The following is a 48,608-nucleotide window of genomic DNA, read 5'->3' on the forward strand; positions in this document are numbered from 1 at the left end:
TAATATAAAAAATAAATTATCAGAAGGCGAGTGGGATGTTTATCAAAGTATTGCAGGAGAGGTTGAATCTCGCAATGTTCAAAACAGAATGAACATGAATGCTGAGGAACGAAAAAAAACTCCATTAAGCAATACAGAAACAAAAATTCTTCCAAAAGAATATTCTGACGATCCCGATGTACATAAAAATATTGGTAGAGACGAGCAAATTGTCTTGTTTCAAGGTGAAAAAGGCGCCATGCTAGCCGAAGACGGTAAGTTTATAATTTATGCACTGGAAGATCCAAATGTTTCTACTCCATTGCATGAATTGGCACATGTTTACGAACATTATTTGACAGATAGTGAGCGTAAAACCATATTGGATGATGCTGGACAGAAGGAATGGAATAGAGAAACATCTGAGCATTTTGCCCGCGGTTTCGAAAAGTATTTAGCAGATGGAATATCACCTAATCCTGAAATGAAAAAACTTTTTGAAGATTTCAAAAAATGGCTTACTGATATTTATAAAGGTATCACCAACAGTGAAATTGATATTGAACTTTCTCCGGAAATGCAGAGAATTTACGATGAAATGCTTGGTGCCAGAGTAAATAAAGATAAATCTATTACAGTTGGCAATTATACTTATCAGTATTCAGATAATCAATGGATCGCAAAAGATAAGGATGGAAATATCGACAAGAAAAAGGATATACCTAAAAAGGTATTGGAAATTCATGCCGAAAATTTTGACTTTACAAAAGGTGAAACTGCGTTAGAAGCTCAAAAGATTAACGATATCAGCACTTGGGAAGAAGATGTTGCAGAACACTCAAATAATCCTGTTGAAGTTGCTGAAACATTGTTAAATGCACAGACAATGGATGCTACAGAAGGTTTAGATACAAAATCTAAAAATATCGCTGAATCTATCGGCGGAAAAGGTGTAGAAAGAAGCAACTTTGCAGAACGAGCTGGTAAAAAAGGAATGAAGGATATTCCTGGTTCTTTGGCGCTACAATATTTTTCTAAGAAAGGTAAAGGTAGTGGCTTGGATATTATCGCTCAAAATGCTGAAATAGCAATGTATGGAGATTACGATTCACAGAATCCGAGAATAACTGAGGACGATGTATTTGAATTTATAAACGATAATCCTCGCGGAACGAGCGACTATTTAAATAGTGTAAAAAAAGAAAAAATAAATGCTTTAAAAAATGCTTTTACAGATTTGACAGGACTACCGGCCAACGACAAATATTTGTCTATGGCAATTGATCAACAACAATCAAAGGATAAATTCATTAACGAGTATATGACCGAGATTGATGTTTTAAGTGACGAAGATTTACTAAATTTACAAACTGAATTAGAGCAATTTAACAACACAGAGAATGAAAAATATACTCAGCCCGGCGGAGAGAAAGAATCTCCAATTTCAGATAGCCAAGAAAGCGAAGGAAAATCCGGAGTTCAAGAAGATAGTGGACCAGAAGGTAAGCGAAACCAAAAAGAAGTAACAGAGAAAACCTCTACTGAGCAATTTTTAGATTGGTTGGATGAAATGGAAAATAATCTTGACCAGTTTGGTAAAGAAAATCTTTCGAGCGGTATACCAATTGTTGTTGCTAAAGCTTCTATTCAGGCAATGCGTGCTGCAGTTAAAGCAGGAATGGCTATTGCTGAGGTAATTCAAGCTGGACTTAATGCAGTTAAACAATCTGAATGGTACATAAATTTAAGTCCTGCTGATAAAATACAAGCTGAAAAGGATTTTAATGACAGTTTTGGGAATCCTGAAATTGATATTGAAAATGTCCGTAAAACAGAAAACCTACTAAATAGATCCGTTTCAGATAAAATATCTGAAGATGATGCCTACGACGAAGTAAGTAAAACTTTTCAGAAAGAACGTGAAGAATTACGAAATAAAAAGCCTGCAAAAGAATATCTCCGTGATGCTTACCGAAATTTCGTAAAGCGTTTTACTGATAGACAGTATTTATCTAAAACTCTTTTAAATAAATCCGGTTTAAAGAATACCAAAAATCTTATTATTAATGCTCATGGTGCTTCCGGAAAAGCAAAATTATTGTTTGAAGAAGCTTATAATAAAATTTATAAAGGACTTACAAGAGCAGAACGAAATACGCTTGATGAAATAATTCAGGCCAAACGTTTTATTGCGATTGATGAAAATCGTGAAGCAAGAGATTTAGAACCGGTTTCCCATCCAAATTTTATCGATAAAAACAAGTCTGAAAAATTCTTATCTAAGCTAGAAAAAGTATTAGGTAATGAAAAGTACGCAGATTTAGAAAAACGTGCAGAGCATTACTTTAAAACGTATAAAGACTTATTAAAACAAGTATATGATAATGGATTGATCTCAAAAGAATCATACGATTCTATGAGTGATGTAGATTATCAGCCTCGTGTATTTTTACAGTTTGTAACTGATTTTAATGGAGATCTTGCCGAGGGCAAAAAAACAAATAATTTAGAAACGGGCGGATTGAGTTCTGAACAAATCAAGTCAATGAGCGAAGGTGATGCCAATAGTCTTGTATTAAATTCAGAATGGTTGCTTACCAATTCATTATTGGCAAGACAAAAAGCCATCGCTATGAATAATATCAATAAGCGATTTATGACCGAGGAATATCCGAAAGCTCTAAAACGTTTTGAAAGTTTAGATCCTAAAAATTTGCAAGGTGACGACAAACGCTTTTATAAATACTTCAAGGAATTATCATCCAAAGTAATTGATAATCCATATATAGGGGAAACTGAAAGCGGTAGTGCGAAGTATAAATATGATAAAAGTCCGGCTAATTTCCAAAAAGCTTATTATTACGAAGACGGAAAACAGCACCAGTTTTTCTTGGAGCAAGATTTATATGATTCCTGGACAGATAACATTGGAGGATTTTTAGATTCAAGAGCAAAAGAGTTATTATCATATGCCAGTGGTTCTGCATTAGTTAAAGGAATCGCAACTGGTAATAACCCTGCGTTTCCTATTGTGAATACACCTCGAGATTTTATGTTTACAACAACATTCTCGGATCAGTATAGCAATTTCGTTCCAAAAGCGATGTTACAAGTTGGAAAGGATGCAGTAAAATCATTTAAAGAATTGAGGAACCATGATAACAGTGATATTCTAAAAAAATACATTGAATATGGTGGAGCGATGGATTTTTTAAGTTCCGAAGGTCGCTTGAAAAAGAATTCAATGCTTGGTAAGGTAATTGAAAAAACAATTGATCCTAAAGTAAAGGATATCGCCAAAAATGTTTTTTCAAAAGTTACTCTTTCCAAAATTTCAGAATATAGCGAAATGATGTTTCGTTTGGGTATATTCCAGCGTTCAATTAATAATCAATTAAAAGATTTAGGATTAAAGGATATTTCTGAGGTAACTGATAAACAGCAATTGGATGATATTTATAATGAAGCTGTTACAAATGCCAGAAGTATTCTTGACTTTAATCAGGGTGGAGTTATTACAAAAGATCTGGAAGCAGTTGTTCCATATATAAATGTAGCTTTTCAGGGTGGTAGAGTTGCAGCAAATGCATTCGAAAAAGATCCTGTCGGAACAACTTCAAGAGTTCTACAAGTAGCCACGTTAGCTTCTGCTATTCCGATCGGAATTTCATTAGCATTATTAAGCGCTATGAAACCGGAAGATGATGATGATAAATCAGCTATGGAAATTTATTTGCACGCCATGGAAGGTATTAGTCAGTACCAAAAAATGAAATATATGAACATTCCAGTTCCTATAAAAGATGCAAGTGGAGAATATATGGTTATCAAAATTGCTAAAGCGCAGGAACTTTCTCCAGTAATGTCTGTTACGGATGATATTTACAATAATATGATTCGTAGTATGGTTGGAAAAGAAAAGAAATCACCTGGTAGAATAATTGATGATGCAGCATTTACATTTAATAGTAATGTAATGCCAATTGATTTTACTAGCCCAGCCGGATTCTTTACTCGTACTCCAATTATCAAGGGAACACTTACTTATACTACTGGATATGATTTTTTCAGAGACGAGCCTCTTTCAACTGATATTGGAAAAGTTCCATTGCCGGTAGAAGGAATAAATAACCCGAATGTTGAGGATTTTTACAAAAAACTTGGTGAAGATCATGGTTTGTCACCTATCAGAAGTAAGGCTTTTGTTGAGAGCTTGATAACTGGTCCTAATACAAATCCATTCGTCGGTATGCTTTATGGTGGAGCTGATGCAGCAGTTTCAGATAAAGACATGAAGAAAATAGGTGAAGAGTTGGCTAAATCAGTTTACAAATCTACGGGAAAAAGAGTTATCAGTTATTCATCTCAGTATAATAGAGATCTTGCAGCACAAAAAGACCTTCAGGATAAAATCGATCAAATCAATATTGAGAAGTATAAAATGAAAGCTGAATTTAATCAATTAGCAAAGGATTATATTAATAAGGATATTTCTAAAGCTGATCTAACTAAAAAACTTGAAGCATTAGATCCTGCAGATAGAAAAAGAATGACTGATAAAATCAAAGATAAAATAAGGCTTCAGGGAATTGACGGCACCATTTTAGATATAAAATATGAACAGGGAAATGACGTGAAGGCATTAATGATCATGCATTATTACGGTGATATTTCAGACGGAAGTAAAGACAGTAAAGAAATTTTACGTCAAATGAAACGAGCAAAAGGGATTCTAACACCGGGTGTTATACTTGAATATAAAAAATTAAAAATAGAACTTGAACCAAAAAAAGCACCTAAATAGGTGCTTTTTGCTTTTAGAAATATGGCTTAAATTTTACCACTTGTTTTTCCGCTATTTCAACAGGTTGCCCGGTCTTAGGATTTCGTCCTACTCTTGCAGTTCTAATTTGGGTTTTGAATGTTCCGAATCCTAAAATCTGAACTGTTTCGCCGGCCGTTGCACTTTCTTTGATTACATCTAAGGTACTTGCAACTGCTTTTGCTGCATCTGCTTTTGAAAGTCCTGTTTGTTCTGCTACTTTTGTAATTAAATCTGCTTTCTTCATAATATCGATTGGCGATTTACCTGTTATCGCGAGGTTTTAGAATAACTCTTTAAATTCTCTTTCTTTTTTAATCTCATGTTGTTTTATTACCAAATTTACAAGATCGTCAATTTGTCCTCCTAAAGGATTTGGACCTATTTCATTAATCATTTGGAAGATTGCGTAGTACTCTGGATTAACCTGCGATAAATTTTCTTCAAATTCCTGTCGTCTTTGCTTTTCGGCATTAATTCTCAACTCCAGACGATTCATTTTAAAGTCAAACCAATATTTAATCCTGTCCTCCGGAGCCATAATCTCTAGCTGCATAGTCAATATTTTGACATCAACAGTTTCCTCGCATAAATGGTCTAAATTTTCTGGAGTAGGTTTTCTGTGATGTTTATTGATAGCTTGCATAAGTTCGCCAACTTCCTCGTGCCACATCTTAATTTGTTCTTCATGACCCCATAAAGCAACTGCTTCCTGACATAATTTTTCTGCTTTGAATATATCCATGATTATGCTTTTATTTCGTTTCTGCTTACTTCTTGGTTAGATACTTTTAATAATGATAAATAATCGACGTGTGGATTAAAAAGAACAATGCCATTAATTTTAAAACCTTCCATTATTTCATGTTTTACAACTGCTTCAAAAGCACAATAAGCAGTTTTTACGACTTCATCATCTGTCATAAATTCAGATAAATACCATTTTCTCCCATGCCAAATTTTGGGTTTACCAGTTTTATTACATTTGGCCGTATAGGTAACTTGAATAAAGAATCTTCCACCGGTATGTTTCTGATCTTTTGCTATTCTAAGTTTAAATTTTGTTCCGAAACAATCCATTGTTATTCCGGAACAAATTTTTTCTAGATGCTTAAGCATTACTTTTCTTCTTTATTAAAGTAGGCCAAGTAGTAGTACATTTGGCGTTCTTCATCCCATCCTTTCTCAATGAACTTTTCAGCGCTTTCCGGGTTGATGAAATCCAATTTTATTTGAATTCCTGTGTCCAGGTTAATCACATTTTTAATTCCTTTACGTGCCTCTGAAACTGCCGAATTTGAAATGGAGAAACTTGAAACATCTTCAATACTGTACTTTTCTCCTTTGTCAACCTTATAGTTTTTGAATTCAGAAACCAGATCCGGATTATCAAGAACTTCATTCAAGAAATTGCTTTCCTCAAATTCATCATTTTTGGCGAAATAATTAACTGATCTGTTCATGAACATCACTTCTTCTTTTTTATCTTCTGCAGGAAGAACAACGTCCTTGGCAAAACCTTGGCAAAATTTCAAGTATTTTTTTGTGATGTAATTTTCGTCTTCAAAAACATCTACCTGAAGGAAATGTTCCAACCAATAACGAGCATCGTACCTGTTAGAATCGATTGTAAGAATCTTGTAACCTTCCTCTTTTTTGTAGTTGAAAATAAGACAGGCTTTATCCAATTTATCAAGAGATATACCTTGTTTAAGAATCATTTCTAAATGATCATCACTTTCTTCAAATTGAAGGAAATCGGCAACAATTTCACTTTTGAAAATACCGATTGCATCAACGGGAATATTATCAATGGAAACGCCGGTTATGTAAGCGACATAGACTTCACCGTTTTTAATATGAGGGTGATTTGATTGTTCGAAAAGATGCTGAGTAATCTTTTTAGATAGGTCATGCGCTTGCCCAGGATTATTAAAAATGTCGTATGCAAGGGTAAACATTTCGTTATAGTCCAAATCAACTTCGTGCGCAAATTGGAAATAGTTTTCTTCTTTTTCTCTGAATGGTTTGAAGAAAAATTCCTTGATCAACGGACTGATCTCGTCATTCAGTTTATAAGGTTCGTTTGATAGAAAAATTGCTTCATTACGGCTTTTATTTCCTACTCTGTGAAGCGATAAGCTTTCGATTTGTGCGTTATATAAATTTATCATTTTAGTTTTTTTTAAGGTTATAGAAAGGTGTCGAATTCGACACCTTTTACTTTCTGTGTTTTATATTACCATTCTTCGTTGAAACATTTCCTCCGACATTTCCACAATCAATGTTTCCATTGTGAGTTTCAACATCACCTTCAACATTTCCACCAATATCGACATTCGCATTATGAGTTTTTACCGCGTCACAATCGCCGGTAATATTTAATTTATTACAATTGTCAACATTCAAAAGATGAACATGTCCAGTAATTTCAATATTTATTTGTGGAGCATCTTCAAACTTGACCTCTTTGCCTCCAATTGTAATTTTTCCATTTCCAATATGGATATCGCCTCCATTAGAAACAATACTTTTTCCATTTATAATAATTTGATTCATTTCGTTGTTTTTTATGATTTCCCAATCTTTTAAATATTCCCCCGTTTCCGAGGGAATTTTGTTTTTGTTATTTTACAATAATCCAATCTTCAGCAAAACAATCTGAAGAACTTGGAACCCAAGAATCAGCGCTTCCATCTGCTTTAATAATAAGCATCTGGCTTTCATAACTGATTGGCTGATTTCTTTCTACGAAGACAGCTTTTACTGAATCAGGAAGAGAGGCCATTCTTGGAATAATATCTACACCAATAACACCTGGAATTTGTTTTACGATAAACATTCCTTTGCCATTCCATCCTTTTCTTGAAACAAGACTTCCTTGTTTTAATGCGTTAATTGCAGCGCCGAACGTGAATAATCCTTCTTCAAATGCTGGTTTTTTGTTTTTTTCGATAATGAGTTTTCCTGTAATAAAATTCACTAGTGAGAAAAGAAAATTTTTATCGTCTAAATTGAAATGAACATGCGCCGGTTTATTTTCAAGAATGTTCACAACGGCTTCTTTTGTTAGAAGTTTATCTTCTTCGGAGGTTTCCTGCCAAGATTTCATAAATGGCATTTCTCTCTGGTCAGTTTTACTTTTCATAGCATAATGACAGGCAATAGCTAAGTTTTTAATAAATTCTGGACTGTAACTTGTTGTTGCACTCATAATGTTGGTAGCATTCCTTGCAATCGGATTTTATATAATTAATTATTGTTTTTTAGCGTAGAAACAAACCAAAACGATTCTGGTTCCTTCCTCGATAACTTTTGGATATTTACTGTGAAAATGATTACTGTTATAAACTAATTGGCGATTAGGTTTTGCGTAAACTGTTTCTACGTGTTCCCATTTTGAAAGATCATTACTGTCTTCAGTAAGTAATCTGTCAAATTCTTCGTTTGAAACGTCTTCCGGCAGTTCTAAACCATGAATATGATGTTTCCAAAATGCTGTACCGTTTGGAGAAACTGTGCCTTCTGGATTAATATAGAGAACAGAAGCAAGTGCTGTTTTTTTCCCTTCAATGATATTGTCAGCATGAATTCGCAGGTCATTATCAAAATCAATTTTTGCACTTCTGATAAAACTTAAAATCAATTCGTGATCTTCAATTTGTAAAAATGCTTTGAAGTAACTGGGGATTTGCATTACACTAAATTCCTTATCACCACGTCGAACAATTTGAAAATCGTTTTCAATGCAATAGTCAATTAGCTGATCGTAAACTTCTTCTGGCAGGAAATTGTCTTGTATTTTCATAATTAAAAAATGGTTTGTTGGTTTAGCTCTAGTTGTTTTTTGAAATATTCTAACAGAATGTTTCTCTTGGCGCGGATGATGATTTTTGGAGAGGTGCCAGAAATGATGTTTGCTATATCTGATTTAAGATTTTTCCTTTCAAGGCTACTCGAACTGCTAGAGTTCTTAATCTCATTTTCTTTTTTTAGTTGCTCTTTAGCTTCATTAATTTTATCCTGGTAATAGTCGGCGACGGCCGGTTTGCCTTTTGTTTTTATTTTACCTTTCTCAACTAAAAAATCGAAGATGTATTCAGTCGGACCGTCTATGGTTTTGGTTTCTTTGAATTCATTAAAAACTCGATTAATTCCATTACTTACAATTGCTTCTTTTTCCTCTGGCGTTATCTCTGTTGAAGAATTTTCATTGTTTGAAATGTGATTTTCTGATTTTATTCTGTGTTTGAAGGCACGATATTTTTTCAAAATAGTAGTTACATATTCCGCATTAAAAAGCTGAAAGTGCTCTGTTTTTGTGTCGTACATGCCATATCTTTCAAGCTCAAACGCTTTGTATATTTCTTCTAAAGTCAAATCCTGATAGTGGCTAAATATTGCTTTTAATATATCTGGCTTATGCAGGTTATCAATGTCTTTAAGACCTAATTGAACAGCAGATTTCAATAAAGCTGCACCAACTAAAAATGTTATTTCTGGCTCGGATTTTCTATTTCTAATTTTAATAAATCCGAAATTTGATTTAAAAAAAGCTATTACCGGTACATTGCAACGATTCTCGATTTCATAAATCTTTTCAGAAGCTCTTTCTTCCTGTTCTTGAACTATTGCTAGTTTATCAACTTTATAAATTCCGTTTTCCATGTTTTACATTTTTAAATCCCATCCTGTTAAACCTTTTTGAATTGCACTTGCGGTCATTCTTCCTGCGACAATCGGATCTTTTTCTTTTTCCGCTGAACCTTTTTCTTTATTGATGTAATTATCCTCTAATATTTTAATGAAATTGGCTGGATTGGTAATCCAATCAAATGTTGCGGACCAGTTTGTCGGATTATCTCCTTGGAGAAAATTTGAATCTCTTGTTTTTTTTATCACAAGTAAAATCGATTCTTTTCCATGTTTTTTTTCAAGTGCCGATATTCTTTTTTTTCTAGCATCTGACATTATTTTCAATGCAGGTAAGGCACCTCTATTATCATTAAAAAAACAAATCAATTTTTCGAAATCAATTTTTGGAGACACTCGTTGATTTTTTAAATCAACAACTCCGTTAGGAGTCTTACTTTGTGTATTAATATCATTTTCATCTACTGTATCATTAACTGTATCAGTAACAGCGATATTTGCGATTGGGTGCGATGCGTTTTTATCGGGTAGCGATCTTTTGCGATCTTTTGCGATTTCTTCCGCTTGTTCTAAACTTATTTTTTTAGCCATAATTTCACCGTATAAGTCATTATGCCAACGCTTTATGTTTCCTAGTCTACCACTAGAACTTCTCCCTTCAATAGTGTCTTCCCATTTCTTTAAATCTCGTTTTAGTTGATTTTGGATATCAACAAACATTAATTTTGTAAGTCTATCAGGCGCTATAGGATTTTGATCATTAACATACCTAAAGAAATGTTTGATTAATCTTCCTGCTTCATCGTCTTCCAATTCCTCAAATTTGTCAATCCAATCAGCATAAACAAGTATTCCATTTTTATCTTCTGCCATGGTTGTTATTTATTGATTGTTTTATAAACCTGAATTGCTTTTTCTACTTCGGTTGGATCTATATGATGCTCGACATAAGTGATAATCCTTCCAAATTGGTTTTTACCTTTCTTATTAAAACTTTGCATCGAAATTTCATGCTGTAAATTGATTTCTGAAACTCTAGTTCTAAATCCGGACAAATGAGGAAAATCTTCAATAGAAACTTTTCCTTTTTGTATCAATGTGTACAGAACGGCTGCCTGAACATTATTTGGTTGAGTTAGATTTACCATAGCTAAAAAACAAAGCCCTTAAAAAACAACTGCTTCCACGACAGTTGCCAATTAAGGGCGGTTTAAGGTTGGGTTACCTTAGTATCTTTCTATAGGTGGAAACTATAGTGAGTTTATAAACTCAGGGATACAAATATCAATGATTTATATTAATAGTACAAATAATTGATACTAATTTTTTCAAAGAAAATTATCTTTTATGAATTCAAGCTCTTTTGGAACAAAGAATCCATTACCAATAATTGTTATTTTTCCTTCAATTACAGTGAATTTTATTTCATTTCCGTAATCTCTGAATAAGAAATAAGTATCTCTATCATAGAGGGCAGGAACTATGTAAAATTCAACTGACATTTGATTTTAATTTAGAAAGGCAAGTCGTCTGGCTCGTCTTCGTTTAAATTAGTTGCTGGAGCAAATGCTTCTGCAGGTGATGCCGTTGCGCCAGAATGTCTTTGATTGTATTCATCAACTGCACTTCCATTGCCAGGTGCAGGAGCGGTTCCCGCTAACCTTTCTATCTTCCAACCTTGAATTGAGTTGAAATAACGTGTTTCTCCTTGTGGATTTACCCATTCTCGGCCACGTAGATTGATACCAATTTTTACTGGTTCTCCTGCACGATATCCATTTAATAGATCGCATTTGTCCTGAGTAAATTCAATTAGAATATGCTGAGGATATTGTTCATCTGTAGTTACTACAATTTCTCTTTTTTTAAATGATGCAGCAACTTGTTGTTCCGGATTAACTACTTTTACTTTTCCTGATACTTCCATTTTATATACAATTATTTTCTAATTCAAATTTTATTAAGGCATGCTTTTCTGGGAGAGTAGCTTCTCGTATTTCTTCAATACCATTCAGCACACAATAGTTTGCTTGATCTCGTTTGTGAAAAGTTTCAAAACTATTCCAGTAATGCAATGAATCGTAAAAGACATGGTTCGTTGCACTTGTCTCTTTAAACCTTACAACCAATTGCGTGTTAGGTCCAAATGATATAAAGTATATTTTACCTTGAACCATTTTAAGTTCAGGAGGGAAAATTTGGTTTGTTATTTTAGCCATGGTTATTTTTAATTTTGATTAGAATCCTGCCAGTGTTTCCAATCTTCACACCCTTGTTTTGCTTTATTTATTGTAGGATCTCTTTTTGGACACTTTTTTTCTTTATCACAATAACCACATCCAATTTGATTTTCTATTTTTGAATCATTACGGACTTCTTTAGTGCTTTGTGATTTCTTAGTTCGTTTCATGGCTTATAATAAGCTTGGAAACGAACCAATTCAGGATATTCAGGAGAACGAATTAAGCCATCTCCATAACCTCCTAATGATTCAGCTCCACCTTCGTCTAAAACCACTTTAGAATCGACTTCTTTCGGAACTCTGTAACAGATTTGAACAGGAAAGTTAGCTTTAGCATCACCGGTAATAATTTTTACAGAAGCCCGTTGAGTTGCTGCCATAATTCTATACCCTACAGAACGGCCTTTCTGAGCTAAAATTCTAAGATTTTCTTCAAGAGATTTTGATTGTCCAACCAATACTCTTTCTATTTTTGGTTGAGGTTGAGCACCTGCCAATACTGCTGCAGATGATAACCTATAAAAACCAACTTCCTGATCTTCATAGTTATTTAATTCTTTTCCAGAACGTGCTTGCGCTTGTGCATCTGCAAATTCATCAAAAATAATAGCCTTGAAAGGATGTTTTCCGCCTGTTTGAACTCTTAAATTCATTTGATCAACTGCGGCGATCATGAAATCTTCTATTTCTAAAATATCACTGATTACTTTTACACCAGGAATCTTAAGCTGTGAAAATTCATACTTAGGATCTAAAATTGTAATGTCCGATATTTTAGCAAGTTTCATATATTCAATTGTAGATCTTAAAGAAACTGATTTTCCTGATCCAGTAGCACCACATACCAGTGCGTGTGGAGTTGAATGATTCTCTAAATCCCAATAAATAACATTTTCAAAATTGTCTCTTCCGATGGGAATTTTATATCCGACTAGATCTTTTTTGTTTAATAAGAGATCTCGTTCTCTTTTTTTGGATAAATCAACAGATAAATAGGCTTTTCCTTCGTGAACAACTAAATCTTTAGAAATTCTTACATTGGACACATTAAGCGCACTTGCTAAGTCTAATTTATGGTTTTGAATAGAAGATATTTTTACACCTCCGGATACGGCTAGTAAAAAAGTATTACTTGAATATCCATTAAACTTGTGTTCTACTTTAACTGGAGCACCAAATGTTCTTAGAACATGCTCTATTTTTTCTTCGTCAGACATATTTTTATTACTTAAATCGTATTGGATAAATTGTGATGCGCTTTCTTGGAATTGCTTAATTACTTTAGGATTTATAGTTCCTAGTGATACATCACGGGTTTTTTTAAGTCTAAGGGCGATAAGCTCTTTTTTAGCTGGATCAATATTAAAATCTTCAACTTCTGCAATTCTTGTTTTACACCAAAATTCATAAATTTCAGCCCTGTCAACTAAATTATCAGAATCATTAATCATGTAGATATAGTCAGGATCATTGACAGCTTCAATCATTTTTTTAAGAGGCTCATAAAGCAGAGCTTCGTATAATCGACGAACATCCTCACTTTCAAAATTAATTTTGAAGCAAACTAATTGATTTGTCCTATCTCTGTTTTCAGAATACTTATTTTCTATAAACCAAACTTCGTCAACTTTAATTCCTGACTTAGATTCGTAACCTTTTACATATGTGATGCCTTGTTTTCCCATAAGAAGTTTCATTTCTTCTTCGCTGGAAATTGCCATTTTTGATTTGTGATCTGTAATAACAATTTTACCTTCTTTGCTTTTGAAAACTAGATCAATCTTAAAGTTACATGGCAAAGGAATTTCTACACCATCTATAATGACAAATTCAGATCCAAATATTTCTACATCTAATATTTCATCAATTTCATCTAGATAGGTACCTATTTCTTTCATGAAATTTTGAAGTAAAGCACTGACTGTTTTAGTGGCTTTTAACTTTGCATCAGCAATGGTGGGAGTTGTTTTTTGAATTTTCCATTTATTAGCTGGAGTTTCGTCTATGGTGTCATAGGCAACAACTTCTAAATCGACTAATTCTAATACATTACCTTCCTTAAAACTTTGAAAGAAATGTTGTAGTGCATTATGATATGCTACTCCGGCAACATTCGTAGAAGAATTTTTTATTTCATAGCCATAAATGCTTGTCATTTCGAAAGCTTTTTCGTTTCTAGAAAATTCACCAACTTTTGAAAAGCTCCAACTATTGATTAAGAATTGGCTATTAATATTAGCCAATTCTTCTTCAGTCATGTTTTTATAACGACTCTCCATATTTACAATAGTTTACCTGGAGCAGAGTCATTTCCAGTAGGATTAGATAATTCTCTTTTCTTATCGGAGAAGATAGTGAACAAATCTGTATCGTCTGCAGGAATATCTTTTTCCAGTTTATTAATAGCCTCTAAAGTTTTCGCCTGAGCAATTTTTACTTTAAGTTTTGTCGAATCAACTTTTTCTTCTTTCGCCTTATCGTTAACTTGTTTTGGTCTGAAAATAGTTTCAACAGTAGCATCTCCATCTTTAATAGACTGAGCGAAGCCAATCAATGTAACCAAATTATCAGGTGTAATAGTAGATTTATTAGGCTTACCAACAGAAGCTAATATTTCCAATTCTGTAACACCATATGTAGTAATAATACGGTTGAAATAATCATTAATTTTTATAATAAATTTAGCTTCATCGGATATATCTCCTAAAATTAAATTCTTTGCTGACTGAGCTACTTTATCAACTACAGCTTTTGGAATAACTTTAAGAATGGCATTTCTCAAAGAAATAGAATTTGCAGCATTACCGGTTACAGTAATCATATCGTCGCTCATTCTTCCGTTTTTTGACATGATGGATCTTTTTACTTCTTGCTCGATTGCAATGTTTTTCTGTAAATCAAAACAGACACCTCGAGATGTAACACTTTTTCCATCAATGGATGTTACCTTTGAGCTAATTCGTAAATTACCCCAATTTTGAGCCAGAATTAAAGCTAAATGAATTGAAGGGCCGTTAATTGTTTTTCCACCTCGTGGAACTGCGTAACTACAACTTGCAGCAGTTTCATAATCCATCGTAACAGTTGCTATTGAATCCTGTACAGCTTGCTTAATATCTCTCGGAAATGCTTTAGCAGTTGCAATTTGGGTATCAATCTGAGCTTTCTCATGTTGATATATTAATTCTGTATTAGCTTCTATTGTAATAATTTCATCAGGTACCATAAATATTTGTTTTTATAATTGTTAGTTAAACTTTTGTTGCTAAAATGACTACTGCAATTCCTAAGAAAAATGCAAAAATGATCCAAGCGCATCCCTTATATTCGTCTCCTTCTCCCATATTATTTCCAGTTATATATTTTTTTAAGAGACGTTTTTTTGTATGATTTTTTGAATTTATCTTTTACAATTGCATTAACATGGATGAATACTTCCTTGTCTGCCAAAAAGAAATTTTTATTTTTTCTATCAATCAATAAAATACTTGGCTTTCCATCTGAACATGTAGTGTTTTGAGAGAATCCTTTTTCTAATAAAGAAGCTATCGACTTATCTATTTTTTTTTCAGTAAATAAAAATTTTTTCATAATTATGCTGGATGAATGTTAATGTAGTTTTTGTAGTTTTCTTCAGTTATTAGCCAAGATTTACCAACTTTAGACGCTTTCATTAATCCCATTCGGATATGTCTTGTAACTGTTGATTCTGATTGCCCTGTGTTTTCACAAATATCAGAAACGGTATAAAGTTTTTCTTTTTTGGATGGCTGTTGATTATTTAACAATCCAACTACATTTGCCGCAACTTTTACAGCCAATTTATCCATTGCTTCATCGGATAATTCTGCTTCTAATTTCATGTTATTTATTTTTTAGGTTTTGAATAAGTTTCTTGGAAAACAGATTTTTTTGGATCAGTAAAACTACTTGCGTAAATGATCCCTTCATCAATCGATAATAGATTCAATAAAATCAAAAAATTATTTCTTCTAAAAATTACAGACGTGCTCATAAAAGGTAATTTTAAAATTTGTAGTTTTATTTGTATAAAATAGATTTAAGTATTTTGCGTTTAAAAAACTTTAATATCTACCTTTGCAAATGTTATTTTTTGTTTGTTTTCGTTCATGACAAATATATAAACAATAGTTTAAATAAAACAAATATTATTAAACAATTTTCTAATTATTTTTATGAAAGCAGTATTGAGGTTAAAGGAGTATATTGATTTTAAAGGGTTTAGTAATAGTTCTTTCGAGAAGCAGAACGACTTGTCTAATGGGTATATTGCTACTCAAATCAAAAGAAATGCTGATTTAGGTGAGGGGATTATAAAAAAAATATTAGACAATTGTTTAGATCTTGATCCTATTTGGTTTTTGACAGGAAGTGGTACTATGTTAAAATCAGTTCTTATTCAGGAAGTGCATAATAAGGATGGAATTCCGTTGATAGATATTGATGCCATGGCCGGCTATGGTTCCGGTGACAATCAAATCATGCAGTATGATACTGTAAGTGGTTATCGAATTCCTGAGTTAGAAGGCAAAGGAGTGAAGTATTTAATTAGAGTTTCTGGATCGTCAATGTATCCGAAGTATAGTAATGGAGATTTACTTGCGTGTAAGCCTTTAAAAGACCGTTCTTTCTTTCAATGGGGAAAACCTTATGTATTAGATACTGAACAGGGAGCGATCGTAAAAAGATTGTTTCAATGCGAGGATGATGAAGAGTGTCTTGAATGTCATTCAGATAACAAAACACATTATCCTCCTTTTAAAATACCTAAAAATTCAATAAGAGCTCTTGCAATTGTTGTCGGTGTAATAAGACTTGAATAGTTACTTAAAAACAAATTAAATGTTTAAAAAAGCAGTTTTAATAATGTTAGCCATCTTTTTTTTAGGTGTCTTGATTTGTTTCTATAATAGTTCCAGAAATGGAAGGTATGTATTTTCTAACAATAGAGAAGGTATTCCAATTATACTAGATTCAAGAACTGGAGAAGTGTATGCTATTAAGTCAAGAAAGAAAATAAGCTTAGAAAATTACAAACCTATTAAATAAAAATTATGAAAAAAGTATTACTCGTTTTGGTATTATTTGGAACGTTGTCGTGTTCAAGTGATGATAATAAAAAAGAAGATTCACTTTCTATTGTTGGCAATTGGAAATATGTGTCCGCAAATACATATGGTGTGGAGCAGGAGTTAACTAAATGTGAAAAATCACTAAGTTACATTGAATTAAAAACAGGTACTGAAGTAGTAGAAAAGAGTGGGCTTGCTGATGTGTCAAGTGAATCAGGTTGTAAACAAACAGCGCTTACTGGTACTTATGCTATCAACGATGCTGATCAAGAATTAATTGTTACTATTTACCAGGATGGTAAAGTTTTTACTAAGAAGAATTATTTTATTACAGAACTCACTAATGCGAATCTGAAATTAAAAATATTTAAGACAAGTTACTTTAACAGTCAAAGTGTTTGGGTCGAAGAAAGTCTTCCGGAGATAAAAAGAACTGTTTATACTTATAGTAAATAAGTGTTATTTTATATTTGTTTACGTGTATATATGTCGGGATATTGTCGGGATATTAATTTAGTACAAATTAAAAAACGCCTTATTTTACGGGCGTTTTTTAATAATAAGTAGTCTTAAAAGTGACCACGGTGGGATTTGAACCCACACGCCCTTACGAGCACCACCCCCTCAAGATGGCAAGTCTACCGTTTCTCCACGTGGCCAAAAAAAAAGGTCAAGTAATTGAATTACTCGACCTTTGTGACCCGACTGGGGCTCGAACCCAGGACCCCATCATTAAAAGTGATGTGCTCTACCAACTGAGCTATCGAGTCATTGCTTTCAAGGAATTTAATTTGTTAATCACAAAATTTGTGACCCGACTGGGGCTCGAACCCAGGACCCCATCATTAAAAGTGATGTGCTCTACCAACTGAGCTATCGAGTCATTTAATTCCTTGAATGCGGGTGCAAATATAAGGAGTTATTTTCGAAGTTTCCAAGCATTTTTATTATAAATTTGTCTTTTTTTAAGAAAAATTCTCAACGTCTTAGTTTATAAGGTTTTATTAGTATGAAAAAAATTGTGTTATTAGGTTATATGGGGTGCGGAAAGTCAACAATTGCCCAGAATTTGTCGAAAATTACAAATATTCCGTTTTTGGATTTGGATAAATGTATCGAAAATAGAGTCAATTTATCAATAAATGAAATTTTTGAACAACATGGGGAGATCTATTTTAGAAAATTAGAGCACGAAATTTTTGTGGAATTGCTTCAATCTTCAGAAAATAGTATAATTGGTTTGGGTGGAGGAACGCCATGTTATGCAAATAACCATGAATTATTGAAGAACGATGGTGTTACTTCAATTTATTTAAAAGCCTCCATAGAGACATTATATAATAGGTTAGTTCATAACAAGAGCAAGCGTCCCTTGATTGCTGATATGAATGAAGAAGAAATGAGAGAGTTTATTGCGAAACATTTATTCGACCGAAGCTTTTATTACAACCAGGCACAACATAAAGTCCCGGTTGATGGCAAATCAGTCGAAGAAACGGTTCAGGATATTATAAGGATACTAGCTTAAAAAAGCATAATCACCGCCATTTTCGTCGAAAACAACCTGAACATGCTCTAATAAAGAGGTGGAAAGGGAGATTCCTTTGAAATCAGCTTTCACGGGGTATTTTTTATGATTTCGGTCTACAAGTACTGCAGTTTTGAATTTCTTAAGCGGAACGTCTAAGAAATGACGAACTGCGTATATTAAAGTAGTACCGGAATTTAAGACATCATCAACAAGGACTAATCCTTTGTTAGCATATTCGCTGGCCGGTAAAGAAGTTTGTATGGGTGACTGCGGATTTTGTTTGTCAACTTTAACTTCGCAAAGAGAGACTTTCAGATTTGAGATGTTGCCTAAAGCTACTGCCAGTTTTTGAGCAAAAACAGATCCGTTAGAGGCGATTCCGGCTATCACAACTTCGTCTTCGTCAACAAAAGTCTCGTAAATTTGATAAGCGATACGTTTTATTTTATGTTCGATTTCCTGATTCGTTAAGATGATGTTCTTGTTCATGATTTATTTTTTTGCTAAAATACATATTTAGGGCATTAAATTCCAAGTTTTAAAAATTCCAAATTCCAATGTTTGGGCTCGGATTTGTGTTTACTTGGAATTCTTTTTGAAACAATTTATAGTTCCTAGTAATAGAGTTTGTTTGAATGGTTGGAATTTGGAATTTCAAGTTTTGGAATTTCAATCTCCTTCCTCCTCATCAAAAATCTCATTCCCATACTCATCAATATCTCTACGGTCCTTTTTGGTGGGCCTTCCGGTTCCACTTTTGCGATAGTGTTCTTTAGAAAGTTTTAGCAACTCCAGATGAGCATAAGCTTCGGCCGGTGTTTCGTTTTTGCGATAGATGTCAACAAGCTTTGCTCCAACACGACTTTCCGGTATGTCAAGTACGGTTATGATTTGCGTAATCTGATCTTTTCTAAAGGTAATCCTGTCGGTCGGGAAAACCTCTTTTGATGGTTTCGCAACCTGCCCATTTACAGTGATGTGGTTCTTTTTACAGGCTTCGGTAACCATATTTCGGGTCTTGTAATAGCGTACGCACCACAGGTATTTATCTATTCTCATAATTTTTCTAAAATAGAAGTTAAAATCTTTACAAAAATAAATCAATATTGTATCTTGCGCACCTAAAAATATAAGAATAATGAATAAATTTAAATATTATTTTATTTTATTACTTGCCGGTATTGCTATCGTTTCGTGTAATAAAAATGATGACGATGATGTAGAAACGGTTCCTTTAAGAGATTACAAGGAGCAGTACAAGGCTGACAGTGATTCGATTATGAAATATTTAAAGAGCAATTATATTAAAAGCGTCAGCGCTAATTTTGATATTGTAATAGAAAAAATTCCGGTAGGAGGAGCGCAAGTTTCTATTTGGGATCAGACCGTATATCCTTTGCAAAATAGAGTGGTTTACAGTAATGATGTTAACTATACCGTTTATTATTTGTCTTTAAGAAAAGGTACAGGTGCTGCTCCTTGTAATTATGACAGAATTTCTGCATCTTACTCTGGAAATACATTAAATAATAAAGTTTTTGATACTTCTTATGGATTGGCTAGAGATTTTAGTCTGGAGCCGTATTTGACAACATCTGTAATAGAAGGATGGCCGGAAATTTTCCCTCAGTTTAGGATGGGTACTGCTAAAATGGCAACAGATGGTAGTGGTGTTATAACCTATGAAAATTTCGGGGCTGGTGTTATGTTTTTGCCTTCCGGATTAGCGTACTATGGTTCTGGTCAGACTGATATCCCTGCTTATTCTTGTCTGGTGTTTAGTTTTAAATTATTGGGTGTTCAAAGATTGGATCATGACTTTGATGGGATTTATGATTTTGAGGAAGATTTAAATGGAGATGGTTATATGTATGATTTTAGAAATACAACAAAATATCCAAATCCTCCAGATGGAAAACTTTTAGATGATACAGATCATGATGGTTTGGCTGATTTTATAGACGTTGATGATGACGGGGATGGTTATACCACGCTTCTGGAAATTACTAAGCCTGCAGGGGTTAATTCTGGGGTGAGTAAATATTATCCTTTTAATCCGGTTGCGGATAATCCTAATACACCAAATGTAGATGAAACGGAGCTATGGGCTATTCCTAGAAAACCAACCGGAGCGCTTACAGATCCTAATAAGCCAGAGTCTGCTGCGAATCCACGAAAATTTGTTGATGAGGATTATAAAGCAGTAGGAAGAACAAGGATTCATTTAGATAATACGTATCCTTACAAAAATTAATAAAGTTTTTAAATACAAAAAAACCTCGAAATCACTTTCGAGGTTTTTTTGTATAAAGAAGAAAATCTAAAATTATTTTCTTTTGATAACTCTTTCTACAGCTTCAACAATCGCTTGATTGTTTAGTTTGTATTTCTCCATCAATTGTTCTGGAGTTCCGGATTCACCAAAACTATCGTTTACAGCTACAAATTCTTGTGGAGCCGGATTGTTTAAGGCAAGTACTCTGGAAACACTTTCTCCTAATCCTCCAAGGATGTTGTGTTCTTCTGCTGTTACTACACATTTTGTTTTGGCCAATGATTTTAGAATAGCTTCTTCGTCAAGTGGTTTGATAGTGTGAATGTTGATTACTTCAGCAGAAATTCCTTTTGCTTCTAAAGCTTCAGCAGCGATAAGAGCTTCCCAAACTAAATGTCCGGTAGCTACAATGGTAACATCAGAACCCTCGTTTAATAAAATAGCTTTTCCAATTACGAAAGGCTCATCAGCAGGAGTAAAGTTAGCTACTACAGGACGTCCAAAACGTAAGTAAGCAGGGCCATGGTGGTCTGCTAATGCAAGAGTAGCAGCTTTGGTTTGATTGTAATCACAAGTGTTAATTACAGTCATTCCCGGTAACATTTTCATTAAACCGATATCTTCAAGGATTTGGTGTGTTGCTCCATCTTCACCAAGTGTTAAACCAGCGTGAGAAGCACAGATTTTTACATTTTTATCAGAGTAAGCAACAGATTGACGAATTTGATCGTAAACTCTTCCTGTTGAGAAATTGGCGAAAGTTCCTGTGAATGGAATTTTTCCTCCAATGGTTAAACCAGCTGCGATTCCAATCATATTCGCTTCTGCGATACCAATTTGGAAAAAACGCTCGGGGTGATTTTTCTTGAAATCATCAAATTTTAATGATCCAATTAAATCGGCACATAATGCCACAACATTTTCGTTTTTCTGACCTAATTCTGTCATTCCCGCTCCAAAACCCGAACGAGTATCTTTACTTCCTGTATTTGTATATTTTTTCATTTCTGTTTTTTCATTTTGAGGTTCTAAGGATTCAGTGACTAAGTTTTTGAGTTTTTTTAACTGAAAACTAATTACTGAGACTGAACACTTTTTAATAGTCTGCTAAAGTTGATGTGTTTTGAGCTAAAGCACTTGCTAATTGATCATTGTTTGGTGCTTTTCCGTGCCAAGCGTGCGTGTGCATCATAAAGTCAACTCCGTTACCCATTTCAGTGTGTAACAAAATACAAACCGGTTTTCCTTTTCCTGTTCTTGATTTTGCATCATTTAAACCGGCAAGGATAGCATCGATATTGTTTCCTTCTTTGATTTCAAGAACGTCCCAGTCAAAAGCTTCAAATTTAGCGCGGATACTTCCCATTGCCAGAACTTCATCTGTTGTTCCGTCAATTTGTTTTCCGTTAAGGTCGATAGTAGCAATAACGTTGTCTACTTTTTTAGCAGAAGCATACATGATAGCTTCCCAGTTTTGACCCTCTTGTAATTCACCATCACCGTGTAGGCTGTAAATGATATGATTGTCGCCATTTAATTTTTTAGCCTGAGCTGCTCCAAGAGCTACAGATAAACCTTGTCCTAATGAACCGGAAGCGATACGAACACCAGGTAATCCTTCGTGTGTCGTAGGATGTCCTTGTAAGCGAGAATTTAAAAGTCTAAACGTAGCCAATTCCGAAACAGGGAAATAACCACTACGGGCTAAAACGCTATAAAAAACTGGAGAAATATGTCCGTTTGAAAGGAAGAAAAGATCTTCTCCAATTCCGTCCATATCAAAACCTTCTTTACGGTCCATAATATTTTGGTATAAAGTAACCAAAAATTCAGTACAACCTAGTGATCCGCCTGGATGACCAGAGTTGACAGCATGTACCATTCGAAGAATATCTCTTCTTACTTGGATAGTTAAATCGCTTAATTGTTGTGTGTTAGGCTTCATTTTATATGTAAAAGTTAAACTGTTGCAAAAGTAATTGTTATTTTGCGGGGAGACAAATCATTTTTAAGGAAATGTGTTATATATATCGAGATGTTGAGTTATAAAGTTTCGTAGTTCTCCGATACGAAGATTTAAACCAATCAGAAGTTAAAAGTTTTCTTTAGAAGTAGTTAAAGTCAGGAAGTTTGATTCCCGAAAAAGATACAATCTAAGAAGTTATGATAACTCTATTTTAATGTCTCCTGAATAGCTTTCTCAATCAAAGGCTCCATAATTTTATATCCGGCCAATGTAGGATGCACACCATCTAAAGTGTATTTCCTATCCAAGCCTTTTTGATCGTCGCTCATTTTTGAAAAATAGTCTGTATAAATAATCTGGTTTTCTTTGCAATAGTTTTGAATCATTTCATTGAGTTTGATTATTTTTTCGGCAGGTTCTAATCCTTTTCTCCATTTAAAATCTAAAGCGGGCAGTACGGATGAAAGGATCACTTTAATGTTGTTTTGTTTGGCTAATTCTGCCATCGAAATAATGTTACCCAGAATATCTTCGAGTTCAATCGGACCGTTATTTTGTGCAATATCATTGACTCCGGCAAGGATAATAACCAGTTTTGGTTTTAAAGAAACTACATCTGCCCGAAATCGTACCAACATTTGCGAGGAGGTTTGGCCGCTGATGCCTCGATTGATATAATTTTTATTCGAAAAAAACTCAGGATCATAGGTTTTCCATCCTTCAGTGATAGAGTTTCCCATAAAAACAATTCGGTTTTTGTTTTCCGGTTCTAGTTTTAAAGCTTGATTTTCTTTTGAATATTTAGAGATATTGGCCCAATCTGTTTTCATGTCTTGACTGAAAGTTTTTGTAGTGATAAAAAGCAATAGTATAATGAAAGTCTTTTTCATAACAAAAAATAGTTTTGATGTTTAGAATTGTTTCATTTTCTAATTGTTTAATTCTTTGATTTCTTTCCAGGTAATTAGTTGAATGTTATTCGCTTCAAGTTTTAATTTGCATTCCGGACTGGTGAAATACTCCAAGTCTATTTGTCTCCATTTTGAACCAAAATTGGGATGGTTTATAGTGACAGCTTTCATTTCATCGTCATCAAAAGCCGGATGTATCAAAATGGCATTCAATCCAGGAGCCATATTGTCCAGGACGCTGCTGTAATATTTTTTTTGTTCGTCTTTTACAAAATAATCGTAATGACCAATATGAAGGTGTTCGACCACAATGTCATTTTCGAAGTCGAAACTTTCGTTCGTTAAATTAACCGATTCAATAAAAGCTTTATTCAGAAAAACAGCTAAGTTGTATTCTTTGCCTAAGGCTTTGTATATTTCTAAAAATTCAGGAGAAACGCCCACGCTGTACATATGAGAGTCAAGATGAGTGGGCTGTAAACCGAAATGTAAGGCTCTTTCGATCTGAGCGCGAAGTTCCTTTTTTACTTCTGTAGCTTTTGCATTACTGAAAAAATCAGCTCTACTTTTGTAAAAATGCCCGTTTTTATCTACTAATGAAGAAACTTCAGAAATTGGTGCAACCGGACCAAATTTATAGTTTTCCCATTCACAGGTTAGGGTTAGGTGAACCCCATGTTCGAATTGGGGATTGTTTTTTGCGTAATTGACCATTTCAAAAGACCATGGGCAAGGCATCATTATGCTGTAAGAATTTACGAATCCTGCCTCAAGTGCTTGTATGGTAGCTCTGTTTTCAGAATGCGATAATCCGGCATCATCTGCATGTATGAGTAATAATTTAGTCTCTTCCGGATATCCTAGTTTTTGTGATAAATTCATTTTGTGTGTTGTGTTTAATTTTGTGATTCAAATTTAGTGGATTTTTCTCGCAGGATTGTTAATGAGAAAATTATAGTGAATTCCTGATTTTTTTAAGATGATTTGCTTTTGAAATTTAATTTCTTCTTCATGATTTTTGATTTTTTTCTCAATAAAATAATTATGTGATGCTGTTGGCTTCAATGTTGGGGATATTTATTGTCAGTATTTGCAGCGATTTTAAAGGTTTATATCTTTTGAAGCAATAGAAAAAGGATATTCTATTTTGTCATTAAATTTTCCTCAAATTAGCCTATCTTTGCCGACTGAAAAACGCGTATATGAAGTTTGATTTATTACAAAAAGATCCGCAGTCGAAAGCAAGAGCGGGGAGTATTACTACAGATCACGGAGTTATTGAAACTCCTATTTTTATGCCTGTTGGGACTGTTGCATCGGTAAAAGGTGTGCACCAAAGAGAGCTGAAAGAAGATATTAATCCGGATATTATTCTCGGAAACACTTACCATTTATATTTACGTCCACAGACTGAAATTCTTGAAAAAGCAGGTGGATTGCATAAATTTATGAATTGGGATCGCAATATTTTGACTGATTCAGGAGGATATCAAGTGTATTCGCTTTCTAATAACAGAAAAATCAAAGAAGAAGGAGTAAAGTTTAAATCGCATATTGACGGTTCATATCATTTCTTTACACCCGAAAATGTAATGGAAATTCAACGTACCATCGGAGCCGATATCATTATGGCTTTTGATGAATGTACACCTTATCCTTGCGATTACAGATACGCACAACGTTCGATGCACATGACACACCGTTGGTTGGATCGTTGTATCAATCATTTAGATAAAGTTCCTTATAAATATGGATACGAGCAAACTTTTTTTCCGATTGTTCAGGGAAGTACGTATAAAGATTTGCGTCGTCAATCAGCGGAGTATATTGCAAATGCTGGTCAGCAAGGAAATGCTATTGGCGGACTGTCAGTAGGAGAACCTGCTGAAGAAATGTATGCCATGACAGAAGTAGTTTGTGAAATCCTGCCGGAAGATAAACCTCGTTATTTAATGGGAGTAGGAACTCCAATTAATATTCTGGAAAATATTGCGTTAGGAATTGATATGTTCGATTGTGTAATGCCAACGCGTAATGCAAGAAACGGAATGTTGTTTACAGCAAACGGAACAATCAATATCAAGAACAAAAAATGGGAAGCTGATTTCTCTCCAATCGATGAGATGGGACATACTTTCGTAGATACAGAATATACAAAAGCTTATTTACGTCACTTGTTTGCTGCGAACGAATATTTAGGAAAACAAATTGCAACGATTCATAATCTTGGTTTCTATATGTGGTTGGTTCGTGAAGCCAGAAAACATATCTTAGCTGGCGATTTCAGACCTTGGAAAGAAATGATGGTTAAAAATATGAGTCAAAGACTATAAGAAGTTTTAAGTTTCAGGTTTCAAGTTTATGGGTATTACAAGAAAACCTGAAACCTGAAACCTGAAACTTGAAACCTTTTCAAACTAAAAAATATATATGCTGACGATAATAGACAAGTATATTTTAAAAAGATATTTAGCCACTTTTTCGGTGATGATACTCTTATTTATCCCAATCGGAATCGTAATTGACGTTTCGGAGAAGGTAAATAAAATGTTAGAGAACAAAGTCCCATTTACGGATATTGCGATCTATTATTACAACTTTACAGTCTATTTTGCAAACTCATTATTCCCGATATTTTTGTTTTTATCGGTAATCTGGTTTACCTCAAAATTGGCAAACAATACCGAAATTATTGCCATTTTAAGTTCGGGAATTTCCTTTACCCGATTTCTGAGACCTTATATTATCGGTGCAAGTATTGTATCTGTTTTTGTATTATTAATGGGATTTTTTATTGTTCCTGCAGCCAGTGAAGGTTTTAATAATTTTAGATACACCTATCTGAAAGGGAATGGTAAACAGCTTATGCGTGGTGAAAACACCAATGTATTCAGACAAATTAATGATAATGATTTTATCTATGTCAATAGTTTTAATGAAGAGTCTAAAACAGCCTTTAATTTTACGTTAGAACATTTTGACAAGGACATGTTGACGTATAAAATCACAGCAAGTCGCATCAAATGGGATCCGAAAAAGAAAATTTACACGCTATACGATTACACCAAAAGAACAGTCGGTGAATTAAATGATGTCATTGAAAAAGTTCCTGAAAAAAATGTAGCCTTTAAATTTGAGCTCGAGGATTTAACGCCTGTCGTTTATATTGCCGAAACTTTAAGTTTAGGGAAACTGTATAAATTTATTGATAAAGAAAAAAAACGAGGTTCAGGAAATATAAATACTTATTTGGTAGTACTTTATAAAAAATACAGTGTTCCGGTATCTGCCTTTATTTTAACAATTATTGCCGTGGCAGTTTCTTCAATGAAACGTCGTGGAGGAATGGGAACCAATTTGGCGATTGGAATTGCAATTGCGTTTTCTTTTGTGTTTTTTGATAAAATATTCGGGACCCTTGCCGAAAAATCTACTTTCTCACCTTTATTTGCTGTTTGGTTTCCGAATATGGTTTTCGGAATTTTAGCAGTTTACCTATTACGTAATGCGAAACGATAATTTAAAAAGTTACTTAAATTTACACTTAATTGTTTTTATTTGGGGTTTTACAGCCGTCTTGGGCGCTTTAATTACTATTGATGCTGAGAATCTGGTTTGGTACAGAATGCTTCTTGCCGGTATTTTTTTAGGATGTTTTATTGTTTATAAAAAGCAATCTTTTCGGGTTCCGGTTAAAGAATTTTTTAAACTCATTTTTGTCGGGCTTTTGATTGCCTTACATTGGGTTTTCTTCTTTAAAGCGATCCATATTTCCAATGTTTCCATTACGCTTTCTATATTTTCACTCGGCGCTTTTTTTGCCTCTTTATTAGAACCCATCTTTTTCGGGCGTAAGATATTATGGTATGAAGTTTTTTTCGGACTTATAATTATTGGCGGATTAGCTTTGATTTTACAGGTAGAAATTAAATATTTACAGGGCATTTATTTTGCGTTGGCGTCTATAATTCTGGGTGTATTGTTTACGCTTATGAATGGAAAATTAATTAGCAATCATGAGCCTTCCGTAATTACTTTTTATGAGTTTGGAGCCGGTGTTTTTTTTATTTCCGTTTATTTTTTATTTAAAGGAAAATTTAATGCTGATTTCTTTACAATGTCAACAAACAACTGGATTCTGTTATTTGTTTTGGCCTCCGTATTTACAGCCTATGCTTTTACCGCTTCTGTAAAAGTGATGCAGAGATTAACGCCTTATACGGTGATGTTAACCACTAATTTGGAGCCTGTTTACGGAATTGTTCTGGCCTATTTTATTCTTGGAGGAAAAGAAAAAATGAGCACGGAATTTTATATTGGAGCGATAATAATTGTGATTACAGTTATCCTAAACGGCGTTTTTAAACATTATCAAAACAAGGAAAAAGTATAGTATTTTACTTATTTTAAAATTGCATTTTTACACATTAAACAATATTTAATTCTCCCAATGATATAATATTTTTATATTTGCGGTTCGATTTACAAACAAAATTCAAAAATCCATGGAATATTTAGATTTTGAGCTTCCAATAAAAGAACTTGAAGAACAGTTAGAAAAGTGCGTTATAATTGGAAAAGAATCTGACGTTGATGTTACACCTACTTGTAAAGAAATCAACAAGAAACTAGAAGAAACCAAGAAAGAAATATATAAAAACCTTACGGCTTGGCAGCGTGTACAATTGTCAAGACACCCGAACAGGCCTTATACACTTGATTATATCAGAGCAATCTGCGGTGATACTTTTTTAGAACTTCATGGAGACAGAAGTTTCAAAGATGACAAAGCGATGGTTGGTGGTTTAGGAAAAGTTAACGGACAATCTTTTATGATTGTAGGTCAACAAAAAGGATACAACACCAAAACTCGTCAATACCGTAATTTTGGTATGGCAAACCCTGAAGGATACCGTAAAGCTTTGCGTTTGATGAAAATGGCAGAGAAATTTGGTATTCCGGTTTTAACTTTAGTAGATACTCCTGGAGCCTATCCTGGTTTAGAAGCAGAAGAAAGAGGTCAAGGAGAAGCTATTGCCAGAAATATTTTCGAAATGGTTCGCTTAAAAGTGCCGATTATCACTATTATTGTAGGTGAGGGTGCTTCTGGAGGAGCTTTAGGAATAGGTGTTGGAGATAAAGTTTACATGTTAGAAAACACTTGGTATTCTGTAATTTCTCCGGAATCTTGCTCTTCTATTTTATGGAAAAGCTGGGAATACAAAGAGCGTGCAGCTGATGCTTTAAAATTGACTTCATCTGACATGAAAAGACAAAAATTAGTTGACGATGTGATTCCGGAACCATTAGGAGGAGCACACTACGATCGTGAAACTACTTTTAAAACAGTAGCAGAATATATTACTAAAGGATATAATGAATTGAAAGACTTATCAACAGCCGACTTAATTGCCCAAAGAATGGACAAATATAGTCAGATGGGGGAATACAAGGAGTAAATTCTTACAAAATTATTTAAAATCCGAAGCCTTGTCGTTTCGGATTTTTTTTTGGTTATCAACAAAAAAAACTTATTTATAAACAATTAATAGTTATAACTCGATAGCATTGTTTTTTTTAATTTTGCTACTTTCGCTATATGGAAAATTTCAAAAATGTATACCCTGCAAAGGCAGATAAATCCGCAGTCATTAATTTAGAGAAAGGAAAACTTCCTCCTCAAGTACTTGATTTAGAGGAAGCTGTTCTTGGTGCGATGATGATTGACAAAAAAGGGGTGGATGATGTAATTGATATTTTACAGGCTGATGCTTTTTATAAAGATGCACATAAATTTATTTTTGAAGCAATTGTGCAACTCTTTACCGAAACACAACCAATTGACTTGTTAACCGTTTCGACTCAGCTGAAAAAGAATGGAAAATTAGATTTAGCAGGAGGAGATTTTTATTTAATTCAACTTACACAAAAAATTGCCTCTTCGGCGCATATTGAATTTCACTCTCGTATCATACTTCAAAAGTATATTCAAAGAAGTTTGATCCGAATTTCTTCTGAAATTATTGAAGAATCGTATGATGAAACAACTGACGTATTTGACTTATTGGATAAAGCAGAATCTAAATTATACGAAGTAACTCAGGGAAATATTAAACGAAGTTCAGAAACAGCTCAGAGTTTAGTTTTACAGGCAAAGAAACGTATTGAAGAAATTGCTGGTAAAGAAGGTTTGAGTGGTGTTGCAACAGGATTTGAAAAATTAGACCAGATCACCTCAGGATGGCAACCGAGTGATTTAATTATTATAGCCGCCCGTCCTGGTATGGGTAAAACCGCATTTGTACTTTCGATGGCACGTAACGTAGCTATTGATTATGGACATGCGGTGGCCGTTTTCTCTCTGGAGATGGCTTCTGTACAGTTGATTACGAGGCTTATTTCGTCAGAAACAGGATTGTCTTCTGAGAAATTAAGAACAGGAAAATTGGAGAAACACGAATGGGAACAACTAAGTACTAAAGTAAAAGATTTAGAGAAAGCGCCGCTGTTTATTGATGATTCACCTTCGCTTTCTATTTTCGATTTACGTGCAAAATGCCGTCGTTTGGCATCACAACACGGAATTAAATTAATCATTGTCGACTACTTGCAGTTGATGACAGCAGGAGGAAACGGAAAAGGAGGAGGAAGCCGTGAGCAGGAGATTTCGACGATTTCCCGAAACTTAAAAGCATTAGCAAAAGAGTTAAACGTTCCGGTAATCGCACTTTCACAGTTGTCCCGTGCGGTTGAAACCCGTGGATCCAGTAAAAGACCTTTACTATCGGATCTTCGTGAATCCGGAGCAATTGAGCAGGATGCTGATATCGTTTCGTTTATCTACCGTCCTGAATATTATAAAATTGAAGAATGGGATGATGACGAACAATCACCTACAGCAGGTCAGGCTGAGTTTATTATAGCCAAACACCGTAACGGTAGTCTTGAGAACGTACGATTGAAATTCCTTGGACATTTAGGTAAGTTTGATAACCTCGAAGACTTTACAGGTGGTTATGACGATTTGCCTTCTAAGATGAATCACGACGATAATCCATTCGCTACTAAAAGTTTACCATCGCCTAATGAAGCGTTCGGAAGCAATCTGAATGAGGACGATGATGATAGCGATGTTCCTTTTTAAATCGTTTAAAATCAATAAATTGTAAATAAAAATCCTTATAAGTTTAGTGACTTGTAAGGATTTTTTTTGAATTGATAATTAGCCAGTTCTCAGTAGTAATTTTACACGATTATATTTCTTATATAAAAATTAATTCGGTAGTTTAGCATAACCATTTAACAAATCTAATACTATTAACTAATTCTAATTTGTAAACTATGAATGAAGAAACTTTTCCGAATCCTATTCAAGTTCCATTAGCTACAGCCGAAGCATGGGAGAAAAGATACGAGGAGGACAAAACCATCGAAGAGAATGACAAAAAAGTAAAATCTTTTTTGATTCCAAGAGAAAGTTTAGAACTAGTTTTGCAACTTGATACCGAAGCCGTTCGTGCTTATATCGGGATCAATGATCAAAAAGAGAAAACTTTACTTTTTGTGGGAGCAAAACTAGATGAAAAAACTGGAAAATACATAGATGTTTACGGGCCACCACCTACAGCAAATAAAGGTCTGGACTCAGCCGGAGATGTTGTCTATGACGGTGTGCGTCCTAGTCCACCTTATTGATTTTAAATAGGATATGTAAAATTATGGATGATTTTTTAATATACTTAGTTTACGTACTTCTATTTTTAAATCTCATTTTTTACAGCATTAGCTTTTTTCGAAAGGAAAAAGCTAATGTTTTTTTTGTATGGTATATAGTATCTAGCTGCATTATGCAATTTTCAATGGAAGTCTTATACAGACTGGCGATTCATAATCTAATAGTAGTAAATACCTTTTTTATAATACAATTTATTTTACTGGGATTGTTTTTTAAATCACTTTTTACAAACAAAAAACAAATAATGTACGTGCAGTATAGCATGTACTTGGGTTTGTTTTTAATAGCTTGTCAATATGTGTATGATTACAATTTGTTGTTTGACTTTAACTTATTTGCAATTTCGCTGACCTCACTTTTATTGGTTTGTTATGCGTTGATGCATTTGTACAATCAACTGGCGACTGAAAAAGTATATTATTTTATAACAATAGGTATTATAATTTACATGCTACCAAGTACTGTTCTGTACTTAATAGGAAATTTGACTGAGAATTTAAGTGAGGATTTTAAATACATTTCGTGGCAATTGAATGCTTGCTTGGTTATAGTACAGCAAGTATTGTACTTATACGAATGTAAAGTGAGCTTTTTGAAAAAAGAAGCAACTCTGAAAATTTAAAAATTTCTGTTATTCATTAAATAACAAAAGAAAATAATAAAAAAAAACATTTTATGCGCTACCATGGTAGCGCTGTTTTTTATATCTACATGCCAGAAGTAAAAAGAATCAAGTCCAAAAGTTGTGAAGAAATAAAAATCTCGCGAAGTCGCAAAGTCGCGGAGTTAAAAAATCAATACAAAAACTTGAAGGCTCAGTGTTTTTGCGAGAAATAAAGTCTGGAAAATCAACAAAAAAACAACCATCAAGAGCTGTTAATGCTAATGCCATGGAGGTGATTTACACAAATTTCTCCACAACTTTTTGACTTGATCCAATAATAGAGATTGAAGGGATCACGTTTTCGCTGCTTTAGTTCAAATCTATTATAGTTGATAAAGGATGTACAACACATTGATGCGTTTTTTAGGATTGAATTCATAAGCTGAAGTAACTACTGTTTTAATAGTTTTAGATAGTAACAATACCGTAAAAGAATGAACCGCAACGTCAAATAAATTGTCTGTGTTTAGGATACCCCCGCCTATATCCTCCTTGAATAGTGATCCTGAAAATGAATAGTAAGATTGTCTAGTTGCTTTTAAATTAATGATATTTTAATAGAAAGTAAATGTTCTGTTAAACCGATTTTAACCCAATTTAAACTAAATCAACCATGAAAAAAATTACTTTATGCGCTACTTTGATAGCGCTGTTTTTTATGACATCATGTCAAAAAGAAAACACTCAGGAAGAAAGCAAGGCTATGTCTAAAGAAGAAAAAGAAAATTGGCAGACTGCAAATCTGGATGCTAAGTTTGCAACTTCTCAAAAGAAAGTTACGGCTTATTTGTTCTCGACCAGTGAAATGGCAACACTGGTTAAAACCCCCAATATTAAAGAAGTTCGTTTTCTTCTGGGGTATGCGGACAATACGATTCAGATTAGTATAATCGGTGTCGATAAGTCTGGAAAGGAATTAGGAATCGTGAATCCTACCATACTGAAAGAATCCAATTATCAAGAGAAACTAAGCAGGCTTAATGCATTGTCTATTAGCGAAACAGAGATGAGATCACCGATAGTAGAAGAACATTTGTTGCTGCCCAAAGATGCTCTTGCAGGTATTGAAGCCTGGCAGGAAAAGCTAAAATCGGTTTCTGATCTGAACGCAATAACTTCTTATGAGGGATCACGTTTTTGCTATTTTAGTTTAGAAGCAGATGTTGTAGCCGCTATGGTGGATCATGAGGATATAGTAAACATTGGCTTGTTTTTAGGGTTAAATCCAAAAGGCAAGGTTACTACGATCTTAATTGGATTGGACAAAAACAATGCAGTAAAAGAGTTTGCTCAGGGGATAACTGGGGGAATTAATATCGCTGTCAGTATTTTTGATGGTGTCCGCCCATGTCCGCCCTACGGAAGTTGTAAATCGCATTAATAATTTTAAGATTCAGAGGGAGTTTTAAAGACAAACAAACTCTGGATTTTTTTTAATTTAACCCTAACAAAGAATAAACTATGAAAAAAGCAATTTTAAGCGTTGTATTAGTGACGCTGTTTTTTATGTCTTCCTGTCAAAAGGAAAGTGCTCAGGAAGAGAGCAAGGTTGTGACAACAGTACAAAAAGAAAACTGGCTTACGGCTACTTTGGATTCGAAATTTGCAAGTTCACAAAAACAGGTTGCGGCCTATTTGTTTCCGGCAGATAAAATGGAGGCATTAGTCAAAACACCAAATGTTACAGCTGTACGTTTTGTATTAGGTTATGCTGATCATACGATTCAAATTAGTGTGACAGGTGTTGATAAATCCGGTAAAAAACTAGGAACAGTAAGCGCAACAGTATTAAAAGAATCAAATTATGACGGTAAGTTGAGTAAACTTAACCAGTTGACTGTTAGTAAAACCAACAAAAGAACGGCGTTATTAAATGCACATTCATTGTTGCCTAAAGACGCTTTCGCAGGTATTGAAGCCTGGCAACAGAAATTGAGTGCTGTTGCTGACTTAGAAGAGGTAACTTCTTATGAGGGAGTACGTTTTCGTTATTTTAGTTTAGAATCAGAGGTGATTCTAGCGATGGTAGACAGCGGAAATACAGCAAACATTGGTTTGTTTTTAGGACTGAATACAAAAGGAAAAGTAACCACTGTTTTGATCGGTTTAGATAAAAATAATGACATTAAAAAAACAACACCGACATCAAAAGAGGCAGCAGCGGTCTATGATTTTTCGCTACCATGCCCGCCTACAGGAGATCCGGCCGATTTCGGGGGTTTATAAGCCATAAAAAAGAGTGAACTGGAATAAATCTCTGTCAGGGGTAATATTCTGACAGCGATTTTTATTTTAAGTTTTTTGTATGTTACCTTTAAAATTAAGTAAAATACAATACATTTGGTTTTTAGAGTAATAACTGATAAAAAAAATGGAATGTTAACGGTAGTTTCCACAAGTTTAATTTCAATTCCGGAAAAAGAGATTGTGGTAATCATATTGTACACCTCTCTTTTTTTAATGTTGATGGCAATCGCTTTGGTTGTATTTTTCTATTTTTCAAGGAAAAAAATTATTGAAGAAGAAGTAGAAAAGAAGAATTTAGAAATTCATTATCAGAAAGAACAGCTGTTGGCTGTAATACTTACTCAGGAGGAAGAGCGCAAAAGAATCGCTCAGGATTTGCATGATGACATTAGTTCTAAACTGAATATAGTATCTTTAAACAGTCATTTATTAAGTGCTCCCAACTTAACGGAAAAAGAAACGTTAGAAATTACGGAGAATATTATCAATCTAACCGCAAAAGCGTTAGAGAATTCAAGAAAGATTGCCCATAATTTATTACCCCCCGTTTTCGAAAAATTTGGACTTCATGCAGCAGTTGAAGAATTATGTGATGAGTTTGAAAGCTGTAAAGTTATTAAGGTATCTTACAAAAATGAAATTGAGTTTGATCCTTTAGAAATGGACCGCCATTTGCATGTTTTTAGAATTTTACAGGAATTGATGAATAATTCCCTGCGACACGGAAAAGCCAATGCAATCAAAATTGGTTTTAAAATTGAAAATCAAATGAATGTTTGCCATTACGAAGATAACGGAGTCGGTTTTGATGCCGGGAAATTAGAAAATCAGAAAGGACTTGGCATGAAAAATATTGACAGTCGGGTATCATTTCTGAATGGAACAATTAAAATAGACTCGCAAATTGGTAGTGGTATTGCGGTAATGTTTACTTTTTAAAGTCCATTTTGAAATAAAAAGCATTTTTTTTCCAATAAATACAGGCATTTCGCTGTTTTTCAATGCATATTTTGTAATTTCGGTATACTAAAAACGACCAAAACCTAGTAAAAAAATGAGTAACGCTATTAAAATTGCTTTAGTCGATGATGAAGTTTTATTCCGGAAAGGAATTTCTTTTTTACTGCAAAAAGAGGATAATATTGAAATTATTTTCGAAGCTTCAAATGGGGAAGACCTTATTTTTTGCTTAGAAGACTATGAAATAAAGCCGGACATTATAGTCATGGATTTAAAAATGCCTATTTTAAACGGGGTCGAAGCCACTAAAATTATTCGCAAGTCCTATCCGGATATTAAAATAATCGCTTTAACCAGTTACGATACAAAATCGTTTATCGCTAATATGATACAGGTTGGTGCTGTTGCGTATTTAATAAAAAACACCACTCCAAAAGATCTAATCCATACCATTAATGAAGTATCACGAAAGGGGTTTTACTACAGTCAGACTGTTTTAAGAACCATTCAGGATACTATTATTTCCTCAAAAAATAATAAGTCAAACTTAGAAACCGGTTTTCTGTCCCCTAGAGAAATAGAAATTCTTCAACTTATTTGCCTGCAAAAAACAACTTCTGAAATTGCAGATCAACTTTTTTTAAGTCCAAGAACTGTAGAAGGACATCGTAATAATTTATTGCTTAAAACAGAATCCAGAAATATTGCCGGATTAGTAGTATATGCAATTCAAAACGAAATTGCGGTTTTAAATATTTAAGTTTAACTGGCTAAAAATTGAATCGATAAAACATAATACAGGATTATAGTCAGAACAAGTGCACAAACACCTATTCTTCGAATTATATTTATTTTTTTTTGTTTATTGTTGCCTTCATTGGATCTCATAGTTAAATTCTTCATCGATATAGTAAAAAATGGTTATTTTGGTCAACAAATTTAATTAGAAAGAGTTGTTAAAATACAGGTGTTTTTACGTGATTTTGTTATTCTTGTAGCAGTTTACTGATTTTATTGGAAAGCGGAATAAATTGGCGATGCAATTGTGTTTTTTACAGCTTCCTTTATATCTTTACTAAAATAATTTTCTGATGAATAAAAGCCTAGTTTATATTGTTGTACTTCTGTTTTCATTAACCGCTAAGGCTTCGTTTATTCTATTGCCGATGGATGAAACGACACAGCAAAATCATCTGAAAGCATATGGAATTACCTATTGGTGTTTGAGTAAAGATTACAAAGCCAGTTGGTTGCTGAATTATCGGGGAGGCTCCTTTTTATTGCCCGATGTAGAGGAAATCCGTAAAGAATGTAAAATCAGAGGCGTTAGTTTTGAAATAATTTCAGATGCAGAAGAAACTTCTATTTTAAATGAAATTTCCAGCCCTTCTCAAAATATGGAATCGGTTGTTTTGGAGAAAGCACCAAAGATTGCAGTATATACACCAAAAGGAAAACAACCTTGGGACGATGCCGTAACCTTAGTTTTAACGTATGCCGAAATCCCTTTTACTCCAATTTATGATGAAGAAGTTTTGAGTGATCAATTGCTTCTTTACGATTGGTTGCATTTACATCACGAAGATTTTACAGGTCAGTATGGTAAATTTTATGCCGCTTACAAAAATACTCCTTGGTATATTGATCAAAAAAGCGATGCAGAAGCATTGGCGGTTAAATTAGGCTATCCAAAAGTTTCGCAGGAAAAAGGAGCAGTAGCAAAAAAAATACGTGATTTTGTTATCGGTGGAGGATTTATGTTTGCCATGTGTTCTGCAACGGATAGTTTTGATATCGCACTTGCTGCAGACGGAGTTGATATTTGTGAAGCGATGTTTGACGGAGATGCCAGTGAACCTAATTATCAATCAAAACTGAATTATTCAAATTCATTTGCCTTTAAAAATTTCACACTAGAAAGAAAACCGGAAGTGTATGAGTTTTCAGATATTGACATGACTTCCAAACGTAGAATTCCGATGGAAAAAGATTATTTCTCATTGATGGAGTTTTCTGCAAAATGGGATCCGATTCCGAGTATGTTATGTCAGAATCATACACAATTGGTAAAGGGTTTTATGGGACAAACCACCTCTTTTGATTCTTCTTTTATTAAATCCAATGTGTTGGTAATGGGAGTTTGTGAACTAAATGGAGAGTCCAGATACATTCATGGTGAAAAAGGAAAAGGGATGTTTACCTTTTTTGGTGGACATGATCCCGAAGATTTTCAGCATCAGGTAGGCGATCCACCGACCGTTTTAGACTTGCATCCTAATTCTCCGGGGTATCGATTAATTTTAAATAATGTATTGTTCCCTGCAGCGAGAAAGAAAAAATTGAAAACCTAATTCTATTTAATTGAAAATTCCAGCCAAACAGGAATATGATCCGATATTTTCCGGGCTTCTTTTAAGGAATTAAATTTTTTATAAAACAAAATTACTCCCGAATTGAGGTGAGATAAGGAATTGGTGCTGTAAAAGATATTATCAAATTCTGATGCCAGGCAGGTTTCTCCTTTGCATTTTTGTTTTAAAGTGGTCTTTTGGTTTTGAAAAACGGGAGAGTACCCCATTTTTTTTAAGGGATTAAAAACAGTATGCGACTGTGGACAATTATAATCGCCGGCAAAAATTAAGTTTAAATTGGGGTATTGTTGTGGTAGAAATTTAAAGTACTTTATTTCTGTTTCCGGTTGCTTGCTTTTGGTAATCGCATGAAAATTAACTACTGTAATCGTTTTTTTACCAATTTCGAAACTGGCAAAATAAGGCTCACGATCAATTTGAAGACCGTATTTTTTTTCAAGCCAAGTATTCCCTTTCAGTTGGACTTTATTGATTTTCCAAATAAAAGCATAACGCTCTTTTTTATAGCTGCTGCCACTGGTAGGATCACTGATGCGATAGTCCCATTTTGAACCTTTTTTATTCAGGACTCCGGCCAATTTTGCTACTGCCTGAGCGCCACCATAACCCGCCACAACTTCCTGAACAGCAATAATATCATAGTCGCGAACCGTATTGGCGATAAAATCTAATTGAGATTCTGTTTTTGATTTTCCAAAGTTCTCGATATTCCAGGATAGAATTTTTACCTGAGAAAAGGATTGAAAAGTTACAAGTAGAACAAAAAGGCAGAGAATGTTTTTCATGAAAAGGGGAAAGGATCAAATATACCGTTCTAAAAGGGCTACTTTGTTAAAAAAGAGGAAAAACTTTAAAGACAAATTCTTTTAAATTCTCTTGTATCTGTTTTTTAATGCAGTTGTTATAATTAGTATTTGCAAAACTAAAAGAACAGGGATAAAAATGATATTCCAATTTACTTTTAGCCATCCAGCTTTCTCTGATAGAAAGGCAAAACAAATTACAAATACAAAGCCAAGTATCATAGCTTTTAAAGCAGTTTCATTTTTGGATATACTAGTGTTTGAGATTAATTTTTGAATTTGATTTTTCTCTAAATTAGTAATACTGTATTTCGACTTCATTCGTAGTTTAATAGATTCTGCTGCAAATTTAAAATTATAAAAGCAGAATTCCTTACGTAAACCCGTAAAAATAATGCAACTATATCAAGCCAAGATCTTTTGCAATAGCTATTAAATGTACATTATTGTTCGCTTTAAAGAAGGTCTTTAATTTATTGATTCTTTTTTCAATACTGCTGGTGCCGTTTGGTGTTATGGATACGTTTTTAAATTCACTTGAAATATTTTCTAAAGTATAACCCTTCGCCAGCAGTTTCAAAATTGAAATATCATACGACTCAATTTCAATTACAGCTTTGTCACTAAAAGTAGAAGAAAGATTAGAGGATACTATTTTTTCTTCATTTCTGAAAGTTCTTTCAATAGCCTTTTTTAGTTCATCGATACTATTTCTTCCTTTTGAAATATAAGCATTAATGGCTAAGTCATTAAAAAGAGATTGTATGCGATAGGACTTATCTTCTATGGAGAATATAATTTTTTTTATGGAAGGCTGTACTTTATTTATTGCAGCTATAAGTTCCTCTCCCGAAGATAATTTTACTTTCCTGTGATCAGATTTAAATGATAAGTCGCTAATTATTAAGTCATAGGGGTCTTTTTCGGCTATTCCCTTTTTTATTTTTAGCAGAGCATCATCGCAATATTTTACATGATCAATTATTGGAATATTTAAATCTTCCAAAACCTGAATAACAGTTATGCTTATGCTGTCTAAATCTTCTGCAACTAAAACTTTTTTAAACATATTTATATTTTTTATAAATGAAAAGTAAAACTTAATTTGAACCCACTTTGAGAGTAGGTGTCAAAAATAAGAGTTCCATTGATAGTTTTTATACGGCTTTCCACATTTTGTAGTCTATTTTTTAAGGCAGTGTTGTTTTTTGTAGTCCCAACGCTGTTATTTGCGTAAGTTACGATTATTTTTTTGTCTTTTATTTTAAAAGTTATACTTGCCAGAGTTGCTTTACTATGTGTTTTCATGTTGGTAAATAACTCTTGAAGTGCTCTGTAGAGAATTATTTTTTTGTTTTTATCGATTTGTTTCCACGGAATCGTATCTAAACCACTTGAAAAAATATTGATGTCCTGGGTTTTAAATTCAGAAATCATTTCTTTTAAAATCAAAGTATAATTTTCGTCGGTTAGTATACTGCTGTTTTCCTTTGAAATGTTTCTCGTTCGGGAATAGATGACCTCTAGATTATTTAGTAACTGCTCTTTGTTTTCCTCGCTTTCCAGATTTTCGGTGCTTGCAAATAGAATCAGGTTGTAAATGTTGTTAGAAAGCTCACTTTTTAGTTTTGCAGAGATGCGCATTTCACTCTCATAGATGGCGTCGTTTTTTTCTCTTCTTCCTTTTAATATTAAATAAGAGGAGAGAAATAGTAAAATAACCAGAATGAATAAGATCAGGATATACGAAATGATGTTCCGGTTTTTCTCTCGTTCCAGTTGTAGTTTATTTTCTGCCTTTTGAGTTTTGAGTTGTAAATTTTCCGCTTTATCTAGTTTTGAATCATATTTAATTTGAGAAAATTGATTTTTCGTTCGCAGTCTCACCTCTTTAATACTATCAGAAAGCTGTATATAGTCAAGAGCATACTTTTTTTGTTGAGGCCCGGTACTGCATTTTACAAGTGCACTTAAATATTGGATTCTTTTGGTTGTGTAATTATTGCGACAAGAGATGTCATAAGCCAATTTAACATGTTTCGATGCATATTTTGGATTGCTTTTTAAATAATAAAGAGAGATAAACCAGTGATTGAACATGATCCCTTCCTGATTTTTAATTTGTTGATTGATTTTCAAACTCTCATTAAAACATTCCAATGCTTTAGGATTGTGCGTTTTGTAATAACAATGCCCCAGATCGTTTAGTACCATGGCATAATTGGTCTCGTCGATATTTAAATTTTCGGGGTCCGTAGTATGTTTCGCAAGAAGCGGTAAATAGATTTCTATTGCATCAATGTATTTTTCCTGATCACAATATACTAGTGCTATATTATGCAGTGTCTGGTTTCTTTGTAAGGTAGTGGATGTATAGTTTAATGCTTTTTGATGGTGCAAAAGAGCATTTTTTAGATCGTACGAAGTATGGTAATTATTGGCCATAATCGTATAAACCGTCCATTTGTATCCACGATTTGTTATTTTTTCCAGATAAGGCATAGTCTTGGTCAGATAAGACTCGCTTTTAATAGGGTTGCCCTTAAAATGTTGAATTTCTGCCATACACGTCAAAGTATAAACAAATTCTTCAGGATTTCTTTTCGGGTCAATCAAGGGTAGCACCTTATTAAAGTAATAGTAAGCGCTATCTCTTTTTTTAAGATCGAGTAAAACATCTGCAGTATCAATAATTTTCTTGATCTGAGTAGTAGTTTTTTCCTTTTTGCGATTGATCCAATTCTCTTTTTTACAGGAATGCAGAGATAAGATAATCAATAGTACAGTAATTATTTTAAATAGAAGAGGCAGTAGTGGCCGTCCTTTTGTAGAAATATCCATGTTTTTATTAGTGGTATAAAGGGAGTTTAATAAAAACTTTAAAGCCTTCTTTTGGATTGGAGTCAAAAGTAACGCCTCCTTTTATAGTAGCAATTCTATTTTCTATATTTTGTAGTCCATTTTTAAAACCTATTTTTTTAAGATCAATACCCTGTCCATTATCAGCGTAATTAATAAGGATAACATCTGTTGTCTTTTTTATTGTAATCCCGATTAAGGTTGCTTTACTGTGTTTTTTCATGTTTACAAGCAATTCTTGCAGGATTCTATAGATGTTTATTTTTTTTGTTTTTTCAATTTCATCCCACAATATGGTATCTAAACCACTTAGTACAATAGTGACATTTGAGGTGTTAAATCCGGAAATCATATCCTTTAAAGAAATGATGTAATTGATGTCGGTTATGATTGGACAGTTTTCTTTTGAAATATCTGTTGTTCGGGAATAAATATCAGTAAGACTATTTATTAAATTGTTTTTGTTTTCGATTATTGAAAGGTCTCTGTTTTCAGCAAAAGCCATAGCATGATAAACATCATTGGCAAGTTCGTCGTGTAGTTTTTTTGAAATGCGGGTTTCGCTGTGATAAGTTGCTTTTAGTTTTTCTCGATTGGCTCTTGAATTTAGATAAAAATACAGAATCAGGATCAGGACTAGAGTCAGTAAAATAATGATGTATGAGATGTTATTTCTTGTTTCCTGTCCTTCTAGCTGTAGTTCATTTTTTATTTTTTGAGCTTTAAGTTTTAAGTTTTCGTCCTTTTCTTTTTTTGAATCGTATTTTATTCTTGCAAATAAATTTTTTGCTTTCTGTTTGACTTCAGAAATACTGTCTGTTAATTTTACATAGGTAATAGAATTTTTCTCTAATTCTTTACCGGAATCATTTTTTATAAGAAAAGCAAGAACTTTTAATGTCTGATCAATGCAATCTGAATTACGATGTTTTTCGTAACTCAATTTCGCGTATTTTATTGATAAAGGCAGGTGGCTTTTTTGATAGTATTCTGCAAGATGGTAATAGGTTTTACCCAATTGATAAGCGTCTTTTAGTTCAGATTTTATTTCCAAACTTTTAGTATAATACAAAAGAGCTTCTTTTTTTTCAAGTTTAAAATAGCAAAAACCGATATTGTCCAGTATTCTGGAGTATTGCTCACGATTTTCCTGAACACTTGTTGAACTGCTTAAAGGAAGTAAAAGTTGTAAGCAGGCATTGTATTTTTTTTGTTTTATAAAAATAGCTGCAATATTATTTTTTGTAGTTAACTTTTTAACGACATCAGTCTTTAAATATAATGCTTTATAAAAGTAGGATAGTGCAGTGTCGTAATTGTAAATGTTACTATAGTTAGTGCCTAGAATAGTATATATTTTCCATAAAGAATCAGGGTTTTTCAGGCTGCTTAAAAGTGGGAGGGCTTTGACTAGGGTAGTTTCACTGCCAAGGAAATCGCCCAAAGTTTGCTGTATGTCGGCCATATTCGTTACGCAATACGCATAATCACTAATGGGGTTAGTAGGAGTACAGTTAATTTTAGCTTTGTTATAATAATAGAAAGCACTGTCAAGTTGTTTGGTTGTTCTGAATTTATCAGCTGTTGCAATCAGCTGTCGAATTTCGGTATTAGGTTTCGTTTTTTGTGTGATAGCAACAGGCTTCTTTTGACAAGAAGAGAAAACAACGAGAGTAAGGAGTATAGAGAGGTAAGTGTGTATTCTTTGTAGTATCATTGCGCCAAAAGTAGAAAAATCTGTCAAATGACAATACGTATAAATACGGTATTTTAGATTTTTTTTTAAATGTATAATATCTATTTCTCATATACAGTTATATACAAACAAACCCTCACAGGTGAGGGTTCGCATTAGTATTTTTTTTGTAAAAATTATCTTTAAAATTATACGGCTCTTAAGCCTGTAGTAATTCCAATTCTATTCCAGGCATTGATGGTGATGATCATCATTATAATTTCGGCAAGGTATTTTTCGTCAAAAAAGCGAGCTGCATTTTGGTAAACTTCTTCAGAAACATGATTGCTTATCAAGGTGACTTCTTCTGTTAATGCTAAGATGGCTTGTTCTTCTTCGGTATAAACATCAGCCTCACGCCATGCGCTTAATAAATAAATGCGCTGTTCGCTTAAACCCAATTTGCGGGCGTCTGCCGTATGCATATTGATGCAATACGCACAACCATTAACTTGTGAGGCTCTAATTTTGATTAATTCCTTATGAATAGGACTTAATGATGTTGAAGCGATGTATTTTTCTAAGCCTAACATTGCCTGGTATGCTTCCGGAGCTACTTTTGGAATAACTATTCTTGGTTTCATTGTACTTGTCTTTTAAAGTTTGATACAAAGTTCAACAAAATCAGCTTTAGAAAACTTGAAGTAGTTCAAGAAATGAAGATTAAATTTTCCCGGATCTGATTTTACTCATAAACTCAGCAGAAAAATCTAAGTAGGAGGCAAGCATATATTGAGGGATACGTTGCACGAATTCCGGAAACTGATTGTTAAAATGATGGTATCGTTCTTCTGCCGACATCGTAAATAAAAACTTGATGCGCATTTGAGCTGCTCCAAAAGACTTCTGAGATACAATTCTAAAGTAACGTTCCAGTTTGGGAATCTGAAGTAATAGTGATTCAAGTACGGTTTTTTCAATAGCAATGACTTCACAATTCTCAACCGCCTGAATATAAAAATGCGAAGGAACATGATTGTGATAGCTCAAATAGTCGGTAATCCACCAGTTTTCAATTCCAAATTGCAACGTTTGCTCAGTTCCTTTAGCGTTAATAATGTATTGTCTAATGCAGCCTTTTAGTATAAAGTACATTGTATTGCAAACTTGTCCTTCCTGTAATAGACACTCTTTCTTTTTTATTTTAGACAAACGTAAGCAAGACTCCAAAGTATTGATCTCAGAAGGTTCTAATGTGATATATTTTGCGATATGAGTAAGAAGAGGTTGGTACATGCTGCGTTTTACTTTTGTGTAAATATACTTTTTAAATTTAGTTTGTAAAAAGAGATTTATTGAGGAAGGTATAAAAGCAAAAACCCAGTCAATTGACTGGGTTTTCTATGATAAGTAAGTAATCTTAAATTGAGTTTATAAAACGTTTATTTTACTTTATTAAGAATAGCTTTGAAAGCTTCAGGGTGGTTCATAGCTAAATCTGCAAGAACTTTACGGTTCAATTCGATTCCGTTAGCTTTAACTTTCCCCATGAATTGAGAATAAGAGATTCCTTCTAATCTAGCTCCAGCGTTAATACGTTGAATCCATAAAGCACGGAAATTTCTTTTGTTCTGTTTTCTGTCACGGTAAGCGTAGCACATTGCTTTCTCTACCGCATTCTTAGCAACTGTCCAAACGTTTTTACGTCTACCAAAGAAACCTTTGGCTTGCTTCATTATTTTTTTTCTTCTTGCTCTTTTAGCAACTGAATTTACCGATCTTGGCATAATTTTAATGTGTTTTTGTAGCAGGCGTCCTGAATTAAATCAAAGGAACTTAATGGCCATACTCCAAGGTTATATAAATAATTTTTAACCGAAAGAATTATTAGATAATTCTTAATTGTTGTTTAATGCTTTTCATATCTGTTGAGTGAACTAGCGCAGAGTGTGTCAAAGCTAATTTACGTTTTTTAGATTTTTTAGTCAAGATGTGACTTTTAAAAGCATGCTTTCTTTTAATCTTTCCAGAACCAGTAACTTTGAAACGTTTCTTGGCGCTAGATTTTGTTTTCATTTTAGGCATTTTTCCTAGTGTTTTAATTTATTCTTACTTACTTATATCTTTGTTTCATGTTTAAAGTTTCAGGTTGTAAAACTGAATACTGAAACTGTAAACTGAACACTATTTCTTTTTCTTCGGAGCAATGAACATAATCATTCTCTTTCCTTCTAACACAGGCATTGCTTCTACTTTACCGTGCTCTTCTAAATCGGTTGCCAAACGTAATAATAAAATCTGACCTTGATCTTTATAGATGATAGAACGACCTTTAAAGAAAACGAATGCTTTTAGTTTTGCTCCTTCTTTAAGGAATTTCTCAGCATTCTTTCTTTTAAATTCGTAATCGTGCTCATCTGTCTGAGGACCAAATCTAATTTCTTTTACTACAACTTGCGTTGACTTAGCTTTTAAAACCTTGTCACGTTTCTTTTGTTCGTAAACAAATTTCTTGTAATCCATGATTTTACAAACCGGCGGCTCAGCGTTTGGTGAAATTTCAACCAAATCCAATTCGAATTGATCCGCTAAACGTAAAGCTTCAGCAAGCTTAAATACACCTGGTTCGATGTTCTCGCCTACTAGTCTTACTTCTTGTACACCACGAATATGATTATTTATTCTGTGTGCATCTTTTTTTTCTACTCGAGGTTGGTAACCTCTGTTGCTTCTTATTGCTATGACTTTATAATTTAAGTTAAACTGTAAAAACTTTTAATGTCTTTTTTATTTCTTCGTTTACAATAGCGACAAATTCATCAATTGTAACTGTAATATTCCCTTTTCCTTCTTGACCATGGCGACGAATAGAAATTGTTCCGTTTTTCTCCTCTTCCTCACCTACAATAAGCATAAACGGTATTTTCTGCATTTCTGCATCTCTAATTTTCTTACCAATAGTTTCACTTCGGTTGTCAATTAGGGCGCGAATTTCGTGATTTTCTAGCAAATCTAAAACTTTTTTAGCATATATTTCGTATTTCTCGCTCAAAGACAAGATAATAGCCTGCTCAGGCATTAGCCATAGTGGGAAATTTCCTGCAGTGTGCTCTAGCAAAATAGCGATAAAACGTTCCATAGATCCAAAAGGAGCTCTGTGAATCATTACAGGTCTATGTAATTCGTTATCAGCGCCTTTATAAGTCAATTCGAAACGCTCTGGTAGGTTATAATCAACCTGAATTGTTCCTAATTGCCATTGTCTGCCTAAAGCATCTTTTACCATAAAGTCAAGCTTCGGACCGTAAAAAGCAGCTTCACCATATTCTATTACAGTGTTTAATCCTTTGTCAGCTGCAGCGTTGATAATGGCATTTTCAGCTTTCTCCCAGTTTTCATCAGAGCCAATGTATTTCTCTTTGTTTTCCTGGTCTCTTAAAGAAATTTGAGCTGTAAAGTTTTCGAAGCCTAATGAACCAAATACATATAATACTAGGTCAATTACCTTTTTAAACTCTTCATCCAATTGCTCTGGAGTACAGAAAATGTGTGCGTCATCCTGAGTAAAACCTCTTACACGAGTCAATCCATGTAACTCACCCGATTGCTCATATCGGTATACAGTACCAAATTCTGCATAACGCTTCGGTAAATCTTTATATGACCAAGGTCTTACATTGTAAATTTCACAGTGATGAGGACAGTTCATAGGCTTCAATAAAAACTCTTCACCTTCGGCAGGAGTATTGATTGGCTGAAAACTATCTGCACCATATTTTGCGTAATGTCCAGAAGTAACATACAGCTCTTTCTGTCCAATATGTGGAGTTACTACTTGTTCGTATCCGGCTTTCTTTTGGGCTTTCTTTAAAAATTGTTCTAAACGATCTCTAAGTGCTGCTCCTTTTGGTAGCCATAAAGGTAAACCTTGTCCAACTTTCTGAGAGAAAGCAAACAATTCAAGTTCTTTACCAAGTTTACGGTGGTCACGACGTTTAGCCTCTTCAAGAAGTTCCAGATATTCAGTTAAGTCTTTTTGTTTAGGGAAAGAAGTTCCGTAAACACGAGTCAGTTGTTTATTTTTCTCGTCACCACGCCAATAAGCACCTGCAACGCTCATGATTTTCATCGCTTTGATGATACCGGTATTTGGTATATGTCCACCACGACATAAATCAGTAAAAGTGGAATGATCACAAAATGTAATAGTTCCGTCTTCAAGGTTAGAAATCAATTCTGTTTTGTAAACGTTGTCTTTGTACATTGCTAAAGCATCTGCTTTGCTAACCGGACGCATTTTGAATTCATGTTTCTCTCTTGAAATTTCAAGAACACGATCCTCAATCTTTTTGAAGTCAGCATCAGTTATCTTTTGATCTTCGAAATCTACATCATAGTAGAACCCGTTTGAAATTGCTGGCCCAAGAGTCAGTTTAATTCCAGGATAAAGTTCCTCAAGAGCTTGCGCCATTACGTGAGAAGTCGAATGCCAGAAAGCTTTTTTTCCTTCCGCATCATTCCAGGTATATAAAATAAGACTACCGTCGGTCGTCAATGGAGTTTCGGTTTCTATTGTTGTACCATTAAAAGACGCAGAAATCACGTTTCTTGCAAATCCTTCACTAATGCTTTTAGCAACCTCCATCGGAGTTACGCCTGAGGCAAACTCTCTAATTGACCCGTCGGGTAAAGTAATCTTAATCATTGTTTATAATTTTGTGAATGCAAATATAGCGCATTACAAAAACACTTACAATATGTAAGTAGAAGTTTATATGCATATATAATTAGTAAGGCTTTTGTCGGTCTAATGTATTGCTGGATAATTTAAGTTTTGAATCTCTGAGTTTTTTAATAGCTGTAGGTTTTTTGTTTATGAATGGATCTGGTAGAGGAGGAGTGTTTGGTGGTAGGTTTGATTCTAATCTTTCTTTGCGTTTTTGATGTAGAATCAGGTTGTTAGTAGATTTTCTTTCTGGTTATGTAGGTGGTAATGGTTTATATTCCACAACCCGACAGGTTTTGAAAACCTGTCGGGTTTGTTGTTTAAAGATCCTAAAATTAAAAGGACCCAGCGTACAAAAGAGGTTATAGATTCCCTAAATCAGATACTATAATATATAGGAGCAATCATATCCTTAATTAATTATACGTCCTCAACCCGACAGGTTTTGAAAACCTGTCGGGTTTATTATTCTAAGCCCACAAGCTCCAACATCAAAAAAAGAAGAAACTTGGCGCCTTTGCGTCTTTGCGAGACTATCCAGAGTAAAGAGAGAGTCCGAGAAGCAAGAATAACTCCGAGGGTCTAAACCCTCAAAAGAACAAAACCCCAGTAAAATCAGCCCTTCCAAAAGAACAGCAACAATATAAAACCACAATATGAAAGAAATTTCCTAAAAACAAAAGAAATCTAAGTTTTGTAAAAACTCCATTATCAGTAAGTTAAGAAAAAGATTTAAAAAAAGGCAAAAAAAGCAAAGTAAAAAGCTTGTGAATGCGAATAAAGGGGCTACTTTTGCACCCGCAACAAGACAGACGTTCCCTGATAGACTGACAAGAAAAGAGGATTAATTTTTTAGAAAAGTTTGAGAAAACAAAATAAAAAAAAGATTCAAAAAAGCTTGTGAGATTTGAAAACGCTGCTTACCTTTGCACCCCGCAAAACACGCAAGTTCATTGAGAGATTGGTTGAGAAAAGAAGAAAATTGGAAACGAAAAGTTTCTAAAAAAAACTTCAAAAAAGTCTTGCCAGTTAAAAATAAAGATGTAGTTTTGCAGCCGCTTTGAGAAACAAGCGAAACACAGAAACACACGTTCG

Annotated in this window: 53 protein-coding genes and 3 tRNA genes (1 of these 56 running past the window's edge); 18 read left to right on the top strand and 38 right to left on the bottom strand. The window is 33.8% G+C overall.

Annotated elements, in window-relative coordinates; all coding sequences use genetic code 11:
- Window positions 1-4,783: the 3' portion of an LPD23 domain-containing protein gene (locus ACHRV3_RS11745; RefSeq protein ID WP_395434806.1), read on the top strand. The gene continues 3,947 nt to the left of window position 1, outside the view; 4,783 of the gene's 8,730 nt are visible here — the last part of the coding sequence; the start codon falls outside the window, past its left edge; its stop codon occupies window positions 4,781-4,783.
- A 13-nt stretch (window positions 4,784-4,796) separates the two neighbouring features.
- On the opposite strand, the gene ACHRV3_RS11750 is transcribed toward ACHRV3_RS11745, so the two are convergent.
- The 18 genes from ACHRV3_RS11750 to ACHRV3_RS11835 form a co-directional block, all read right to left on the bottom strand.
- On the bottom strand, window positions 4,797-5,048 hold the full coding sequence (locus ACHRV3_RS11750) for an HU family DNA-binding protein (protein WP_395434807.1): 252 nt from the start codon (window positions 5,046-5,048) through the stop codon (window positions 4,797-4,799).
- A 36-nt stretch (window positions 5,049-5,084) separates the two neighbouring features.
- A complete protein-coding gene (locus ACHRV3_RS11755) occupies window positions 5,085-5,546 on the bottom strand; it encodes a hypothetical protein (protein WP_395434808.1) in 462 nt (153 codons plus the stop codon).
- Window positions 5,547-5,548: 2 nt separating this feature from the next.
- The gene (locus tag ACHRV3_RS11760; protein ID WP_395434809.1) at window positions 5,549-5,920 is read right to left on the bottom strand and encodes a hypothetical protein; all 372 of its coding nucleotides are present in this window, start codon (window positions 5,918-5,920) and stop codon (window positions 5,549-5,551) included.
- The gene (locus ACHRV3_RS11765; protein WP_395434810.1) at window positions 5,920-6,975 is read right to left on the bottom strand and encodes a nucleoid-associated protein; all 1,056 of its coding nucleotides are present in this window, start codon (window positions 6,973-6,975) and stop codon (window positions 5,920-5,922) included. Before ACHRV3_RS11765 ends, ACHRV3_RS11760 begins: the two co-directional genes overlap by 1 nt.
- A gap of 46 nt (window positions 6,976-7,021) precedes the next feature.
- Window positions 7,022-7,360: a hypothetical protein gene (locus tag ACHRV3_RS11770; RefSeq protein ID WP_395434811.1), complete on the bottom strand. Its 339-nt coding sequence runs from the start codon at window positions 7,358-7,360 to the stop codon at window positions 7,022-7,024.
- 67 nt (window positions 7,361-7,427) lie between these two features.
- Window positions 7,428-8,015: a DUF2829 domain-containing protein gene (locus ACHRV3_RS11775; protein ID WP_395434812.1), complete on the bottom strand. Its 588-nt coding sequence runs from the start codon at window positions 8,013-8,015 to the stop codon at window positions 7,428-7,430.
- Window positions 8,016-8,057: 42 nt separating this feature from the next.
- Entirely contained in the window at window positions 8,058-8,609 is a 552-nt protein-coding gene (locus ACHRV3_RS11780; protein WP_395434813.1) for a DUF6445 family protein, read from the bottom strand.
- Between the two features lie 2 nt (window positions 8,610-8,611).
- Entirely contained in the window at window positions 8,612-9,469 is an 858-nt protein-coding gene (locus tag ACHRV3_RS11785) for a hypothetical protein (RefSeq protein ID WP_395434814.1), read from the bottom strand.
- Window positions 9,470-9,472: 3 nt separating this feature from the next.
- Complete coding sequence (locus ACHRV3_RS11790; RefSeq protein WP_395434815.1) at window positions 9,473-10,327, bottom strand: DUF6291 domain-containing protein; 855 nt, start codon at window positions 10,325-10,327, stop codon at window positions 9,473-9,475.
- Between the two features lie 5 nt (window positions 10,328-10,332).
- Window positions 10,333-10,602: a hypothetical protein gene (locus ACHRV3_RS11795; RefSeq protein WP_395434816.1), complete on the bottom strand. Its 270-nt coding sequence runs from the start codon at window positions 10,600-10,602 to the stop codon at window positions 10,333-10,335.
- A 180-nt stretch (window positions 10,603-10,782) separates the two neighbouring features.
- On the bottom strand, window positions 10,783-10,956 hold the full coding sequence (locus ACHRV3_RS11800) for a hypothetical protein (RefSeq protein ID WP_395434817.1): 174 nt from the start codon (window positions 10,954-10,956) through the stop codon (window positions 10,783-10,785).
- Between the two features lie 11 nt (window positions 10,957-10,967).
- Window positions 10,968-11,381, bottom strand: coding sequence for a DUF3127 domain-containing protein (locus ACHRV3_RS11805; protein ID WP_395434819.1), 414 nt, complete (start codon window positions 11,379-11,381; stop codon window positions 10,968-10,970).
- Between the two features lies 1 nt (window position 11,382).
- Complete coding sequence (locus tag ACHRV3_RS11810) at window positions 11,383-11,673, bottom strand: hypothetical protein (protein WP_395434820.1); 291 nt, start codon at window positions 11,671-11,673, stop codon at window positions 11,383-11,385.
- Between the two features lie 8 nt (window positions 11,674-11,681).
- A complete protein-coding gene (locus ACHRV3_RS11815) occupies window positions 11,682-11,864 on the bottom strand; it encodes a hypothetical protein (protein WP_395434821.1) in 183 nt (60 codons plus the stop codon).
- Window positions 11,861-13,954 carry a DNA translocase FtsK gene (locus ACHRV3_RS11820; protein WP_395434822.1) on the bottom strand — a complete coding sequence of 698 codons (2,094 nt, stop codon included), beginning with the start codon at window positions 13,952-13,954 and terminating at the stop codon, window positions 11,861-11,863. Before ACHRV3_RS11820 ends, ACHRV3_RS11815 begins: the two co-directional genes overlap by 4 nt.
- A 23-nt stretch (window positions 13,955-13,977) precedes the next feature.
- Window positions 13,978-14,922: a hypothetical protein gene (locus tag ACHRV3_RS11825; RefSeq protein ID WP_395434823.1), complete on the bottom strand. Its 945-nt coding sequence runs from the start codon at window positions 14,920-14,922 to the stop codon at window positions 13,978-13,980.
- Between the two features lie 119 nt (window positions 14,923-15,041).
- Window positions 15,042-15,287, bottom strand: coding sequence for a hypothetical protein (locus ACHRV3_RS11830; protein WP_395434825.1), 246 nt, complete (start codon window positions 15,285-15,287; stop codon window positions 15,042-15,044).
- 2 nt (window positions 15,288-15,289) lie between these two features.
- Window positions 15,290-15,559, bottom strand: coding sequence for a helix-turn-helix domain-containing protein (locus tag ACHRV3_RS11835; RefSeq protein ID WP_395434826.1), 270 nt, complete (start codon window positions 15,557-15,559; stop codon window positions 15,290-15,292).
- 345 nt (window positions 15,560-15,904) lie between these two features.
- Here ACHRV3_RS11835 and ACHRV3_RS11840 point away from each other — a divergent pair, with 345 nt between their 5' ends.
- Genes ACHRV3_RS11840 through ACHRV3_RS11850 form a run of 3 tightly spaced genes read left to right on the top strand, consistent with a single transcriptional unit; the run spans window position 15,905 to window position 17,245 of the window.
- Entirely contained in the window at window positions 15,905-16,540 is a 636-nt protein-coding gene (locus tag ACHRV3_RS11840; RefSeq protein ID WP_395434828.1) for a helix-turn-helix transcriptional regulator, read from the top strand.
- A gap of 19 nt (window positions 16,541-16,559) precedes the next feature.
- Window positions 16,560-16,766 carry a hypothetical protein gene (locus ACHRV3_RS11845; RefSeq protein WP_395434829.1) on the top strand — a complete coding sequence of 69 codons (207 nt, stop codon included), beginning with the start codon at window positions 16,560-16,562 and terminating at the stop codon, window positions 16,764-16,766.
- 5 nt (window positions 16,767-16,771) lie between these two features.
- Complete coding sequence (locus tag ACHRV3_RS11850) at window positions 16,772-17,245, top strand: lipocalin family protein (RefSeq protein WP_395434830.1); 474 nt, start codon at window positions 16,772-16,774, stop codon at window positions 17,243-17,245.
- A 120-nt stretch (window positions 17,246-17,365) separates the two neighbouring features.
- On the opposite strand, the gene ACHRV3_RS11855 is transcribed toward ACHRV3_RS11850, so the two are convergent.
- The 3 genes from ACHRV3_RS11855 to ACHRV3_RS11865 all read right to left on the bottom strand — a co-directional run bounded on the left by ACHRV3_RS11855 (window position 17,366) and on the right by ACHRV3_RS11865 (window position 17,672).
- Window positions 17,366-17,448 (bottom strand) — tRNA-Leu (locus ACHRV3_RS11855).
- Between the two features lie 38 nt (window positions 17,449-17,486).
- Window positions 17,487-17,559, bottom strand: a tRNA-Lys gene (locus ACHRV3_RS11860).
- 40 nt (window positions 17,560-17,599) lie between these two features.
- Window positions 17,600-17,672 (bottom strand) — tRNA-Lys (locus tag ACHRV3_RS11865).
- A 126-nt stretch (window positions 17,673-17,798) separates the two neighbouring features.
- Between ACHRV3_RS11865 and ACHRV3_RS11870 the strand changes: the two genes are divergently transcribed.
- Complete coding sequence (locus tag ACHRV3_RS11870; RefSeq protein WP_395434831.1) at window positions 17,799-18,317, top strand: shikimate kinase; 519 nt, start codon at window positions 17,799-17,801, stop codon at window positions 18,315-18,317.
- Here the strand turns inward: ACHRV3_RS11870 and ACHRV3_RS11875 are convergent.
- The gene (locus ACHRV3_RS11875; protein WP_047773840.1) at window positions 18,309-18,809 is read right to left on the bottom strand and encodes a phosphoribosyltransferase family protein; all 501 of its coding nucleotides are present in this window, start codon (window positions 18,807-18,809) and stop codon (window positions 18,309-18,311) included. The genes ACHRV3_RS11870 and ACHRV3_RS11875 overlap by 9 nt on opposite strands.
- Before the next feature lie 180 nt (window positions 18,810-18,989).
- The gene (locus ACHRV3_RS11880; RefSeq protein WP_230003030.1) at window positions 18,990-19,379 is read right to left on the bottom strand and encodes an RNA-binding S4 domain-containing protein; all 390 of its coding nucleotides are present in this window, start codon (window positions 19,377-19,379) and stop codon (window positions 18,990-18,992) included.
- A gap of 79 nt (window positions 19,380-19,458) precedes the next feature.
- Between ACHRV3_RS11880 and ACHRV3_RS11885 the strand changes: the two genes are divergently transcribed.
- Window positions 19,459-20,574 carry an FKBP-type peptidyl-prolyl cis-trans isomerase gene (locus ACHRV3_RS11885; RefSeq protein WP_395434832.1) on the top strand — a complete coding sequence of 372 codons (1,116 nt, stop codon included), beginning with the start codon at window positions 19,459-19,461 and terminating at the stop codon, window positions 20,572-20,574.
- Window positions 20,575-20,646: 72 nt separating this feature from the next.
- Here ACHRV3_RS11885 and ACHRV3_RS11890 read toward each other — a convergent pair whose 3' ends face one another.
- The 4 genes from ACHRV3_RS11890 to ACHRV3_RS11905 all read right to left on the bottom strand — a co-directional run bounded on the left by ACHRV3_RS11890 (window position 20,647) and on the right by ACHRV3_RS11905 (window position 24,354).
- Window positions 20,647-21,600: a transketolase family protein gene (locus ACHRV3_RS11890; RefSeq protein WP_047773835.1), complete on the bottom strand. Its 954-nt coding sequence runs from the start codon at window positions 21,598-21,600 to the stop codon at window positions 20,647-20,649.
- 91 nt (window positions 21,601-21,691) lie between these two features.
- Entirely contained in the window at window positions 21,692-22,540 is an 849-nt protein-coding gene (locus ACHRV3_RS11895; protein ID WP_047773834.1) for a transketolase, read from the bottom strand.
- 227 nt (window positions 22,541-22,767) lie between these two features.
- On the bottom strand, window positions 22,768-23,451 hold the full coding sequence (locus tag ACHRV3_RS11900; RefSeq protein WP_395434833.1) for an SGNH/GDSL hydrolase family protein: 684 nt from the start codon (window positions 23,449-23,451) through the stop codon (window positions 22,768-22,770).
- 39 nt (window positions 23,452-23,490) lie between these two features.
- On the bottom strand, window positions 23,491-24,354 hold the full coding sequence (locus tag ACHRV3_RS11905; RefSeq protein ID WP_395434834.1) for a polysaccharide deacetylase family protein: 864 nt from the start codon (window positions 24,352-24,354) through the stop codon (window positions 23,491-23,493).
- Between the two features lie 320 nt (window positions 24,355-24,674).
- On the opposite strand from ACHRV3_RS11905, the gene tgt reads away from it, so the two are divergent.
- From tgt to ACHRV3_RS11965, 12 genes are all read left to right on the top strand, one after another.
- A complete protein-coding gene (gene tgt / locus ACHRV3_RS11910; protein WP_047773828.1) occupies window positions 24,675-25,805 on the top strand; it encodes a tRNA guanosine(34) transglycosylase Tgt in 1,131 nt (376 codons plus the stop codon).
- 97 nt (window positions 25,806-25,902) lie between these two features.
- Window positions 25,903-26,991: an LptF/LptG family permease gene (locus ACHRV3_RS11915; RefSeq protein ID WP_047773826.1), complete on the top strand. Its 1,089-nt coding sequence runs from the start codon at window positions 25,903-25,905 to the stop codon at window positions 26,989-26,991.
- Complete coding sequence (locus tag ACHRV3_RS11920) at window positions 26,978-27,865, top strand: DMT family transporter (RefSeq protein WP_395434835.1); 888 nt, start codon at window positions 26,978-26,980, stop codon at window positions 27,863-27,865. Before ACHRV3_RS11915 ends, ACHRV3_RS11920 begins: the two co-directional genes overlap by 14 nt.
- A 112-nt stretch (window positions 27,866-27,977) precedes the next feature.
- Window positions 27,978-28,931, top strand: a complete 954-nt coding sequence (locus ACHRV3_RS11925) for an acetyl-CoA carboxylase carboxyltransferase subunit alpha (protein ID WP_047773822.1) — start codon at window positions 27,978-27,980, stop codon at window positions 28,929-28,931.
- Between the two features lie 140 nt (window positions 28,932-29,071).
- Window positions 29,072-30,616: a replicative DNA helicase gene (gene dnaB / locus ACHRV3_RS11930; protein WP_047773821.1), complete on the top strand. Its 1,545-nt coding sequence runs from the start codon at window positions 29,072-29,074 to the stop codon at window positions 30,614-30,616.
- A 197-nt stretch (window positions 30,617-30,813) separates the two neighbouring features.
- Window positions 30,814-31,167 carry a hypothetical protein gene (locus ACHRV3_RS11935; RefSeq protein ID WP_047773819.1) on the top strand — a complete coding sequence of 118 codons (354 nt, stop codon included), beginning with the start codon at window positions 30,814-30,816 and terminating at the stop codon, window positions 31,165-31,167.
- A 164-nt stretch (window positions 31,168-31,331) separates the two neighbouring features.
- On the top strand, window positions 31,332-31,829 hold the full coding sequence (locus ACHRV3_RS11940) for a hypothetical protein (RefSeq protein ID WP_047774439.1): 498 nt from the start codon (window positions 31,332-31,334) through the stop codon (window positions 31,827-31,829).
- Window positions 31,830-32,484: 655 nt separating this feature from the next.
- Window positions 32,485-33,252 carry a hypothetical protein gene (locus ACHRV3_RS11945; protein ID WP_395434836.1) on the top strand — a complete coding sequence of 256 codons (768 nt, stop codon included), beginning with the start codon at window positions 32,485-32,487 and terminating at the stop codon, window positions 33,250-33,252.
- An 80-nt stretch (window positions 33,253-33,332) separates the two neighbouring features.
- Window positions 33,333-34,097, top strand: coding sequence for a hypothetical protein (locus ACHRV3_RS11950; RefSeq protein WP_395434837.1), 765 nt, complete (start codon window positions 33,333-33,335; stop codon window positions 34,095-34,097).
- A gap of 150 nt (window positions 34,098-34,247) precedes the next feature.
- Window positions 34,248-35,057, top strand: coding sequence for a sensor histidine kinase (locus ACHRV3_RS11955; RefSeq protein ID WP_395434838.1), 810 nt, complete (start codon window positions 34,248-34,250; stop codon window positions 35,055-35,057).
- Between the two features lie 115 nt (window positions 35,058-35,172).
- Window positions 35,173-35,838: a response regulator transcription factor gene (locus ACHRV3_RS11960; protein ID WP_047773813.1), complete on the top strand. Its 666-nt coding sequence runs from the start codon at window positions 35,173-35,175 to the stop codon at window positions 35,836-35,838.
- 331 nt (window positions 35,839-36,169) lie between these two features.
- Window positions 36,170-37,429, top strand: coding sequence for an asparagine synthetase B (locus ACHRV3_RS11965; RefSeq protein WP_395434839.1), 1,260 nt, complete (start codon window positions 36,170-36,172; stop codon window positions 37,427-37,429).
- A 2-nt stretch (window positions 37,430-37,431) separates the two neighbouring features.
- On the opposite strand, the gene ACHRV3_RS11970 is transcribed toward ACHRV3_RS11965, so the two are convergent.
- The 11 genes from ACHRV3_RS11970 to ACHRV3_RS12020 all read right to left on the bottom strand — a co-directional run.
- Window positions 37,432-38,235, bottom strand: a complete 804-nt coding sequence (locus ACHRV3_RS11970; RefSeq protein WP_395434840.1) for an endonuclease/exonuclease/phosphatase family protein — start codon at window positions 38,233-38,235, stop codon at window positions 37,432-37,434.
- A gap of 418 nt (window positions 38,236-38,653) precedes the next feature.
- Entirely contained in the window at window positions 38,654-39,322 is a 669-nt protein-coding gene (locus ACHRV3_RS11975; protein ID WP_230003019.1) for a DUF5932 domain-containing protein, read from the bottom strand.
- An 11-nt stretch (window positions 39,323-39,333) separates the two neighbouring features.
- Entirely contained in the window at window positions 39,334-41,094 is a 1,761-nt protein-coding gene (locus ACHRV3_RS11980) for a hypothetical protein (RefSeq protein ID WP_395434841.1), read from the bottom strand.
- Window positions 41,095-41,101: 7 nt separating this feature from the next.
- A complete protein-coding gene (locus ACHRV3_RS11985; RefSeq protein ID WP_395434842.1) occupies window positions 41,102-42,829 on the bottom strand; it encodes an ATP-binding protein in 1,728 nt (575 codons plus the stop codon).
- Between the two features lie 167 nt (window positions 42,830-42,996).
- A complete protein-coding gene (locus ACHRV3_RS11990; protein ID WP_230003016.1) occupies window positions 42,997-43,431 on the bottom strand; it encodes a carboxymuconolactone decarboxylase family protein in 435 nt (144 codons plus the stop codon).
- A 79-nt stretch (window positions 43,432-43,510) separates the two neighbouring features.
- Window positions 43,511-44,083 (bottom strand): Crp/Fnr family transcriptional regulator, encoded by a 573-nt coding sequence (locus ACHRV3_RS11995; RefSeq protein ID WP_230003015.1) that lies wholly within the window; start codon window positions 44,081-44,083, stop codon window positions 43,511-43,513.
- 146 nt (window positions 44,084-44,229) lie between these two features.
- A complete protein-coding gene (gene rplT / locus ACHRV3_RS12000; protein WP_047773802.1) occupies window positions 44,230-44,574 on the bottom strand; it encodes a 50S ribosomal protein L20 in 345 nt (114 codons plus the stop codon).
- 100 nt (window positions 44,575-44,674) lie between these two features.
- A complete protein-coding gene (gene rpmI, locus ACHRV3_RS12005) occupies window positions 44,675-44,872 on the bottom strand; it encodes a 50S ribosomal protein L35 (protein WP_007810722.1) in 198 nt (65 codons plus the stop codon).
- 99 nt (window positions 44,873-44,971) lie between these two features.
- The gene (gene infC, locus ACHRV3_RS12010) at window positions 44,972-45,523 is read right to left on the bottom strand and encodes a translation initiation factor IF-3 (protein ID WP_082210583.1); all 552 of its coding nucleotides are present in this window, start codon (window positions 45,521-45,523) and stop codon (window positions 44,972-44,974) included.
- A gap of 22 nt (window positions 45,524-45,545) precedes the next feature.
- Window positions 45,546-47,492, bottom strand: a complete 1,947-nt coding sequence (thrS, locus tag ACHRV3_RS12015; protein WP_395434843.1) for a threonine--tRNA ligase — start codon at window positions 47,490-47,492, stop codon at window positions 45,546-45,548.
- An 865-nt stretch (window positions 47,493-48,357) separates the two neighbouring features.
- Window positions 48,358-48,608, bottom strand: a 251-nt coding sequence (locus tag ACHRV3_RS12020) for a hypothetical protein (RefSeq protein WP_395434844.1), incomplete at its 5' end; no start/stop codon positions are given.

This window comes from Flavobacterium sp. FlaQc-49 (assembly GCF_044005985.1).
GTDB lineage: Bacteria > Bacteroidota > Bacteroidia > Flavobacteriales > Flavobacteriaceae > Flavobacterium > Flavobacterium cupriresistens.

What these genes read in the sequence shown, in the direction of transcription:
- ACHRV3_RS11790 (WP_395434815.1), bottom strand. Translation starts at nt 10,327, where the DNA reads ATGGCAGAAGATAAAAATGGAATACTTGTTTATGCTGATTGGATTGAC.
- ACHRV3_RS11820 (WP_395434822.1), bottom strand. Translation starts at nt 13,954, where the DNA reads ATGACTGAAGAAGAATTGGCTAATATTAATAGCCAATTCTTAATCAAT.
- ACHRV3_RS11965 (WP_395434839.1), top strand. Translation starts at nt 36,170, where the DNA reads ATGAATAAAAGCCTAGTTTATATTGTTGTACTTCTGTTTTCATTAACC.
- ACHRV3_RS11920 (WP_395434835.1), top strand. Translation starts at nt 26,978, where the DNA reads ATGCGAAACGATAATTTAAAAAGTTACTTAAATTTACACTTAATTGTT.
- ACHRV3_RS11765 (WP_395434810.1), bottom strand. Translation starts at nt 6,975, where the DNA reads ATGATAAATTTATATAACGCACAAATCGAAAGCTTATCGCTTCACAGA.
- ACHRV3_RS11945 (WP_395434836.1), top strand. Translation starts at nt 32,485, where the DNA reads ATGAAAAAAATTACTTTATGCGCTACTTTGATAGCGCTGTTTTTTATG.
- ACHRV3_RS11940 (WP_047774439.1), top strand. Translation starts at nt 31,332, where the DNA reads ATGGAAGTCTTATACAGACTGGCGATTCATAATCTAATAGTAGTAAAT.
- ACHRV3_RS11990 (WP_230003016.1), bottom strand. Translation starts at nt 43,431, where the DNA reads ATGAAACCAAGAATAGTTATTCCAAAAGTAGCTCCGGAAGCATACCAG.
- ACHRV3_RS11995 (WP_230003015.1), bottom strand. Translation starts at nt 44,083, where the DNA reads ATGTACCAACCTCTTCTTACTCATATCGCAAAATATATCACATTAGAA.
- ACHRV3_RS11985 (WP_395434842.1), bottom strand. Translation starts at nt 42,829, where the DNA reads ATGATACTACAAAGAATACACACTTACCTCTCTATACTCCTTACTCTC.
- ACHRV3_RS11960 (WP_047773813.1), top strand. Translation starts at nt 35,173, where the DNA reads ATGAGTAACGCTATTAAAATTGCTTTAGTCGATGATGAAGTTTTATTC.
- ACHRV3_RS11895 (WP_047773834.1), bottom strand. Translation starts at nt 22,540, where the DNA reads ATGAAGCCTAACACACAACAATTAAGCGATTTAACTATCCAAGTAAGA.
- ACHRV3_RS11750 (WP_395434807.1), bottom strand. Translation starts at nt 5,048, where the DNA reads ATGAAGAAAGCAGATTTAATTACAAAAGTAGCAGAACAAACAGGACTT.
- ACHRV3_RS11885 (WP_395434832.1), top strand. Translation starts at nt 19,459, where the DNA reads ATGAATAAATTTAAATATTATTTTATTTTATTACTTGCCGGTATTGCT.
- ACHRV3_RS11810 (WP_395434820.1), bottom strand. Translation starts at nt 11,673, where the DNA reads ATGGCTAAAATAACAAACCAAATTTTCCCTCCTGAACTTAAAATGGTT.
- ACHRV3_RS11830 (WP_395434825.1), bottom strand. Translation starts at nt 15,287, where the DNA reads ATGAAAAAATTTTTATTTACTGAAAAAAAAATAGATAAGTCGATAGCT.
- tgt (WP_047773828.1), top strand. Translation starts at nt 24,675, where the DNA reads ATGAAGTTTGATTTATTACAAAAAGATCCGCAGTCGAAAGCAAGAGCG.
- ACHRV3_RS11825 (WP_395434823.1), bottom strand. Translation starts at nt 14,922, where the DNA reads ATGGTACCTGATGAAATTATTACAATAGAAGCTAATACAGAATTAATA.
- ACHRV3_RS11800 (WP_395434817.1), bottom strand. Translation starts at nt 10,956, where the DNA reads ATGTCAGTTGAATTTTACATAGTTCCTGCCCTCTATGATAGAGATACT.
- ACHRV3_RS11850 (WP_395434830.1), top strand. Translation starts at nt 16,772, where the DNA reads ATGAAAAAAGTATTACTCGTTTTGGTATTATTTGGAACGTTGTCGTGT.
- rpmI (WP_007810722.1), bottom strand. Translation starts at nt 44,872, where the DNA reads ATGCCTAAAATGAAAACAAAATCTAGCGCCAAGAAACGTTTCAAAGTT.
- thrS (WP_395434843.1), bottom strand. Translation starts at nt 47,492, where the DNA reads ATGATTAAGATTACTTTACCCGACGGGTCAATTAGAGAGTTTGCCTCA.
- ACHRV3_RS11805 (WP_395434819.1), bottom strand. Translation starts at nt 11,381, where the DNA reads ATGGAAGTATCAGGAAAAGTAAAAGTAGTTAATCCGGAACAACAAGTT.
- ACHRV3_RS11760 (WP_395434809.1), bottom strand. Translation starts at nt 5,920, where the DNA reads ATGCTTAAGCATCTAGAAAAAATTTGTTCCGGAATAACAATGGATTGT.
- ACHRV3_RS11775 (WP_395434812.1), bottom strand. Translation starts at nt 8,015, where the DNA reads ATGAGTGCAACAACAAGTTACAGTCCAGAATTTATTAAAAACTTAGCT.
- ACHRV3_RS11890 (WP_047773835.1), bottom strand. Translation starts at nt 21,600, where the DNA reads ATGAAAAAATATACAAATACAGGAAGTAAAGATACTCGTTCGGGTTTT.
- ACHRV3_RS11935 (WP_047773819.1), top strand. Translation starts at nt 30,814, where the DNA reads ATGAATGAAGAAACTTTTCCGAATCCTATTCAAGTTCCATTAGCTACA.
- ACHRV3_RS11815 (WP_395434821.1), bottom strand. Translation starts at nt 11,864, where the DNA reads ATGAAACGAACTAAGAAATCACAAAGCACTAAAGAAGTCCGTAATGAT.
- ACHRV3_RS11950 (WP_395434837.1), top strand. Translation starts at nt 33,333, where the DNA reads ATGAAAAAAGCAATTTTAAGCGTTGTATTAGTGACGCTGTTTTTTATG.
- ACHRV3_RS11870 (WP_395434831.1), top strand. Translation starts at nt 17,799, where the DNA reads ATGAAAAAAATTGTGTTATTAGGTTATATGGGGTGCGGAAAGTCAACA.
- ACHRV3_RS11755 (WP_395434808.1), bottom strand. Translation starts at nt 5,546, where the DNA reads ATGGATATATTCAAAGCAGAAAAATTATGTCAGGAAGCAGTTGCTTTA.
- ACHRV3_RS11795 (WP_395434816.1), bottom strand. Translation starts at nt 10,602, where the DNA reads ATGGTAAATCTAACTCAACCAAATAATGTTCAGGCAGCCGTTCTGTAC.
- ACHRV3_RS11925 (WP_047773822.1), top strand. Translation starts at nt 27,978, where the DNA reads ATGGAATATTTAGATTTTGAGCTTCCAATAAAAGAACTTGAAGAACAG.
- ACHRV3_RS11915 (WP_047773826.1), top strand. Translation starts at nt 25,903, where the DNA reads ATGCTGACGATAATAGACAAGTATATTTTAAAAAGATATTTAGCCACT.
- ACHRV3_RS11835 (WP_395434826.1), bottom strand. Translation starts at nt 15,559, where the DNA reads ATGAAATTAGAAGCAGAATTATCCGATGAAGCAATGGATAAATTGGCT.
- ACHRV3_RS11780 (WP_395434813.1), bottom strand. Translation starts at nt 8,609, where the DNA reads ATGAAAATACAAGACAATTTCCTGCCAGAAGAAGTTTACGATCAGCTA.
- ACHRV3_RS11845 (WP_395434829.1), top strand. Translation starts at nt 16,560, where the DNA reads ATGTTTAAAAAAGCAGTTTTAATAATGTTAGCCATCTTTTTTTTAGGT.
- ACHRV3_RS11955 (WP_395434838.1), top strand. Translation starts at nt 34,248, where the DNA reads ATGTTAACGGTAGTTTCCACAAGTTTAATTTCAATTCCGGAAAAAGAG.
- ACHRV3_RS11905 (WP_395434834.1), bottom strand. Translation starts at nt 24,354, where the DNA reads ATGAATTTATCACAAAAACTAGGATATCCGGAAGAGACTAAATTATTA.
- ACHRV3_RS11785 (WP_395434814.1), bottom strand. Translation starts at nt 9,469, where the DNA reads ATGGAAAACGGAATTTATAAAGTTGATAAACTAGCAATAGTTCAAGAA.
- ACHRV3_RS11975 (WP_230003019.1), bottom strand. Translation starts at nt 39,322, where the DNA reads ATGTTTAAAAAAGTTTTAGTTGCAGAAGATTTAGACAGCATAAGCATA.
- ACHRV3_RS11880 (WP_230003030.1), bottom strand. Translation starts at nt 19,379, where the DNA reads ATGAGAATAGATAAATACCTGTGGTGCGTACGCTATTACAAGACCCGA.
- ACHRV3_RS11770 (WP_395434811.1), bottom strand. Translation starts at nt 7,360, where the DNA reads ATGAATCAAATTATTATAAATGGAAAAAGTATTGTTTCTAATGGAGGC.
- dnaB (WP_047773821.1), top strand. Translation starts at nt 29,072, where the DNA reads ATGGAAAATTTCAAAAATGTATACCCTGCAAAGGCAGATAAATCCGCA.
- ACHRV3_RS11900 (WP_395434833.1), bottom strand. Translation starts at nt 23,451, where the DNA reads ATGAAAAAGACTTTCATTATACTATTGCTTTTTATCACTACAAAAACT.
- ACHRV3_RS11875 (WP_047773840.1), bottom strand. Translation starts at nt 18,809, where the DNA reads ATGAACAAGAACATCATCTTAACGAATCAGGAAATCGAACATAAAATA.
- rplT (WP_047773802.1), bottom strand. Translation starts at nt 44,574, where the DNA reads ATGCCAAGATCGGTAAATTCAGTTGCTAAAAGAGCAAGAAGAAAAAAA.
- ACHRV3_RS11980 (WP_395434841.1), bottom strand. Translation starts at nt 41,094, where the DNA reads ATGGATATTTCTACAAAAGGACGGCCACTACTGCCTCTTCTATTTAAA.
- ACHRV3_RS11970 (WP_395434840.1), bottom strand. Translation starts at nt 38,235, where the DNA reads ATGAAAAACATTCTCTGCCTTTTTGTTCTACTTGTAACTTTTCAATCC.